The sequence below is a fragment of the Paenibacillus sp. cl6col genome (assembly GCF_900102125.1).
GTDB lineage: Bacteria > Bacillota > Bacilli > Paenibacillales > Paenibacillaceae > Paenibacillus_B > Paenibacillus_B suaedae.
In genome coordinates, this window is record NZ_FNAZ01000005.1 from 417,474 (window position 1) to 475,144 (window position 57,671).

Consider the following 57,671-nt stretch of genomic DNA (forward strand, 5'->3'; position numbering starts at 1 on the left):
GAGCCAGTAACGCCGGTAGCGCCAGTAACGCCCGTAACGCCCGTAACGCCAGTCGCGCCCGTAACGCCAGTAGCCCCCGTAACGCCAGTAGCGCCAGTAGCGCCGGTTGCACCAGTAACACCAGTTGCTCCAGTGGCTCCAGTATCGCCAGTAGTACCAGTAACACCAGTCACGCCAGTAGCGCCAGTAGCGCCGGTAGTGCCAGTCACGCCGGTAGCCCCCGTAGCACCGGTAGCGCCCGTAACGCCAGTAACGCCAGTCGCGCCAGTCACGCCGGTAGCGCCAGTAACACCAGTAGCGCCAGTAACGCCAGTAACGCCAGTAACGCCAGTAACGCCAGTCGCGCCAGTAACACCAGTAGCCCCAGTAATGCCAGTAGCACCAGTAACGCCGGTCGCACCGGTAGTGCCAGTAACGCCAGTCGCCCCGGTAGCACCAGTAGAGCCAGTAGCACCAGTAACGCCAGTAGCACCGGTAGCGCCAGTGTCGCCAGTCGCACCGGTAACGCCGGTAGTGCCGGTAGCACCAGTAACGCCAGTAGCACCGGTAGCGCCAGTGTCGCCAGTCGCACCGGTAACGCCGGTAGTGCCGATAGCCCCAGTAGCCCCAGTAACGCCAGTCGCCCCGGTAGCACCAGTAGAGCCAGTCGCCCCAGTAGCGCCAGTAACGCCAGTCGCCCCAGTAACGCCAGTCGCCCCAGTAACGCCAGTCGCCCCAGTAACGCCAGTAACGCCGGTAGCGCCAGTAGAGCCAGTAGCGCCAGTAGCGCCGGTAGCGCCAGTACCGCCGGTGGCGCCATTGTCGCCCGTAGCTCCAGTAGAGCCAGTAACGCCAGTAACGCCGGTAGCCCCAGTAGAACCAGTCGTACCAGTAACGCCAGTGGCACCGGTAGAGCCAGTCGCACTGGTAGAGCCAGTCGCACCGGTAGAGCCAGTAACGCCAGTCGTGCCAGTAACGCCAGTCGTGCCAGTAACGCCAGTAACGCCGGTAACACCAGTAGCGCCCGTAACACCGGTAGCGCCAGTCACGCCAGTCACGCCAGTCACGCCAGTCGCGCCAGTCGCGCCGGTAGCACCGGTAACGCCAGTAACGCCAGTCGCCCCGGTTGCGCCCGTAGCGCCGGTGTCGCCCGTAGCACCAGTAGCACCGGTAACGCCAGTAGAGCCGGTAGAGCCAGTAGAGCCAGTAGAGCCAGTAGAGCCAGTAGAGCCAGTAACACCAGTAGCACCAGTAACGCCAGTAGCACCAGTGTCGCCGGTCGTCCCAGTAATGCCAGTAGCCCCCGTAACGCCGGTAACGCCCGTAACGCCCGTAACGCCCGTAACGCCAGTAGCTCCAGTAGCTCCAGTCGCACCGGTAGCGCCAGTAGAACCAGTAGAGCCAGTGTCGCCGGTCGTCCCAGTAACACCGGTAACTCCAGTCGCGCCAGTAACACCAGTTGCCCCAGTGGCTCCGGTATCGCCAGTAGCACCCGTAGTACCCGTAGTACCCGTAGCACCAGTGTCTCCGGTAACGCCGGTAACACCAGTAGAACCAGTCGTACCAGTAACGCCAGTGGCACCGGTAGAGCCAGTAACGCCGGTAGCGCCCGTAACGCCTGTAACGCCCGTAACGCCAGTCGCGCCCGTAACGCCAGTAGCCCCCGTAACGCCAGTAGCGCCGGTTGCACCAGTAACACCAGTTGCTCCAGTGGCTCCGGTATCGCCAGTAGTACCAGTAACACCAGTCACGCCAGTCGCCCCGGTAGCGCCAGTCGCGCCAGTAGCGCCGGTAGTGCCAGTCACGCCGGTAGCCCCCGTAGCACCGGTAGCGCCCGTAACGCCAGTAACGCCAGTAACGCCAGTCGCGCCAGTCACGCCGGTAGCGCCAGTAACACCAGTCGCCCCAGTAATGCCAGTAGCACCAGTAACGCCGGTCGCACCGGTAGTGCCAGTAGCGCCAGTAGCACCCGTAACGCCGGTAGCACCAGTAGCGCCAGTAGCGCCAGTAGCGCCAGTAGCGCCGGTAGCACCCGTAGCGCCAGTAATACCAGTCGCGCCAGTCGCCCCAGTGTCTCCGGTAACGCCGATAGCACCAGTACCACCAGTAACACCAGTAGCACCAGTAGCACCAGTAACACCAGTAGCACCAGTAGCACCAGTAGCACCAGTAACTCCAGTAGAGCCAGTAACGCCGGTCGCACCAGTGTCTCCGGTAACGCCGGTAGCGCCAGTAGCCCCCGTAGAGCCAGTAGCACCAGTGACGCCAGTAGTACCAGTAGCACCAGTAGCACCAGTAGCGCCAGTAACACCAGTAGCGCCGGTGTCGCCAGTAGCCCCAGTAGCGCCGGTAGCACCCGTAGCGCCAGTAATACCAGTCGCTCCAGTATCACCGGTAGCACCAGTAACGCCGGTAGCACCAGTAGTGCCAGTAGCGCCAGTTGCCCCAGTAGCACCAGTAGAGCCAGTAGCACCCGTAGCACCCGTAGCGCCGGTAGCCCCCGTAGCTCCAGTAATACCAGTAACGCCAGTAGCGCCAGTAGCGCCAGTAGCGCCAGTAGCGCCAGTAACGCCAGTAACGCCAGTAACGCCAGTAGCGCCAGTAACGCCAGTAACGCCAGTAACGCCGGTAGCGCCAGTAACGCCAGTAACGCCAGTAACACCAGTAACGCCAGTAACGCCGGTAGCACCAGTAGAGCCAGTGGCACCAGTCGCCCCAGTGTCTCCGGTAACGCCGGTAGCACCCGTAGCGCCAGTAATACCAGTCGCCCCAGTGTCTCCGAAAACGCCGGTAGCACCCGTAGCTCCAGTAATACCAGTCGCCCCAGTAGCGCCAGTGTCGCCAGTAGCACCGGTAAAGCCAGTAGCACCAGTAGCGCCAGTGTCGCCAGTAGCACCGGTAAAGCCAGTCGCCCCAGTAGCGCCTGTGTCACCAGTAGCGCCGGTAGCCCCAGTCGCACCAGTAGAGCCAGTCGTACCAGTAGAGCCAGTAACGCCGGTAGCCCCCGTAGCGCCGGTGTCGCCTGTAGCACCAGTAACACCAGTAGAGCCAGTAACACCAGTAACACCAGTAACGCCAGTGGCACCGGTAGTACCAGTAGAGCCCATGTCACCAGTAACGCCAGTAACGCCAGTCGCACCCGTAGCGCCGGTGGCACCAGTGTCTCCGGTAGCGCCGGTAGAGCCAGTAGAGCCGGTCGCACCGGTAGTGCCAGTAGGGCCAGTAGCGCCAGTCGCCCCAGTAGGGCCAGTAGCACCAGTAACACCAGTAGCACCGGTAGCCCCCGTAGCGCCAGTAACGCCAGTAGAGCCGGTAGCGCCAGTAACGCCAGTAGAGCCGGTAGCGCCAGTAACACCAGTGGAGCCGGTAGCGCCGGTAGCCCCCGTAGCGCCGGTGACACCAGTAGCGGCAGTAGCGCCAGTAGCGCCAGTGGTGCCTGTAGTGCCTGTAGCTCCAGTAGCGCCGGTTGCACCAGTAGCGCCGGTAACGCCAGTGGCGCCAGTGTCGCCGGTAGAGCCAGTGTCGCCGGTCGCCCCAGTAACGCCAGTGGCTCCGGTAGCACCAGTAGAGCCAGTAGCACCGGTAACGCCAGTAATGCCAGTCGCCCCAGTAGCGCCGGTAGTACCAGTAGAGCCCGTGTCGCCAGTGGCACCAGTCGCACCGGTTGTGCCAGTAGCCCCCGTAGAGCCAGTAGCGCCAGTGTCGCCGGTAGAGCCAGCAACGCCGTTAGCGCCAGTAGCGCCAGTCACGCCGGTAGCCCCCGTAGCACCAGTAAAGCCAGTGGCACCGGTAGTGCCAGTAACGCCGTTAGCGCCAGTAACGCCAGTAGCGCCGGTAGTGCCGGTAGCGCCAGTAACGCCAGTAACGCCCGTAGCTCCAGTAGCTCCATCTCCGGTAACTCCTGTAGCGCCAGTAACGCCGGTGGCACCAGTAGAGCCGGTCGCACCAGTAACGCCAGTCGCACCAGTAACGCCAGTCGCACCAGTAACGCCAGTCGCACCAGTAATGCCAGTCGCACCAGTAATGCCAGTCGCACCAGTAATGCCAGTCGCACCAGTAATGCCAGTCGCACCAGTAACGCCCGTAGCTCCAGTAGCACCGGTCGCCCCGGTAACGCCGGTCGCCCCAGTAACGCCAGTCACGCCGGTAGCGCCGGTAACGCCAGTAGAGCCGGTAGCGCCAGTAACGCCGGTAGCGCCAGTAACGCCAGTGGCACCAGTAACGCCAGTCGCCCCAGTGGCTCCGGTAGCGCCAGTAACACCGGTGGTGCCAGTAGCACCCGTAGCACCAGTCGCGCCCGTGAAGCCAGTGGCACCAGTAGCTCCTCGTTGTCCGTTGGCGCCCGTCGCGCCAGTTGGGCCGGTCGGACCCGTTGGCCCTGTTATACCTGTAGGTACGCCAGTCGGGCTCGTTGGGCCAGTATGAGGTGGGATTGGGACAAACGGGGGTGGAAATACATTTGCACAACTTTGCGGAGGGAAAATATTAGACCGGACTAGGTTGCTGTAGCTATTGTTCCTTAAATCCCCATCCATGGTGTATGCTCCTTCCTTCAGAATAAGTTGGATGGACAGAGACGATGTATTGGAAACAGACTAGTTTTCATAGGGACATTTCTACCAATACTCACAATGTATGTAGATGAATGTGTATCCGCAACACGAATCAGCAATCAATCGTATTACAGTTTAGGGTTGTCTGTGTGGAAGATGGTGCTTCATGAGGAATACTGCTATAATGAAAGGGAAATCGAGGTGATCAGAATGGGGAAAAAACGCAGAACAGCAGCGGCTCCGACTCAGGCTGCCACGGAGAAGCCGGCTACCTTGAAGGATTTGTTAAGTCCCGATGTCTTGAACAAGCTGAAGACTCAAGCCAAGGAACTGCAAGTCCAAGAAGACACTCGCAAGGAACAAGAGCGCCAGAAGGCTGAAGAAGCCCGCCGTGCCGAGCAGAAGAAGCTGGACAACAACTTCGAATATTTATTGAATAACAGCAGCCTGGATTGGCGCAAATATAAAAAGTAAGGAAAAGCGTGCAGACGAGAGAGTCTCACGCTTTTCCTTCTTTATCACCCTAAAATAAATGGGGGAGCATCTCCTTCCAATCCTGTACATTTGATCTCAGCGTCAAGAGGAGGTAATCTTGGTTATATAGTATTGTTACATTGTTCACATATCGGATGGAGGAGACAGCATGAACTTGCCTATCTTAAATAAATTTGAATTGTTCGAGGCGATACAGAAGCATTGGGGTGGTTTTTTTCGTCAATATGAGATGGCTCTGAACGAGCTTCAGAGTGATTTTCAAATCATTGATCTCGATTGGAAGACCAAATTCGGATATTCTCCGATCGAACATATGAAGGCACGGGTGAAGAATCCGCTGTCCTTGCTCAAAAAAATTGAACGCAAAGGGATTCCGTTCTCCATGGATGCGGTTCAGAACAATATTCGTGATATTGCGGGACTGCGGATCGTTACCACTTTTCTGGATGACGTATACATGATGAAAGAGCACATCGAGCAGCGAGAGGATATCCAAGTGCTTCAAGTAAAGGATTACATTCAGAACCCGAAGCCAAGCGGCTATAAAAGTTTGCACATGGTGGTGAAGACACAGGTTATTCTCTCGCACGAAGTATTGTGGGTACCCGCTGAAATTCAGCTGCGCACATCTTCCATGGATTTCTGGGCGGCGACAGAACATAAGCTGAACTATAAATATGAAGGCGGAGAAGTGCCTGAGGATGCACGCAACCAGCTCTATGAACTGTCCAAATCCGCGTTCCAAATGGACGAGCAGATGTCCATGCTGCGTAATCAGCTGCTAAAATAAACGGAAACACCACAAGGCTCCCCTTGATAAGGAGAGCCTCTTTGTAATGTCCGAATTACTTGATGCCATGCCATTTGGCAAGGTGCTCCGCATGAGAGCGCAAATAAGCATGTGGGCCAAAAAATTGATCATAATAATCCAAATCCAAATGGTGGGTCTGCAAATACATAAGTGAAAAGACGGATGGAACCGTAGCCGGAAATTTGCCGAAGGCGTCATAAATGTATTGCGCCATATGGCTGACTGCATCCCGGAACTGCTCATCGTGGATTTGTGCGCTGCCTCGTACTTTGCGGCTATCCTTCCATGGGCCTGGCGTATCGGGATGGAAGGGGCCGTTTTTGCCAAACTTACGATCACAGAACGCATCCACAGCGGCGCGCATATCTGCAAAATGCGGCGGTGTAAACGAAGTGAACACTCCTTCAAGGCCGGTTGGATTAGGGAGCGACCACCGCTTGTCAGTATCATAGCGGAACCCAAGTCCAGGCACGTTCGGATCCCCGCTAGCTCCGAGCACAGTAAGTCGGTCTATGCCGTCGAACATCCAGCCGCCTAATCCGAGTGCCTGCTGCATGAGCATGCCAGCATAGGTCGCGGTCGACAACTCAGCCGATAGCTCTGCCAACGAATATTGATCAAGGAATGTAAGCGGAAGCGGATTGTCAACATCGACAATGTCACGGAACTGCTCAATGCCCGGAATAGGTCGGTCGTTCACATCATCGTAAATGCACAGCCCATTTTGGACATAGAAGCATAGGTTTGCAATCGTGTGCTGAGCCAAGTCTCCAACTGGAAAGACGAGCAGCGTACCTGGCTTGTTCGCAACCCATGAATTATGCCCCTCCATATAAGGCTCATAATTCGGAATATGTAGACGTTGATTGGAAATGCGGCGAATATTGCCAGAATAAGCTTGAATCAGGTCAATGAGACGATGGTTGCCATCTGAATCCCGTTCCGTGAGCGGAGGTGTGTCACGCGTGTCGAACAGATACGTTCCTGTGTCGTCGGTAAAGAAAATCTGAGAGGTATGGAAGCCAGCCGCTGATGGAAACGTTCGACCTGAGGCTGAGCCTGAATAATTGGATAGATGTGGCTTATATCGATCATGACGGGTTACGGAATGATGCCAGCCGGTGACACCGCCAACTGCCAGGAGGATAAGAATTTTCTCTATTTCATCCAAGGGAAGCGGCTCGTGCTTGGACGTATAGGCCAGAGCTCCATCTGGTATTTCAGCACCTCTGAAGAAGCGGCGCGAGCGTCGTCCGAATAAGGCGTCGAGCAGTGGATATTGCAGCAAATCCTGAAGGGTTTGTTCATCAATATGATGATGGGTTTGAACAGACAAGTCGAAGGCCTCCTTTTTAATCGGAAAATAAAAAGGAGACACACCAATCCGTTAGAAGGATCGGGTGTCTCCAGTTGACTGGTCGAACCGCCGATGCGTATTCGCCTGTATGTTACGATGTATCATATTCCACTATATACGTAAATGTCAATAGGAATTATCAACATTAAATCCGTTCACATGTAAAAGAGCGCGCGCAAAACAATCGTTGACAGGTACATACGGCGGTGATAAGATTCTGTTCAAATCATTATAATCACATCGGAATTATAGGTTGATGTTGACCGGACGACCGGAGACGTTATTCCCTTCATGGGGAATGACGTCTTTTTTCGTTCCTGAGACACAGTTGTTAAATACTTCGAGAAGGAGGGAATTTATGTGGTTCCGATCATTCGGGTAGAACGAGTTTCTTTTCATTATGGAGAAAGTGAAGAGCGAATTCCAGTTCTCTATGATGTTGATTTTGAACTGGCACAGGGGGAAGCGGTGGCCATCGTCGGGCATAACGGTTCCGGCAAATCCACCTTCGCTAAGCTGCTAAACGGGCTGCTTCTGCCCTCAAGCGGAGAGGTATGGGTTTCGGATACAAATACGAAAAATGAGCAAGCAAGGGAGCGACTCCGCTCGGCAGTAGGCATTGTGTTTCAGCATCCAGACAATCAATTGGTCGAGACGATTGTAGAAGATGACATTGCATTTGGGCCGGAAAATATCGGTGTGACTCAAGATGAAATTCGTCGCCGTGTAGATGAGGCGCTGGAAGTGGTGGGAATGTCGGCATTTCGAGACCGGCCGCCACATCGCTTGTCAGGGGGTCAGAAGCAGCGCATTGCGATTGCAGGGGTACTGGCGATGCAGCCCTCATGTATTGTGTTTGACGAGTCTACGAGTATGCTCGACACCTATGGTCGGCGGGAAGTGATGGAGGTGATCCAGCAGCTGCGCAATCAGGGGGTGGCCATCGTATCGGTTACTCATCATATGGAAGAGGTCGTTCATTTCGATCGTGTCATTGTGTTTCAAGAAGGCCGTATTGTACGTGAATGCACTCCGAGACAACTGTTCACGAATCACGTGCAGCTTGCTGCCTATCATTTGGAGCCGCCAGAAATGAATCGAATAGCAGCGGGCGTTCATCGGCATGAAGAACTGTTCCGATCAGATCGGCTGACGGTAGCTGAAGTGGTGGATGAGTTCGAGCACGTGGTGAGGTGGCAGCAGCGGAAGGAGGCGTTATCATCATGAGTCTGCCGGAAAATGCAGTACAGGTTGAGCAGTTGTCCTACACGTATATGAAGGGAACGCCATTTCAGCATGATGCACTTCACGAGGTGTATTTTCATGCTAAGTCAGGGGAATGCGTGGCAATCATCGGACATACGGGCTCAGGAAAGTCGACGTTCATCCAGCATCTGAATGGCTTACTGCTTCCCCAAACCGGGCAAGTCAACGTGCTTGGCCATAAATTGTCCGAATCGAATCGTTGCTCACTATCCGAAATACGGAGGAAAGTTGTGGTTCTCTTCCAGCAGCCGGAGGATCAATTGTTCGAGAAATATGTAGCTGACGATATCGCTTACGGCCCGCTTCAATATGGATTGCCGAAGAAGGAGGTCATTCAACGCGTGAAGCACGCGATGGATTTCGTTGGGCTGCCGTTCGAAACAATGAGGAACCGACCTATCTATGCGCTTAGCGGTGGACAGAAACGCAAGGTCGCACTTGCAGGACTGCTAGCTCTGGATCCCCAAGTCATTGTGCTTGATGAACCGACTGCGGGGCTTGACCCCATGTCTCGTCAGGAACTGCTATACAAGATCAAGCGATTGTCGCGAGATGAGGGGAGAACCATCATATTTGTCACCCACAGTATGGAAGAAGTAGCCCTGCTCGCAGATCGAGTATATGTACTGGCAGATGGGAGCAATGTCGCTGATGGAACGACACGTGAAATCTTTGCTAATCAGGAGCTCATTCATCGCTATCGGATTGGAACGCCGCAAAGTGTGGAGCTTGTTCATACGTTGATTGCGAACGGATATGACATGAACAGCAGTACGTTCGGGGTTGAGGAAACGGTAGCGGAAGTAAGGAAATTGCTTCATCAGGAGGTGGGGTAGGACGATGGCAGAAGCATTTGATTCAGCTCGTCATATTACGATAGGGCAGTACATGCCGGGACGTTCACTCATCCATCAATGGGATTCACGGTATAAGCTGGCGGCGTTCACCTTGTATATAGGCGCCGTTGCCTTCTGTCAATCTTATGCAGGTAATATAACTGGACTCGCAATAAGTCTGTTCATCGTCTTCCTTGCGCGCATTCCAATCGGATATGCCTTGAAGGGATTGAAGCCTGCACTTCCTTTTCTCCTAATTCTGGCCCTTCTTCAATTATTGTTCAATGGCAAAGTGTATGCGAATGGTCAAGTGTATTGGCATTATGGATTCATCTGGCTGACAGAAGGCGGGGTACGGCTTGTCATTGTGTCCACGATGCGGTTCGTTGATATGATGCTCCTCGTGAGTGTACTGACACTGACCACCACCACAACTCAGCTTGCACGGGCCATGCACAGCTTATTGCGCCCACTGGAGAAGATGAAGGTTCCTGCTCATGCCTTCTGCATGATGATTACGATTGCCCTACGCTTCGTCCCAACATTCGCGCTGGAGATGGATAAGATTCGCAAGGCGCAGGCTGCTCGCGGCGCATCCTTCGGTACGATCCCGTGGTGGCGGATCATCAAGCGAACACAATCGGTATTTCCCTTGATCATTCCGTTATTTCAATTAGCCCTTCAACGTGCGGAGCAATTAATTTCGGCAATGGAGTCGCGAGGATACCGATCGCATGGCAGAACTTCGTTCCGTTCGTTTGAAGCGCGAACTCCTGATGTGCTGCTGCTGGTTGTGGCGGTAGGAGCAGCCTATCTGTTGATTTGGCTGTAATGGAATGGACGATGAAGTGCCTCACACCCCCTTTACACAGATGAACAAGGAGGATCCCTATGAATTCAAATCCAGGTATTCGTAAAATTGTAATTGCCGGCGTTCTTGGCTCAATTGCCATCCTGCTTGGCGTTACTCAATTAGGCTTTATTCCTGTTCCGACCGCAGCGGGCACGGTAACCATTGTACATATCCCTGTCATCGTTGGAGCCATATTGGAGGGGTGGGGAGTCGGTACGGCTATTGGCCTGATTTTCGGCGTTACCTCCTTACTGGAGTCTACCATTCCTTTATTTAAAGATCCGCTTGTCGCGATCGTTCCGCGCTTGTTTATTGGCCTATTTGCTTATTTGATCTATGCTGCGCTAAAGCGAAAAAACGAGTACATTGCCATCGGTGCGGCAGGGTTTATAGGTTCAATCACAAACACGGTACTCGTACTGACGGCGGCTGTGCTTCGTAACTACTTGTCCTTAGAAGTGGCGGTTAGTGTGGGGCTTACCAACGGAATTCCGGAAGCGATTGTCTCCGTCATTATTACAATTGCTGTCGTTGCTGGCTGGAAGAAGCTCACGCCGAATCGGAAGCAGAAGGCGAAGCTGCTGAGCGAGGAGGTGGAGGGATAATGAACGGGCAGATTACGGATGTACCTGGTACACGGGTTGGCCAAGCGCATGATGAGGAAGGAATGACAGGATGCACAGTGGTGATCTGGGAAGACGGTGCGGTATGCAGCGTGGATGTGCGAGGCTCTGCACCAGGAACCCGAGAGACCGATCTGCTTCAGCCGACCAATCTCGTGGATCGCATACATGGCATCGTATTGAGTGGTGGCGGGAGTTTCGGTCTCGATGCGGCATCTGGCGTGTCAGACTATTTGGTGGAGAGAAATATCGGATTCGATGTAGGCTACGGGATTGTTCCGATTGTGCCAGCGGCTGTTCTTTTTGATTTGTCTGTAGGTAGTCCGAATGCTCGGCCAGATCGTGATATGGGATACGCAGCAGCATCTGATGCATCACCGGGGGAGGTTGCCGAAGGCAATGTAGGTGCGGGATGCGGAGCCTCTGTAGGTAAGATCGGCGGGTTCGAGCGTGCGATGAAGGGTGGTATTGGAACGGCTTCGATCAAGCTGCCAAATGGACTGGTTGTAGGGGCGATCGTAGCGGTGAATGCGCTTGGGGAAATTCGAGATCCAGACACTAGAGAACTGCTTGCGGGGCCGCTCAGTGATGAGGGTGATCTTCAAGACGGTGCAAGCCTGCATTGGCTGAAGGAGAAGCCATTTTCATTTACAGGGACAAATACGACGTTAGCCATTGTAGCCACCAATGCGAGACTGACGAAGACGGAGTTGAAGAAGGTAGCTGAAATGACACATGATGGGTTCGCGCGAGCAATCTATCCGGTTCATACGATGTACGATGGTGATATTGCCTTTGCTGCCTCCACAGGCTCAATCGAGGCCACAGTGGATCTCGTCGGAACACTTGCCGCAGATGTGGTGGCGAAAGCCATTGCAAGGGGAGTTCGCACGGCTGTTCGTGCTGGAGGGTTATTGGCTTACAGAGATTTGGCTTGCGGAGATGTGATTCCGGCTGTCCATAAGAATAAGCAGAATGAAACAGAAACTTATTATGGGGAGGCGACGTTGCAATGAGCACAGCTCATACAACCACAGCCCATACAACCACAGCCCAAACAACCCCCACAAGACTCGCTGTCATCGTCGAAAGAGATGTACCGATTCCAATGCGAGATGGGATTATCTTATACGCCGATATTTACCGTCCAGAAGTAGGAGTCCACCCCGTGCTTCTATTGCGCACCCCGTACAATAAGGAAGATGCACAGACGATGAATTATGCGCATCCATCTTGGTATGCACAGCATGGGTATGTGGTGATTGTCCAAGATGTACGAGGAAGATGGAAGTCGGAAGGTGAGTTTGAGCCTTACCGCAACGAAGCTTGGGATGGCTATGACACGATCGAATGGGCAGCAGCCTTGTCTGATGTGATCCCGAAGGTGGGCACGTACGGCTTTTCTTATGCGGGCGCGGCTCAGTGGCATGCAGCAACTGCACAGCCTCCGCACTTGGCTTGTATGACGCCCGCGATGACTGGATCAGACGCTTATCAGGGCGGTGTATACCGCAATGGGGCATTTGCCCTCGCCTGCAATCAGTCGTGGATCATGTTCCTTACACAGAACACGGCTAGACGACATGGACGTCCCGAATGGGAGCGGGAGCTGGCGCGCGGGGGTTCTGTCATACACAGCTTGTACAGCACGTTGCCGCTTCGGGATATGCCGCTCATGAATGATGAGTTTGCACCGTTCTATCAGGATTGGCTGCAGCATCCGACACGAGATGAATACTGGAGAGCACTGTCCATCGAAGAGCGATATGATCGTATTGAAGTGCCCGTCCTGCATATCGGCGGGTGGTATGACCCGTTTGTAGATGGAACCATTCGCAATTACGAAGGGGTTCGGCAGCAGGGGTCGAGTGAAGAAGCGAGGGAGAATCAATACTTGCGAATCACGCCGTGGTATCACATGCCATGGTCGCGATATGTCAGTGAGCTTGACTTCGGCATTGAGGCTTCGAATCGAGTGAATGAGTGGCAATTGGCATGGTTTGATCGGTGGCTGAAAGAGGATGAGCATGCACTGCAATCGTGGAACAAGATCAGCTATTTTGAGATGGGATCGAATCAATGGAAGCATACCCAGACTTGGCCGCCCCCTCAGGTGGAGCTAACGAAATATTATTTGCATGGAGATCGGGCCAACTCCATAAATGGAGACGGTCGACTGTCGCAGGACACGCCGTCTGACGACCCGCTGCTTGCAGATACATACATCTATGATCCGCTCATTCCGGTTCCCGCGCTTGGAGGGCGCTCGGGTGCAGTACCCGACCTGACTCCGATGGGGCCGAAGCTGCAGCTAGCGAATGAAGTCCGGAATGATGTGCTTGTCTATACGACAGAGCCGCTCGACAGATCAGTAACCGTTTCTGGAGAAGTTGTCGCTAGGGTGTATGCGGCGACGACAGCAGTCAATACCGACTTCGTTGCTAAATTGATGGATGTCTATCCAGATGGAAGGGCGTACAACATTGCCGAAGGCATTGTACGTACAGCTTATCGTCGCTCGTTGGAGCAACCAGAGCCAGTAGTTCCAGGCAAGGTGGTCGCTTATGACATTTCTCTCGGGCCAACCTCTATCGTTTTTCAACAAGGGCATGCGATTCGGTTAGAAATTACGAGCTCCTTGTTCCCGACATACGATCGGAATCCAAACAGTATGATCCCGCCTGGGGATGTGACGATATCGGATTTGAAGCTTGCCACACAGACAATATTTCGAAATACGGATTATCCTTCACATTTTATTTTGCCGGTCGTAAAAGGTTGAGAGAAGGCCGCGTTCACCGTTGTTGAACGCGGTCTTTATTTGTTTATCCTTCTTTTGTGTTTGTTTTATGAAGCCTACCTATCACTAATGCGTTCACCGGGGGTCATACTGGGTGCCTTCACAAGGGCTAAACTTCAATTGTAGCCTTACATGCTTATTACCTTCTGTTGCTCATACATATAGAAATAGGGTTCTTTTGCAGGAAAGGAATCGATGTTTGATCAACGAGGGGAGAGGGGAACGGCTATGAATCAGGGAATGAACGGGGGAGTTGCGGCAGGGAGCCAGTCATCTTATGCCAATATACAGACACAGTATGCATACGATGGTGCAAGAGATATGAATTGGTGTAGTCCATCCATAACATTTGTGCTCGTTCACGGCTCGTGGGGGGACTCGAGTTATTGGTGGAAGACGGCTGAAGTTCTTCATGGCATGGGGCATACCGTCTATACGCCGAATTTGCCAGGGCATGGAATGGATCGGAACAAGAATGTAACCCACGCCATGTATGTGGACACAGTCATTCAGTGTATTATTCATCATCAGCTTACGAATATTGTTCTTGTTGGTCACAGCTTCGGTGGAACGGTGATTAGCAAGGTAGTGGAGCTTGTGCCTGACCGTGTTCGGCGCCTTGTATATATGGATGCATTCGTGGTACGCAATGGATACAGCACGGCGGATGAGATTCCTCCCCAAGGCAAGCAGGAGTGGATCAAGTTGGCGCAGCAGTCATCTGATAATACGATCATGCTGCCCTTCGCCGTATGGAGAGAGACCTTTATGAACAATGCAAGTATTGAATTAGCGTTTCAAATTTATTGTACCGTTACACCAGAGCCTGCTGGGCCATTATTCGAGAAGCTGGATCTGACGGAATTTTATCGTTTATCTATGCCCAAAAGCTACTTGTATTTAACGGATGATACCGCACTTCCGCAAGGAGAACAGTATGGCTGGCACCCTCATATGTCAAGCCGACTTGGGATGTTCCGGCTTATTACAGCGCATGGTGATCATATGACTCCATTTCATATTCATCCGCTTCTTGTAGCGGAGAAGCTTGTTGAGGCTGGACGGGACTAAATGGCGAGTGGAAGCTGCACAGATATGCTGGCTTCATGCATAACAAAGGCTGGTCATAGGAGTATACTCCACGACCAGCCTGCAAGTGCTGCAATGAAATAGATAATTGATAATTCGAATTACTGTGGATTTGTTGTCCAAATGCCAGCAGTCTTCACGAATACACGTTGTGGAAGCTTAAGAGCCGCAAGGGCCAGTTCCGCTACGTCCTCTGGCTGCATCATGCGATCTTCGTCGCCAATGTTGAGACCTGCATTTACTGCGAGATCTGTATTCACTGTACTTGGCGTCAATGCAGTCACGCGGATATTGTGCTTGCGCACCTCCTGCATGAGCGCTTCGGTTAAGCCCATCACTGCGAACTTAGAAGCGTTGTAAGCAGATCCAGTAGCGAAGCCGCGTTCGCCAGCTGTCGAAGAGATGTTAATAATGCTGCCTTCATTCTGCTCGATCATCGCAGGCAGCACAGCACGAGTTACATAGTAAGTTCCCATCAGATTAACTTGAATGATGCGTTCCCACTCTTGTGGATCCATGTCGACAAGTTTGCCGAATTTCGCAATGCCTGCATTATTGACAACGATGTGAATAGCACCCAGCTGCTCCGTAAGGGAGGCAACAGCGCGGTTTACATCATCTTGCACCGCAACGTCAGCTGTAGCGATTGCGACGCGAATATCATATTTTGCAGTCAGCTCAGCTTGAAGTGCTTCAAGGTCAGCGCTCGTTCGTGCGATGAGACCAAGGTGCACACCTTCTTGTGCCAGCGACTCAGCTAATGCTTTGCCAATTCCTTTGCCTGCTCCCGTAATCAGTGCGGTTTTGTTCGTAAGGTCTTGTAATTTCATATTCGATAATCTCCTTCAGATGTTTATGCTTGTCCGTTATGACTAACAACAAGCTCATATTTGTTCAAGGAAGCGCCGAGCATGTACTGCTTGCTGTCGCTCGCACCCCGGTGAGATTCGCGGAAGGTCTCGCTAGATGTCCAGTTGCGGAACGACTCTTCGTTCTCCCACACTGTACATACCTTCAATTCCTCTTCGCCTTCTTGACCTGCTCCAAGCCATACCTCCATGCGAATGAATCCGCTCATTTGCTGAACGCCCTTGGCTTGCGCGAATCGCTCTGCCACTTGCTTGCCGAATCCCTCTTGAATTCGGATTGTGTTCGTAACGACTAACATGCTATCGCCTCCTATGTGCATGATGGTGATGATGTTCATCTGTACAGATCATATGTCTGCCTCTCTATTATACTCGAACGCATGGACAAGATCACACCTTCGCATTCCACATGCACATGGAAGGTTGTGGGTGTGAGGTGCGTTAGTTAACCGTGGCATAGATCCGAGATACATGCCCCAGGGCCACACAGGCAGGCTCTCTGGGCATGTGCGATATTGGTAGCATTCACTCGTGAGTATCTCCCATCACATTCCATGTGGTTCCCCAGTCCTTCATCGCATCGAAAATAGGACGGAGCGTTAGCCCCATCTCGGTTAACGAGTATTCAACATGCGGTGGGATCTCGGAGTATACCGTTCGTTGTATAATATGCCGCTGTTCCAGTTCCTTCAATCGGAGTGACAGTGTGCGCGGACTAATGCCGAGAAGCGAGCGCTCCAACTCTCCGAACCGCTTCGTACCGTAGAATAATTCACGTAGTATAAGAAAAGTCCACTTGCCTCCGATGATATCCATCGTATGCTCGATGGGACAAGCAGTGGTTGGAGTTGTCCCTATAGTAGATTCGTGTTCTAGGTGATCTAGTATAGTATTTGGGGAGGCAGTAGATTGTAATGTTCTCTCTTGATAAGGTATAGTTGTCGATTGCTCTGGAGTTGACATATGTATCCCCCTTCGTGTGTACACTTCATTTAGTATAGTGCAATTCGTTTGATATCGCCAATGTGCCAGTCGCTATGAAGAAATGCATATTGAAATGTTGGGCGAGGGTACTCGCTTACAATTTCGGAGCGGAGAATGGGCATCCGATATCTTTCCGAATTCAATCGAACTGAAGAACAAGGAGGAATACAAGGATGTCAGGCACTCGCTGATTATGTAATGAATGACGTATGTATGATAAAATAAGTGTGATAATAGAGTCAGAAGGAGAGGAATGTCATGAAGGTACTTGTCATTGTTGCACATCCCAACTTGGATGCATCCAACGTGAACCGTGCTTGGGCCGAAGAGCTTCGCAAGCATGATAACATCACCGTACACGAGCTATATAAGTCGTATCCAAATGGACAAATCGACGTCGAGAAGGAGCAAGCATTGTGTGAAAGCCACGATCGTATCGTATGGCAGTTCCCATTCTATTGGTACAGCTCGCCGCCATTGATGAAGCAATGGCTGGACAGTGTGCTTACATATGGCTGGGCATATGGCCCCGGTGGCGGTCGCTTGCGTGGCAAAGAGCTGATGCTGGCTGTATCGACGGGAAGTCCGCAAGAGAAGTATCAAGCAGGCGGCTTCAATCATTACTCCATGAGTGAGCTGCTGAAGCCGTTCCAAGCAACGAGCAATTTACTAGGCATGACATACTTGCCGGCATTTGTGTTCCATGGCGCGATGGGCGCAGAAGAAGCTGCGATTCAGAATGGTGTCAAGGAATATGTATCCTATCTGTTGAAATAGAATGGAATGCACGTTACATTTAGCTACGGATTAGAAATGGGATTGTGCATTATAGGAGATTATTATACGGATAGTGAGATATCTCTGGTTATGATGAAAAAGGTCGAGTTAAGGAGAAAACCAATTCTCCTTGGACTCGGCCTTTTGCTTCTTAGTTTTATTCAAATAACGGGAAATCGTAGCGCGACTTATCAATCACAAGCTATACCTTGCTGTACGCGTAGAGGAATCCCATTCCCGAACGCCAGCTCTTCGAGCTTAGCGATAATGCGATCTTCGGTATCGTCGCCAACTGGAATGCTGCACGATGCGTGTGGAAGCAGCTTATCGAAGCTGCCAATGGCTACAGCGTATCCAGCTTGCTCGAACATCGGAATATCGTTCATATCGTTGCCGAAGCAGACGAATTGACCAGGGTTAATCCCGAATGAGCGCAGGGCAGCCATTTTGTTAACCCCAACGTTAGTCATGTCCAGAATGCCTTCCGCAGAGTGATAGTGAAGCGTTGTATTCAATGACTTGAGCTTCTCAGTGAGTTCCTCTAAGCGAGTGCTGCCAAGAACAAGAATTTTAATGGTGCTGTGAATTTCATTCATCGGTACATGAGCTGCCAATCGCAGGGGATCGACATTGAACAGGAAGGGATGTGAATCCTCCAAGTTATGTGTATAGTTCCACTCATCGTCTACGAGATATGAAGCCTCATATTGCTCCAGCAAGCCCATGATTGTATCTGAAGCTAATTGGGGAAGCGGGCTGCTTGCCAGACGCTCTCCTTTGAAATAGGTCATGGCTCCGTTGGCACCGATGAGCAGGTTTTGGTGAAAGCGTTCATCGAGCACGGGCAGCATATCCCGACACGGGCGGGCAGACGCGAAGCCGACGACATGTCCAGCTTCTTGAATGCGTGCCAAGCAGTCCATAATTGGTGCAGAGACTGGCTGTCCTTTGAATGAAATTGTACCATCGATATCGAAAATGAAGTGCATGTGTGACTGTCTCCTTTGTATGTATAAGATAATCGCTAGTCGATCCAGCGGAAGTGATAGCATTTAAAAGAATGAGAGGGCTTGTTGGACGGCGGAATAGCCGAAATAGATGCCGAAGCCAATAAACACAATCCCTGCGGCAATCGATACGTATTGCATAAGTCGCGGCGTGACGGCTTTGCGGCTGACATGAGTTACGATTGCGACGAACAGATCCCATATGAGAATACCGATAATGATCGCACTGCTGTACAGCAAGGTATCCTGCTTGCCTATTACATCTATGGTTGATGCCATTACCGAGCCGTATATGCCAATCCAGAATACGATGTTAAGCGGGTTGGATAACGCCAGCAAGAAGCCCGATAAAAAAGAAGAACCGACATGCTCCTTCTTGGCATCAGAATCTGTGATCTGTACGGTAGATCTAGCCTCGCGAATACTCTCATATCCAAGATACAGCAGCAATATGAACCCGGCAATCCATAGAATCAGTTTGGCGAGCGGCGTTGTTAGGATCGAGGTGGCTCCATAATAGATAAGCAGCATGAAGATGACATCTGTGCTCATTGCGCCAAGACCTAAGAACCAAGCGTTCCAGAATCCATTTTTTAACCCGGCCTTAATCTGTGCAATGCTGATTGGGCCGACGGGGGCTGAGAGAGACAGCCCGAGTAATACATAGCTGAACCATACGCTAGCCATCTGATCTTCCTTCCTGTCATTGCGAAATAATGGTATTATTGTACTGACTATCTGTCCTCTTGATAAGTGGCAGATTTATAGATTTGAATGGGGACAGAGGTGAGGGAAGATGCTTGAACTGACACCACATATCGATGATCAAGCTGCGGAACCGAAGTATGCACAGCTGTACAGTTATATTGCGAAGCAGATTGTGAATGGAACGTTACAAGCAGGCACCCGGCTGCCTTCGATTCGAACACTGGCTGTTCATTTGCAGGTAAGCCGCAATACGGTTGAGGCAGCCTATCAGCAGTTGATCGCAGAAGGGTATGTGGAGAATCGCTCCCGTATTGGCTTGTTTGTCATGCCGATTGATGGAGATGTGAAGTATGCAGAGAGCAGGGATAGAGGAGCTGAACGGGAGCTAGCAGGAGGGCTCGTTGGAGAGCTTGAACGAGAGCCAGGGCAGCCATTAACAACTTCTGTTTCGCTGGATGATAGAGATGGAACCGATAGTGATGCGGGTATTGAAATTGATTTTCGCCATGGCAACGTAGACAGGGATAAGTTCCCGTTAATCGTATGGCGGAAGTTAGCGAATGATTTATTTCGACATAGGCGGGATGAGGCACTGCAGTATGGACACCGTCAGGGGGAAGCAGGATTGCGCAGGGCGATTGCTCAGTATTTGTACCAATCAAGGGGAGTGCGCTGCACGCCGGAGCAGATTGTAATGGGGGCTGGCATCCAGCAGCTGCTCATGCTTATCTGTCAGCTGATTCGCCAAGATACGCGTTCGATTGCGATGGAGGAGCCGGGATATGACGGGGCGCGGGCCATATTCTATCATCATGGCTTCGAGATAGAGCCGATTGCGCTGGAGGCTGAAGGCATATCTGTACAGCAGCTAAGAGAACGGAATGCTGGTGCGGTATATGTAACGCCGTCGCATCAGTTTCCACAGGGCATGGTGATGTCTATTGCAAAGCGGATGCAGCTGCTGCAATGGGCGAATGAGCGGAGAAGCATTATTATCGAAGATGATTATGATGGGGAGTTCAAGTACGGCGCGAAGCCTGTCCCTTCACTGCAAGGGCTGGATGGGCATGGTCGGGTCATCTACGTTGGAACGTTCTCCAAGTCTCTGCTTCCTTCCATACGCCTAAGCTATATGGTGCTTCCTCCATGGCTGCTAACGCGGTATAAGCTTGAATTCTCTGCTTATGAGCAGACGGCTTCGAAGCTGCATCAGATGACAATGGAGCGATTCATGACAGAAGGGCATTGGGACAAGCATCTGCGGAAAATGCGCAAGCTGTATCAAGAGAAGCACAGCACATTACTGACAGCTCTAAAAAAAGAAATGGGCGATCGAGTCCGCGTCATTGGTCAGCAATCTGGACTTCACATCGTGCTTCAAGTGAAGCACGAACATCATGAGCAGCAATTAATCGAAGCGGCAAGAACTGTTGGGGTCAAGGTGTATCCGACCTCGACTTATCGAATTCAGCAAGAAGCAGACGAGATGCCATCCTTGCTCATTGGCTTCGGTGGACTCAGTCTGCACCAGATAAGAGAAGGTGTTGAGCGGCTGAGTAAGGTTTGGTTCGGGTAATGGTTTGGCAGCTGCCTGCTTATCATAGGAATTTTTATCTTTATTTTCGTAATTACTTTGTGCAAGGCTGATGAGGGCTGTAAAGCAGCTAGCATACTAGCACAGTAGAGTAAACTTAGTGTGCTTTGTGTTAGCATACTAGCAGCAGAATAACTTAATGTTAATATACTAGCAGTTGAGTATCTTGGTGTTAGCGTTCTAGCAGTAGAGTAAACTTAGTGTTAGCACCTAGCAGTAGAGTGAACGAAGTGTTGGCATGTGGGGCATGTGGGGCTTGTTATGCTTGTTGGGCAAGGGATAGGGAAGGAAGGAGCGGGCGGATGAGCAGCTGGGTTACCTTTGATTTGGATGGGACATTGATGCAGAATCCATTTGCTGCATGGATCTTTCCGGAGATTACAAGTGTTGTGCGGGAGCAATTGCAATTGCGTACAGATATCGAAGCGTACGATGACACGAGTTTCGATATGGGGAAGCTTCTTCATGCGGAACATCGGAAGCGAATGGAAGCTGGTGAGACAGTTGCAGCCTACGATTGGGACGATATGGTGGGAGTAGTCCTTGCTGAACTCGGTGTGGCTCCAAGTATAGATATTCAAGTAGAACAACTCGTGCGCAAGCATGCAGAGCCGCCAACGAAGATCTATTTGCTCGAAGAAGGGGTGAAGACCGTTCTGGAGCAGTTGAAGCAGGATGGCTATCGATTGGCGGTTGCGACGAACGGATACTATAAATATCAATATCCTGTGCTCGAAGCGCTTGGCATTGCCGCATATTTCGAGCTTATCGTTACACCGGAGATTGCAGGCGGCGGCAAACCTGATGCGCATATGCTTCGCTTTGTCCGTCAGCATGGTACAATCGCCGCACATGTTGGGGATCGGCTGGATCATGATGTGTACATGGCGAATCAATCTGGAGCAGCTTCTATCCTGGTGAACCGTAAGCTTCCACAGGAACTGCATCAGCTCGCTCCTGAACAGCGCGTGCATGAACAGATCTTCTTGCCGCTATGCAGCCAGCAGCTTCAGCGGGAATGTCGGAGCTTGCACAGGGAGCTTTTCGGGGATGACGAGTGCATAGTTCTGCCAGAGCAGATTAGACCTGATTTCGTCATCCACAGCATCATGGAGCTTCCAGCATGCTTAGCTGCATTGGCGGCCAGGTGAGATTGGATTACCGCATTTGGAAATGCCTTACCTGGTCGATGAACATCGTCATGGCCATCGTGGCAGAAGCGTTATTGTCCTGAAGAATGTGGAACGCTCGCTTGACGCTCTTGCCCTTCACGTGCACCAAGCGCAGATCACCATGCTCTTGCTCTTTGCGAATGACCCAATAAGAGAGCATTGCAATCCCGAGTCCGGCCATGACAGCTTCCTTGACACTTTGACTGCTGTTGAAGACATAGGAACGCTTGATGTGCAGCTTCAGATCGCTCATGAATTGATCACTGTACGCCCTTGTACCCGAGCCTTGCTCACGCAGCACCCATACCTCGTCATGCAGCATGCGGGGCTCGATGGTGGGCATGGAAGCAAACGAATGGTTTGGCGGTACAACGAGCACCATCTCATCCTCCATGAACGGAGTGCCAAGCTGAAGATCTGTATATTCGATTTTGCCTTCTACGAGTCCGATGTCCAGTTCATTCGCGCGTACGGACTGTGCAATTTGCTCCGTATTGGCTACGGTTACTTGAACATCTACGCTCGGGTATTGGCGTGCGAATGAAGCAACGATGCGTGGCAATATATATTCTCCGATTGTGAAACTGGCTCCGATGCGCAGCGATCCGGTCACCTCATCCCGCAGCAGCCCGATATCTTCGCGTGCCGCCTCATAGCGGGCGATCATCTCCTTCGCATGCTTATATAATATCTCTCCAGCTTCGGTCAACTTCACATGCTTAGGCGAGCGATGGATGAGCTGCACACCGAATTCCTGCTCCAAGTTGCGGATATGCTGGCTGACGCCAGGCTGTGAGAGATGGAGCAGTTCAGCGGCCCGCGAGAAATTACGCTGCTCCACGACCGCTACATATACCTTCATTGTATCTACGATCATTTGGCTAACGATCCTCCGTTGATTCTTTACTTACTATAGTCGGTTAAAATGAGTATCTTTACATGTTGTCGTGTACTTTAACCCAAATCCAAACATGCGATCCATTCCAATATGGGCCGTCCATATGATCCCCACTGCTAAGACAGTCTGATTGGATAAGAGGATTCCACACATCATGGTTCCGAGCGTCACACAGTAGGTATGAAATACATTATAAATAATTGCCCCTGCTTTATTACTTAGTATATATCCGATCATGGATACATCAGGAACAAATAGCAAAACAAAAAACAACAGCCAGCTAAAATGATAGTAATCGTAAAAATAGATGCATCCTAAAAATACGGACAACCCTTCTAAATGTAAGATTGCTTTGCTCATTTCCAGTTCATGATCCTCCACTCTTGATGTCGAAGTTATACGTTTACCTGATCATAGCCTGACAGCATAAGGTTGGGCAGAAGCAGTTCTTAAATGATAGGTGTTATATTTCAAGTTGCTAAGCTGCAGCAATCAGGTATAATATGTGATAACAGCGATACAATGAATAAAGGGATCGTGCTACCAACACGATCCCTGCACAACGGCCGCATGTAAGAACGGTCGGCTGCAAAGACGGACATGAAATAGACCGATACCTTGCTATGGGGCGGTCTATTTCCGTTTATTAAACGATAACAGCATCACGATAAGCGTACCAAAGCTAATCATTAGCGTTAGTGCTTCGAATACTGTCATGGGCATCACCTCCCGTCAGGGAGACTAGCCGACCGCCCTTCATGCCGAATCAGTTGTACTCATGTATCATACCATAATTTTCTACAGTCAGAATATATATTTGAACCTTCATTCGAACACAGTAGTCTAGACTACCCTTAATATGAGACCATTCAATCACCTCTAAGGACAAGTTCTTATATCGGACGGTATAAAGAATGCCTTGGGGGTATTTTTGTATGTAACTTAAGTATGCCTGGCGAATGGTCAATGTCGGGCGGCACATAGAGGCACCAAATTGCTCCTCATGTTATAGATAAATATACCGACAATAAGTTTTCCTTATGCTAGGGATTGCATATCCGTATTTCCCCTCACGAGCGAAGCCATATATAGTATTCATCGTAAGCATCGGGTTACGCCTGCTTAGAGACGGGGGATGGATATGAATAACGGGGAAGTACTTCTGGCCACCAAGCCGAAGCGAAATAAACAATATAGGGGATTTGCGCTCGGCATCGCGCTGACGCTCATCATTGCGGTTGCAGCGAAGCTGCTTGCGGGATTGCCTTTCCTTAGTATCATGGGACAGCTTGTGATCGCCATTCTGATCGGTATCGCGTGGCGTGCTACCATCGGGGTGCCGCAGGAAATTGTTGCAGGAACAAATTTTTCGAGTAAAAAGCTGCTCCGCCTCGGCATTATCTTGCTCGGGATGCGCTTAGACCTTATGGATATAGTACGTGCAGGCCCTAAAGTATTCATGATGGCGGTTATCGTCATTGTATTTACCTTGTCGGTCGTATATGGACTTACGAGATTGTTCAAGGTTGATAAAAGGCTCGGTATATTGACGGCGTGCGGAACCGCGATTTGTGGTGCGGCGGCCGTGGTAGCGATAGCGCCGCAAATTAAAGCCAAGGACGAAGAAACGGCAATCGGTGCAGCGATGGTTGCGATATTGGGCACTATTTTTACATTAGCATATACGTTCTTGTTCCCGGTACTTGGCTTGTCGGATAACGGATATGGGATCTTTGCCGGTGCGACACTGCATGAAATTGCCCATGTCATTGCAGCAGCAGATCCAGGGGGCAGCGCAGCGGTCGATATGGCGGTCATTGTTAAGCTGACGCGTGTAGCCTTGCTAGTTCCTGTCGCTATTCTGATCGGTATCTGGTCGTCACGTGAGAGCCGCAAGGAAGCAGGAGCAGGTGCTCGGACGGAGAAAGCCAAAGTACCGATTCCATGGTTCATCCTTGGATTCCTTCTCGTCAGCGGGTTTAATTCACTAGGGATCGTTCCAGAACAGATTGCAGGATATATCGTCATTGCGGCCTACATGCTGATTGCCATGGCGATGGCGGGGCTCGGCTTGAATGTCGATCTTGTCTCATTCCGCAGACTTGGGATGAAGGCGTTCGCGGCGGGATTCATTGGTTCCATTCTGCTGTCCCTGCTAGGCTTTGGGCTGGTGCATGGATTCGGTTTAGCGTAATGCATAATGAATGAAATACGTAATGAAAGAGGTCAACATGCCAATTAAGCATTGGTTGTTGACCTCTTGTGTTTTCTAAGCTTACTTTTATAGGCTGTTCATTTCCAAAAAAATAGACGCCCAATTGCTGAGCGTCCCACATATAGAACATGGAATATGATATCTCCTGAGGGGGAGAGGAAACCCGTTTGTTGCCGTACAATCCTGTTATTAAATCACACTTGCATTATGGAGCGCCTCTTCGACAGGCACGTACGGAAGTGCGAGGTCGCGGGCTACAGCTTCGTATGTGATCGCACCGCCTGCAGTATTGACGCCGCGCATGAGCGGCTGGCTGTTCTGCAATGCTCTGCCAAGTCCGAGGTTCGCGATGCTTAATGCGTAAGGAACGGTAACATTCGTGAGCGCCATCGTTGATGTGCGCGGAACAGCACCTGGCATATTCGCTACAGCATAATGAACGACACCGTGCTTGACGTATATCGGATCGTCGTGAGTGGTAATGCGATCAACCGTTTCGAAAATACCGCCCTGATCGATGGCGACATCGATGACAACAGAACCAGGCTGCATAGAACGAATCATCGCTTCTGTTACGAGCTTCGGCGCTTTAGCGCCCGGTATAAGAACTGCACCGATGACCAAGTCGGATTCGGCTACCGCTTCAGCAATATTGAGTGGGTTCGACATTAAGGTATTCACACTCGAGCCGAATAGATCATCCAGCTGGCGCAGGCGATCTGCGTTCATATCGATAATAGTAACATCTGCTCCAAGACCTACTGCGATCTTGGCAGCGTTCGTTCCGACAACACCGCCGCCAATAACCGTAACCTTGCCGCGTCGTACGCCAGGTACTCCGCCAAGCAGGATTCCGATGCCGCCATGCGGCTTCTCGAGGAATTGTGCCCCAATTTGGGCTGACATGCGTCCTGCCACTTCACTCATTGGTGTGAGCAGAGGCAGCGTGCGATTGACTTCAACCGTCTCATAGGCGATTGCAGTAACTTTATGTTCGATTAATGCGCGAGCCAGTTCAGGCTCAGCTGCTAGATGCAAATACGTGAATAAGATAAGCCCCGGGCGGAAGTAACCGTACTCGGATGATAAGGGCTCCTTCACCTTCATAATCATATCGGCCTGTGCCCATACCTCAGCAGCGCTAGGAATGATAGTGGCACCTGCTTGTTCATATGAGGCATTGTCGAAACCGCTTCCAATTCCAGCGTCATGTTCAATGATGACACGGTGGCCGGCTTTATGGAAAGCTGCAACACCAGCAGGGGTGAGCGCAACGCGATTTTCATTATTTTTGATCTCCATGGGAACTCCGATAATCATTGCTTATCCTCCTCAAATATCCTGAACCTGTTTGGTTATCCAATTAAAGTATAATTCGTAGATCCCGCCAGCGCTTTGTCGTCAGCTCCAAAAAAAATACCCTGTCCTTGTGTAATTCCCACAAAGCCAGGGACAATTGCGTATCGGGTAATCGATCGCAGGGAAGGTTGGCAACGGATGACGTGTTACGTAGATTCGTTGTCCTTGTTTATCGTTGCCAATCGATGCAATTTTAATTCCAAAAATAGCGACATCTTCTCATCCATGCTGTCGACATCGACACCGCCGACTTCTGCAATGCGCTTTAATCGATACATGAGGGTATTCGTATGAATATGTAAGGCTTCCGCTGTCTTCTTCACATTGCAGTCATAACGAAGAAATTGTTCAATGGTATGTACGAGTCCGCTTGCATGCTCAGCATCATACATGCGCAGCTTCTCTAAGCCTATATGTTGAAAAGTCTGCTGTGATCCTCGTGCGGCAGAATGTGCAGTATGGTGTTCGAACAATAAGGGCAAATGACGGTAATAACCGAGCTCGCCATAGCTATGTACAGAATCTAATTCATCGGGGAATGCTTTTTTTAGATTGAGCGTTGTCATGGCTTCTTCATAACACCGTGATACGAGCAGGAACGAGGAGGATAGGGTGCTTGCTCCGCTGCGAACTGGTGAGGCGCCGAATCGCTGCTTCATATGCAGTATAAGCTGTTGACATGGTTCCTTGTACAGATTGGCAGAGCTATTTACATGTGATGACAGCACGGGCGCAGACATCATAATAAGCCGATCATGATCAATGACATGAAGCAGCATGCGCATATGCTGAGTTGTTTTGAGCGTGTAATGAATGTGACGATATAACTTCTCTTGGATAGGTGTACTGAACTGTATTATCCATATGAAATATTCAGGAGGGAACGAAATGCCGAGTCGTGCCGCATGCTCCCGAATGGCTTGCTCTGAGGTGTGGTGTCCGGTTAAGAGCTGCCAGAAGAAATCATGCTTATGCTGATCCTGGCGTCTGCTGTGCAGCTGATGCTGCATTAACTTGGCCTTGGCAGCCTGAGCAGCTTGGGATAATGTCTGGAGAGCTGTTTCTGGCAGCGATTGTTCACTGTCGAGCACCCATATATAGCCGATAATATCCTGTTGATGACGAATGGCTACCGCCAATCGATTGCCGAGACCTACCTCGTCGATATGTTGGATACGTATCGGTTCCATACTGGACATGAGCCGCTGCATCGTGCCGTCTCTCCATAATGCGCTGATGACTTGCTCAGGGACGCGCCGTCCGATAATTGTTGCTATCCTTGCAGGATCCGTGCCGGGGTGATGCGTGCTGTAGGCAAGCAGCTTATGTCCGGCATCTTCAATTGTGACAGGGCAATGAAGCAGATCACTGACCAAATCCGCAACTGCTTCTAAGCTGTCAAAATGCTGTTCGAACAGCTGGTTCATTTCATTCATGCACATGGCTCCTCAACAGTAGGAAGATCATGACTATTTTAGCATGAAATCCATCTGGCCGACTACATCGGACAAGGTCGAATGACCTACCATTTGCTTTGGGGCAGCTGTCCAAGTACGTTTCATTATTCTTTGATTTCTTTGAAAGAGGTATCGTATAACCGGAACATTGTCTTATAACCGGACTCATCGATCTTAATGCCAACATCCAGCGTACCCGTCAGCTCCAATGCGCCGGACGTTTATTGAAGCTTGGTGTCGGAAGGAACGAATACCATCATGATTTTGTTCCAGTACGTTTCGTCGCCATTATCGAAGGGACATTCTGCACCTGATCCCGGATTCCTTCAGCACATCATGCAGAACATGATGAGGGATGTTCTCAGCAGGAGAACCGACTCGATAGTAGGTATTCAACACAAGTTGCGTAGAGCCTCCTTTGGAACCGAGTGTTAATTCGAAGGGACCATAGCCCTTCTCAGCCCCGTGCTCGATTCCCGAACGAACCTGAAGGAGTACGAGCAGAAGCGCGATGGTAATCGCAATCGATACAATGGTAAGGAGGGAGAGCGTCTTCCGATGCATCATGTTGCGCCACAGTAGTTGGAACACGCTCATGTTGCTGCTCCCTCCATAAGCCGCATGCTGTTCATACTGCTGGTTTTAGTCTGAATACGGCCATGAAATGAAGAATGCGCACGCTGCTGAAATGATTAAAAAATGTAAGCGGATCAAGGCAGAAGTAAGTCAGCTTCACCCTATGGAAAGACTCGTCAAGGAAAACAGATACATGCGTCAAGGACTTTCAGGTACACACCTTTGTTTTTGACCCGCCAATTTCAGAAAAAACATATAGGAAACTACGTTGGAATGCGGTCAGGAGAGTTGCAGTGGCATTAAATATAATAGTCTATAAATGATTTTTTTTAAGTCGGTTAATTGCCGACTTTATTTTTTTATAGAAGTATTTGTAATGATTTAAATAATAAGTAAACATATGTTTAGACATTTATCTTTTATCATTGTATTCTCGTAGCAGTTGATATTAAGGAGAGATATGAAGTGAAAAAACATCTAACGCTTTTATTGGTATTGATCTTGTTAGTAGTATTCCCAGTCTCGGCATTTGCGAGTAGTAAAGTTGATACTATGGAAGGTTTATTGCCTCCTAAAGGTACGACGGTAGTAGATAGTAAGAACTTTGATAATAATACAGCTATGAGTGTGATTGATGGTGATTTAACTACTCAATGGGGCCCCACATCCGACTTCTTTTCTGGAAGTTTAGAAATCACGTTTCCTCAAACACTACATTTGAGTTCTGTACAAATCGCAGGAAAAGCGAGCCCAATGGATAATGTAACATATCAAATATTTGCTTATAAAAATGGAACATGGGAAGCAATAAGCAAGAAAGAAGTAAGATTTGTAAGTGACGAAGCCTCTGAACCTATCAGCGTAACCCCAGGCAATTATGAGAAAATAAAAATTACTGTTGATGGTGAACGTTCTTGGGTGTGTATTAAAGAAATTACGTTTGGATACGAACTAAATGAAGGACCTGATCCAGAAAAACCAACAGATCCAGAGCAGACCAAAGGAAACAGAGCATTATTAGTAGTTACTATGACAACTGGTTTGGAGAAAGAGTTTGATTTAAGTATGGATGAGGTTAATGCCTTCATCACATGGTACGAAAATAAGCAGGGTGGCTCAGGAACAGCTTCCTATGCAATCAACAAGCACAACAATAATAAAGGGCCATTCAGCGCACGTAAAGACTATGTTATCTTTGATAAGATTTTAACGTTTGAAGTGAATGAGTATACGACCAAATAAACTCAATGCCGCTCCTATGGGGCGGTTTTTTCATGTCAGCCAAAATAGAAAACAACTTCAATTACCACGCACCAAAGGAAGGGCAACCGGAAAAGTACACGCTATCCGAGAGAAGGCAAAAGAATTGACGAACGTGATTGACGAACTTGTCCAAACAGCCGGGAGAAGTCGTTAGCAACGACTAACCTAGAACAAGCGATGATGTGGGCTAACGCCTCTATCGCACGTAACGAGTAGCTACAAAACAACACTAACCAATTAATGGGGGTGGTGGTGATGACCTAATGGCTAGAGCAAGAAGCCCAAAAAGGATGTACAGCAAGCCGGTTAATGGCGGAGATATGAAGCTGCTTCGGGTACTGTGAAGCCAAGTGCTGGTCATGGGTGACTGTCAGCAAGGTTGAACCTTCCTCCTGTGCCAGTTGGAGAAGGAGATTCATCGTATATTGTGCCGTATCGTAATTGAGACTTCCGGTTGGCTCATCCGCAAGGAGAAGGGAAGGACGATTAATCAGGGCACGAATGATCGCAACCCGCTGCTGTTGACCTCTCGACAGCTGCCCTGGAAGATGATTCATACGATCCTGCAAGCCGACACGCTCGAACCATTGCTGAATATGCGAATGCCGTGCCCGTCCATGCAAGCTGCCATCGTAGACCAGCTCAATATTTTGCTTCGCAGAAAGGGAAGAGATGAGATGGAAGTCCTGAAAAATAATGCCCACATTCTTTGAGCGAAAGTGGTCGCGTTCCAGCTCTGTCATCTGGTGCAGAGGTTCATTGCCGACCTTACAAGTTCCTTCATCTGGAGCGAGTACGCCACACAGCAGGTACAACAAAGTGCTCTTGCCGCTGCCGCTAGGACCAAGCAGCGCAATTCGATCTCCTTGTGCAACATGCCAATGTGGAATATCGAGAATGGGAAGAAGCTGCTGTTGATTCCGATAGGACTTGCGAACCTGATGAAGATGTATCATTGAATCACCTCATTTAGTAAGGAAAAGGCAGGATGACACAATCACCCCACCCGTTCACATTAGAATCGATTTGATTATTTCAAAATGATGCGCTCAGACAAGGAATCCCATTTCAATGCTTTGCCAGTCAGCTTGCTGAATGCGTCAAGATCCACGTAGAGGACATTGCGATCCAATTCTGCTGGAATCGAAAGCGCTTTGCCGTTCAATGTAACGGAAGATCCGTCTTGAACCTTCAACGTCGCCTTGTCCTTCGTAAATGTAGTCGTTTTCGACGCGCTATCATTAGTTACTTTGATTTGCAATGCTTGTGCCAGCTTCACAGCAGGGAAGAGAACCTTGCCGTCACGGCTTACCTTGAATTTCGGATACAAGTGCTTGCTTTGCAGCTCGGCAGTTGCTTTCTTCAGATCCAAGCCTTGCACTTTCGCGATGCTTGTCGCAATGGCTGTATTATCAATTTGACCTTTTACATATTCCGTAATAGGACCGTATGCCCATACGCCTACATCTACCGCAGAGTGGCCATGTCCAGACCAGCCTACCAAGTAGCGCTTCGCCATCACCTGATTGAATGCGCCTTCTTGCTTGTAGGAGGAACCGTCGCCTTGCATGATGTATTGAGCTTCTTCATCGGTGATATCTGTAAAGCCTGTATGCTTCTTGATTAGCGCCTTCACTTCGTCAGTGGATGCAGCTTTTGCAAGCTGTGGCCCAAGAAGCTCGGAGGAGATTTTTTGCTTGTCCCACGTATCTACATTCAGTTCATAGATGTTGTCACGGGACAGAGAGAAGCCGCCTGTCTCATGATCGGCTGTAATTACGATGGAAGTGTTGCCGTCTTTCTTCGCGAAATCAAGAGCAACCTTCACTGCTGCATCGAAATCAAGCGTCTCTTGAATCATAGCGCCCAGGTCATTGGCGTGGCCTGCATGGTCGATACGTCCGCCCTCAATCATCATCGTGAAGCCTTTTGGATTCGTAGAGAGAGACTTAATTGCTGCAGACGTCATGTCTGCAAGGCTTGGAGTCTCAGGCTTGCGATCGAGTACGTAGTCCACATGGGAATCGTGGAAGAGGCCAAGAACCTTGCCATTTTTCGATGTTAACGATTGCAGACCCTTTTTGTCGTATACAACTTTATAGCCTTTTTTCTCGAAATCAGGGATGATTGTCTTGTCTTCGCGCTTGCCTTTCTCCTGCTTGCTTACGAATTGACGCTTGCCGCCTCCGAGCAGAACGTCAACTGCGCCTGACTCTAAATATTGGGATGCGATAGCATTTTCATTGTCGCGATTGCGAACATGGGATGCATATACCGCAGGTGTCGCATGTGTAATACGAGCTGTCGTTACAAGACCAGTTGATTTGCCAACAGCCTTGGAAGCTTCGATTACAGAAGCGAATGGCTTCGAGATATCTTCATTTGATACGCTGATTGCAGCGTTGTATGTTTTGTTGCCTGTTGCAAATGCAGTACCCGCAGATGCAGAGTCGGTTACTTCACCGGATACGATCGTATCTCCGTCTTCGCCCTTGTCAGCGAAGGTTGTTGCTTGGCCCACATACAGGCTGTCCATATATAAGGATGGACGCTTCAGCTTGTTCTTGGAGTAGATTCGTGCGGCAGATACTTGAGCAGGACCCATGCCGTCACCGATAAGGACGATGAGATTTTTCGAAGTAGGCTCTGGTTTCGCTGCACCCTTAGCGAGTACTGCATCGGATTGCATAGCTCCGAATGGCAGCATGAGAAGTGCCAGCGTCGTCACCAGCGACTTGCGTAACATTTTATTCAACCGAAATCCCTCCAACCAAGTATGTAATTTACATGTTTATTGTAGTCAAGGATTGTTAGCGATTGTGTAAATAAATGTAATTGGAAAATCAAATAGACTTGTATATTTTGTAAATCACCCTTATTGCGATCCCTGATACGCCTATGTCCGGCCTGAATAGCAGTAGGTTATAAGATTCGCTTTTATGAGTAGATTTAGCAAATGAAATGCTGCATGTGTCGGTATGGGCAGCTAGTTGTGAGTAATCGAATAGAAATGGGACGTAAGACCTGTAATGATAATCAGGTAGTCCATTGATTGTTTATCGTATAATACCTATACTTGGTAATGATTTGGTAAAAATGCGGGAGGAGAACGACAACATGGAGCGCTTTATAGACCCCCTTGGCCTTCCTTTTGGATTTTATGCGATATTGCGTCGGAATGAGCAGGTTGCCGTGAAGTGCCCGAAATGCACTGGCTTGGCCTACATCTCCCAAGGGGAGCAGGGAGTCGTAGTGAACTGCACGGCATGCTTTCATAAGGAGAAGGAACCCGAAGATTATCGTTATACAGCCAGCGGCGTGTGCACGGTGTGCGAGAGATGGTTCAATGAAGAGGTTACCGATCACAAGCAGCAGACCCATAAGGCAGTGCGTATCGCATGCCCGCATTGCTCAGCTGTGAATCAAGTGGCTATACGTAAGATTGTGGCCTATTCAGGCTGCTATTTGGATTTTCGAAATGAACGGGATCCGATCTTTCAATTGGAGCTGTACTACTTGGATTATTTCCGTGGGAAACCGGTATGGGCGGCCAACCGAGAGCATCTGAATTATTTGATCAGCTACATATCGGCAGAACTGCGTGAGAAGCCAGCTGCTGTCATCAAGCGCACGGCTTCACACTCGCTGCCCAAATATATGAAAGAAGCGAAGAACCGAGAAGCTATCGTGAAGCTGCTACATAAGCTGCAGCGTATAGATATGTAATTGGATAAGGAGGCATCATGAGCAAACTCAAGCTTAAATTGACCATTGCGCTAGTCATTATTGTTATTCTGAGCATTCCTGCTTACTTTATTGGCCGTACATTTGGTGTGTTCCAAGGCGAGGTCGTCTTAAGCAAGTATGCGTTAGCGATTGAGAAGGACGGCAAAAGGTATAATGCATGGCCTCTTCTTAACTATAATTCCGCAATGGATAAGAAGGGAGAAGAGCGGCATTTCTATTATCGGGTAGATACGGGAGACTTGGATGAATTGTTTATGCTGGCCTATGGCCAATATGAGGTGAAGTCCTCTGAGGAGAATCCCTTTTTAGACGGAAAAGTTCAGTATGATAACGAGCGTGTACATGCATATATCAAAACAGTTCCGAAGTTTGAAAATGCCAATGACTATACGAATATGTATGAATTTTTCGATGATAAAGGAAATCATGTATATACCTATGATCCGTCTGCTCCCATGGATACGGATTATGTGAAGGATATTATTCATGCTGGCATGTCGCGGACATCGGCAGGTGGGGGAACTACGGAGGCCGTCGATCGTTACATGAACGTGACGAAGCTGTTCAAGGATAAATTGGATATTACGGTCAAGCTAAAAGTTGACGATGATAATCGTATTGTAACGATCGTGATGACACGAGACAGGACGTGATGATAGTGACGAATCAGAATGAATGCAGACAAGGGCCTGCTTATTTGGACGGTATTGCAATCCCAGAGAAGCCTGCGGCATGGCACGAAGTAGAATGGACAGGAAGGCTCGCTATTGATGGTGGAGCGAGGAAGTTCCATATTTTCTATTATGGAGAGCTTATCGATGATCTGATCGCGTCGACGGATTTTGCACCACCGCTCATTCTTGCTGAAGATCCAGCAACAGGGAAGCGCTACGTGCTGTTCGATGGATGCAAGCATGGATATGATGCGATGCTGTGCGATACGTTCACTGCGGAGCAGCATAATGAACGGAAGCCGCTGCTTCCTTATGTAGATGGGGACGGAGAGGATCTATTCGAAGTATTCGTAACCGTCTATTATAATGTCGACTGGGACGACGAATTCGAAGAAGAAGTGGATGAGGACGGGAAGCTGGAGCTGATAAGCGGGGAGAAGTGCGACTTCGATGAGGCGAAGCGCAATGGATACGACGCGATCAGCATCACAATCGTGAACTCGCGCGGACGCAAGACGGAAATTGCCCAAGAAGAGCTGGCCTAGCCAGGATAAGTAGAGAGTAGCGGCCATGAGAAAATCAACGGTTTGTGTACTGCTGGCGTTCCTTTTCGCAGTGGGAGTACTGTTCGGTGGGGGAAGTTATTATTTGCTGCTGCAGCCCTCCGTTCAGGATATGTTTTTGACTCGTCCGTTCATGATCGTGTTGTTTATCGGTTGTGTTATCGGGATCGTGGCCTTGGTCGGGAGCATGGTGAAAAGGTTTTTAGGTTCGGAGTTGTTTATGTTGTTTTTAATCGGGATTGTGCTAGGATTCGTTGGAATTTGGATTTGGGCGATGACAGGCATGTTGACTTAATTCGCTAGGATGAACCATGGTCTAGTACATGTATATATGTGGGTATGAATAAATTGGTTAGTAAAAAATGGAGATAACCTTCTGTGCAACCTTTCGATCGAGTGCCCCGTCTGAGTGTGTGAATCAGCTGAGATATCATTGCGCAATGCGTCACCACACAACGAACCATTCGAGAGGAAGTAGACACCTATGAAGAAGACAACCATTGCAACTACCGTAGCATTAGCTCTTGGATTGATGGGTGCACAAGCGTATGCAGCCCCGGCGATACAACCAGTCGACACGAAGGCTGTGACAACGAACATGGAAGTGAAAGACTTGGGCACGAATTTCTACGACAAATATGTGAAGCAGTTCGTATATAACGAGAAGGGCGATATTGTAGGGATAAAACTTAGCGCTTCTCTGGATACAACATGGGTACATAACGTCGGCGCACAAGAGTCGGTTACGATTAACGGCAAAAAAGCGTCCGGACAAGTGATGGTAGATGGAAATCACATCCTTGTACCATTCCGTGCGGTAACCGAAGGACTTGGCTACAAGCTCACATGGAATCAGGCAGAGAAATCGTCCACCGCGGTAAAAGGCGACAAGATGGTGACGGCTATGCTGAACAAAGATGAATACCGTCAAGCGGAGGACATTCTGCATCTTGGAAAAGCAGCATTGCTCAAGGAACAGACGTTGTATGTACCGCTGCAGTTCGTCTCCAATGTGCTTCATGCAGGTGTGACGATAGATGCCAACGGTCTCATCGAGATTGAACGCCAAGATCCACAAGACTCCTTCGACGGCATGCATTGGGTCATTGTCGTAAATGGCGAAGGCCTTGGCGTGGACAAGAAGGATGTGTACACGACCGAGCACAACGTGATGGTCCCAGTCGAAGAAATCGGCAAGGCGCTCGGCTACAAAGTAGAGAAGAACGAGAAGACTGGCGCATACGAGTTCTCCCGCGCTGCCAAGTGGATTGCACTGAAGGAAGGCGACACGAAAGCCTCAGTAGGCAAAATGCTCGTCGAGCTGAAGGAAGCAGCAGCTGTAAAGAACGGCAAGCTGTACATGCCGGTTGACTCCCTTGGCGACGTATTCGGCGTGAAGTTCGGCATCGACCCGACTGGCGTAATCGGTATTAGTGAGGGAACGGAAGGGAAAGAAGATCCAAACCAAACTCCACAGGATTCCTTCGGCGGCATGCACTGGGTACTTGTCGTAAACGGTGAAGGCCTCGGCGAGATATCGAAAGAAGTATTCACGACTGAACACAATGTCATGGTGCCAATCGAAGAGATCGGCAAGGCGCTTGGCTACAAAGTCGAGAAGAACGATAAGACTGGCGCATACGAGTTCATGCGCGGAGCGAGATGGATTGCACTGAAAGAAGGCGACAAGAGAGCCTCTGTTGCTAAAATGTTCGTCGAGCTAAAGGAAGCACCAGTCGTGAAGAACGGCAAGCTCTTCATACCACTCGACTCCATGCAAGACGTCTTCGGCGCCAAGTTCGGTGTAGACCCAACAGGCGTTGTTGGGATTAGCGATCAGAAGTAAGGGAGTGGGATGAACTGATGCTATCGCTTCAGTTTAGATATAAAAGATTAAAGATACAGATATAGAGAAAGTACAAAGAGAAGATAAAAGGTTAGAATTATAAGTGAGTCAAAAGACACGCTAGTTGTTAGGGGAATATCCCTAGCTACTGGCGTGTCTTTTGTTTTAGGAATAGGTCATTGGAACTTTTTTAGGGTGAAAAAAATGATTTTAATAGATAGATAGAACAAATGGTATAAATTACATGGAAATATCCGCCTATAGGATAGATAATTGGTAAGGGATGTTTAAGGAGTTTGCAAATTTATTGTTTATCTGAGATACCGAAAAAGGGGACGGAACTTTGAAGGATGTCATATATAGTATATTCATGATATTAATTAGATTTTTTGTTAGCTCTACTACACGAATAATTACATGGAACCAAAGGAAAATTTCAACCCATATGTTTCAAGATATATATTTTGTCTTTGGTTTACTTTTTCTTATTTCGTTTTCGTTGATTCAATATACTAATTTATTTTCACAGTCGATTAAGCTGGGGATAATATTAGTTGTAGTCTTGGTAATGTTGGGAGTTATTAAAGAAATTCTCCTATTCGAACGTGGGAGTGAAGAGTATTTTTATCGAATGCTTGGCTGGTGGTTTGCCGTAACTTTTTTTACGATGTTAATTTCTATTCACTTAATTCAATTGATACCTAACAGTATTAATTTATTCATCATTCCATTTTTCTATACTATGTATTATGGAATGAGGTATCTATTTGTTAGATGGATAAGGCATTGGTTTTTTTATTTTTTGTTGTTCCTAATGATGCCAATTATATCCTTATTCGTTTATAGTTTCATCGGAAGGTTTTTATTTGAAATTACTAATGAGAGAATCTTTATCTCAGATTCTGTTTCAAAATGGATGGTCATTCTTTTTTGTATCTTGTTAATTAACTTTTTTATATATTGGACTCCTAGTAATAGATTTGATGAAGTAAAAGTAGCTGTTTATTTGTTATTGGCAGTATTTTCGACGATCTCGTATTGTTTTTTCATCTCAGATTATCTAGCAGAACTTGTTACACCAAGACTTAATCAAATTTATAAACTTAATATTATTACTACTTTTGAAATTAAAGAACTTATTGATTCAATTGTAAAATGGATCTCATTACCATATTTAATTGGTTCGGTATTTGCTTGTTTCACAATTGAAATTGTAAATAGAAATAAGAATATGAGAGGAAATTCAAGGTAGCTTGGCACTTCATTACAATATATGCTAAGGATCATTAGCTCTCGATCCGGATGGGAGGAAAAAAGCCTTATGTTTTTAATAACATCTTTGTAAACCAAAACTAGCATCAAGGAGGGCTCATTTTGAGAAAGATAATATTTGTTGGAGGAATTCACGGGGTTGGAAAGACATATTTGTGTAAAGAAATTTGTAAAGAAATCGACCTGCCACATTTCTCTGCAAGTCAACTTATCCGGAAACAAAAAGAAGAGGAAATGAGTGCGCTTAAGAACGTAACGGACGTGAAGGCGAATCAGGCTGCATTAATTATGGCGATTAATAACTTGATGATAGATACTCCCTCATTACTTTTAGACGGGCATTTTTGCATACTTAATAGAGAAGGAGAAATAGAGGGAGTACCAACGGAAACTTTTGAGCGAATGGAGGTTGCTTGCTTTTTGGTAATTACTGATGAACCAGAAAAAATTCGTGCACGTCTCAAAGCTCGAGATAATATAGAGTACTCTATAGAAATGCTTGATAATTTCCAATCAGAAGAAATTTCATACGCTAAACAACTGTCAAAAATATCAAAAGTTCCGCTACTCATACATAAAAGCAGAGATGATCGCAAGAATTTATACAATTTTATTAATGATAACATCTATATTTAGGAGGATTCATTTATGAACGACTATTTAGTTAAAAAGCGCTTTAGTGATATTGACTTAAACGCCCCCTTTTTTTACTCTCTCAAAGTAGATTACAAAGAATTTGAAGAATGGTTCAACAGGAAATGTAATTCTGAAGCTTACCTATTCTATGAGAATGAACTGGTTGAGGGTTTTCTTTATTTTAAGTGCGAAGATGGATCAGTTGAGGATATTGAACCTATTTTAGACTGTTCATCTGCTCTCAAAATTGGCACTTTTAAGATTAATCCTCATGGAACAAGATTGGGAGAGCGATTTATTAAAAAAGCACTCGATTATGCTTTAATTAATAAGGTTGAATATTGTTATGTAACAATATTTGATAAAGAAGAAACCAGTGGATTAATAAGGTTATTGAGGAAATATGGTTTTTACGATTATGGCACTAAGACCACATGGAACGGGACAGAACTAGTTTTAGTAAAAAATTTGAAAGATTCTCAAAATGATATTCTTAAGGACTATCCTATGATTAATGTAAGTGGGAAGGATAAATATTTATTGGCAATATATCCACAATATCATTCAATTATGTTTCCTGATTCTATCTTAAGAAATGAAAGTGTCGATATACTGGAGGATGTATCCTTTACCAATAGTATCCATAAAATTTATGTTACAACAATGCCAGTTAATAGAACCTCTCGAGGAGACATTTTAGTTATGTACAGAACAGCGACACCTGGCCAAGTTGCAGAATTTTCATCAGTAGCAACCTCGATATGTGTTGTAGAAGAAGTTAAAAAGCAAACTGAATTTATAGATTTTGAAAGTTTTTACTCTTATGCTAGTACCTATAGCGTTTTTGACAAAGATGACTTGAGGCACTGGTATGATAAAGGTGGTTGTTATACTATTAAAATGACATACAATGCAGCTCTTAGCAAAAGACTTATCAGAAGGAAGCTGATTGAAGAGATAGGTATAGATAAAGGACGTAGATTACGTTGGTCTTTTATTCCATTGAATGATAATCAGTTTACTCAAATTCTTAAAGAAGGTGGAGTAAGTGAAAGTATTATTATCGATTAAACCGGAGTTTGTGGAGAAGATTTTTAGTGAAGAGAAAAGGTATGAGTATAGAAAAATTATTTTCAAGCAAAAAGTAGACTCTGTAGTAATCTATTCCACAATGCCCGAAGGAAAAATCGTAGGAGAGTTCAGTATCGATAAGATATTAATTAATGATCCTGAGAGAATTTGGGAAATAACAAATCGTTACTCTGGAATAACTCATAATTTTTTCAAACAGTATTTTAATAATAAAGATAGTGCTTATGCCATAAAAATTGGTGAAGTGGAGCGTTATGACGAGCCTATAGATCCTAAAGACTTTGATTTCCCATTTACAGCTCCACAGTCATTTTTCTATGTGGATGACGATTTTCGTCCGATTTCCCAGAAAGCCGACCCTGTAGAATCTGTGCTCTTTTGACTTTTATTGATAATTCTAACATGCTATATTTGTATTGTTGAGACAGGCGAGAATGACACGCACGGCTGCACGAATGTGGCATTGACCGGGCGTAAGTCTTCTCGCTTTTCTTTTATATACAGCAGTTATTTAGCGATACGCGAGTATCCCAAAGTATATGCTACACAATGATTTGTTCTGTAAATATCCAAAAATCCGCATAAGATTTCCACTCTATATTTTCACTTCCAGCACAAACCTTTTGGTGAGGGAAATCAAATGACTAAGCAAAACGAGTTTTATCTGCTTATAAATCAGTTATTTTGTTAGATGTACAGTTTGACAATGAACTTTAAATTTAGTAATTCAGAAAAATGGCCTTATCATTCTTCTTGTGTAACAATGTACATAAGCATTTTTTTTCTGTTTTTGGATTTGATATTATTCAGCTTGAAATTATGAGCGGCTAAAAGAAATTCAACTCGAGAAAATAAGGAGGCTTTGTGAAAAAGCTGCGCTTTATAATGATTCGTATATAACAATCGATGAAATTATAGGAATAATTATCCCGTTAAGGTTGCGCACATACTTGATGCATTAAATGCAGTAAACTCTATCCCATATGAAACATGGGGTTTGAATACACCTAATGATAAGCTGTTGTCAAGATTTGACGGGGGACATCAGAATTCGAAAAAAGCATTCTTACTCACAGGAAAGCCTAGATTGGGCAAGACAACTACTATAAAACATTCCACGGTAGCCCGCGGTTGGGACGGCTCGGCAGTTGCTGGATTTATCATGCCCTGTAACCCGAGCGTTAGCATGATTCCGGCAACGCACAAGGCAATCAAGCGTGTACATGTGTTGAACAAATGAAGCACCTTTCTCTATGAATTATTGCACGATTCTCGATGATTGCTGTCGAAGCAAGCGGTGTGGATAGCCTCTATTATGATTATTCATAGGATCATCATTCATTTGTATCCCACGAAGTGCATAATTTTGTATGACGCTCAAACGTTTTTTAATCATGCACGATTGGGACGGCCTATCCATAAGCTCAGGTGAAAAAATGATGTTGTCACTTTGATGAAAATTTTGGATAATAATGATGTTCTGCTACGAAGGTATGAGGTGATGTAGGTATAACGATCCAGCATTAGAGAGTAGGGTGATTCAGTTGACTTCAAGTCTTGAACAGCAATGGAAATCAACCCAAATTCATGAGAAGAAGAGTGGTTGCTAGAGTCCAAGTTAAAGCAATGCTTGTACGAGCATGAAGCAATGATAGAGTCCATGCTCGATGCATTGCGTAGGTGGCCGGAAACGGCTACTGCAATCGGCGTCAGATTGGATGAGGATAATCAATTGGACTTTTGCGCGGCATATGGATTAGAGGATTTATTCGAGTCTAATCGTAAGGGGATGTCAGTTATTAACGATCTTGGATCTGTAGGTTACCGTTCTTTTTTGCAAGTGAAAAATGCTCAATTTTGCAGCCAAAAGTGCCAAGACACTTGCCAACCTCCAAAGCTTACAAAGGGATTCACTCCATAGTTTGTTTGAAGCGGAAGCTCAGAAATTCATTGTTCTAAATTACTTGCATTCCCCATATGATTTAGTTCGTAATCGAGTAAGGTCGTCTCAAACGATCGATTGCATGTTATGGTATCTTGTCCAATTCTATTTTTCTTAATGGAGGTATCCGTATGTTGCAAGTTCAAGCTTTGGATCTTCTGAAAAAACAGTTGAGAATGTTCACACCTGTTGTTCTCGCCATTCTTATTTTTGGAATGTCTGTTTTTCCCGCTTTTGCGGCTACTCCTGGGAAAACGGTAAACGCATCGGCAACACTCGCTTACAATCTTAAAGGACTGAATCACAATGTGGCTGTGCAGAAAGCTTACATCGCAGATAAGTATCTTTACGTAACTCAGCGGTCTGGGGGAACATGCTATCTTTCACGATTGCTCATAAACGGAAATAACGCTACATACATGGATGAAATGACCGTTACCAACACTGGACATTGTCAGACCCTCGATATGTATGCATACAACGGTATCAATTATTTCTATTTCAGTTCAAAGGCGGATCCTTCAACATCAAATTACTGGTCCCTCCAGGTGGCAAGACTTACATACGCTGCCGGTACGACAGTTGATTATACGGCTCTCCATCGATTCACCTACATGAATTATGTGAATAAAACGGGTGCAAAACTAGGGGAGACCTATCGTGTTGATGGGGGCGGCAATAGTAAATATACGTTTTTCCGGGTACAAACGAAAGAGGGTACAGTAACTTGGTCGATTTATGACACAGTGGCATTGAATAAACTTCTTGATAGCAACGAACAGGTTCGTATGGATAGTGCGGCGGCGAAAAGCGCATGTGTGACCAGTTTTACGCAGTCGGGCGATGGTATAGTCAGACCGAACGGGTCTTTCCAGGGGGCTGATATGCTCGATAGCACAGAAATATATACATCAGGCGGAGCAGAAGGTCAAACCCCGCAGATTGCGATGATGACAAACACGGGAGCGTACAAAACCCTCGTGAAAATTACGAATGTGGGTACTCATGAAATCGAGGGAGTACAGACCAAAAACGGCAACGTATATTTTACAATCGTTGTGGATCCTGTAGATAAGAAGAATACGCAGAAAGTTTATTACGTTCCTGATAGTGTATTTAAATAACAGTCAAACGGTTCAACCTGAGTGCGTAAAGTTTCCAAACAGAAATCAAGTGCAAACATAGTAAGCCGCCATTTTGGTGGCTTATTTGTCGTCTTAAAGAAGTATTGGAGCTCACAACAGATGAATGCTTAGAATGTCGACCATCATCGGGTACATGGGAATATCGCTCTTACAACTGCAGCTCTAATTAGATTATATTTTGAAATATAGACTGGAAAATATGGAAATTACAAGCGATGAGGGAGATAATAAATATAGGAAAGACGCCTTGTTCAATGGGATAAATATCGCGAAAGCATATGAAAGGAGTTCACTATGGAATATGAAGCGTTAGTTGCTCGGTTTCTTCATTTTCTGTCGGTTGAAAAGCAGCCTATAAGCTTGGCGTTTCTCAATGAACTTATTCAGAGGCATCAAGAGAGAGTAAGATGGGAAACGCTGACGAAAATACTAGATTGGGAAAAAGGAAATCGAACAGGAAACTACCTCCCTTCTATTGATACGTACATCGAGCGCATCGTGAACAAAGGGATGGGAGGAACATGCTGGACAAATGCAATAGGGTTTCATTGGCTGCTATCCCGGCTTGGATCTTCCGTTTCTTATATGTACATGGACCCTGGCCACTTGTGTTTGCGCGTGGATCTCGATCAACCTTACTATGTAGATGTCGGGTATTGTGCTCCGCTATTTCAGGCATACCCGCTGTATCAATCTTTTCAAGTGAAAAATGTAAGGGAAGTCTTTACCTATCAGGTATCTCAGAATGAAATTCAGATTATTCGAAACCCCGGACCTACTAAAACCCTTGATCCCAATCCGATAGCATTAGAAAAAATGACTCCGCTGATTAGGAATGCGAACAATTGGGATACATCGCCTATGCTGCAAAACATTCAAATTTTCGGCTACATCAATGGAATTCCGACTTCGTTGAACGATAATGTGCTAAAGCAAAATTTTCAGCATGAGAAGGTGGAAAGACATCTAAACCCTGACGAGCTGAGAGAATGGGTTACGGAAAAGTTTCAAATCGATCAGCAAATGTACGAAAATGCCTTAAGCATATTCAGTGAGAAGAGAACATAATGTATGGAGCCTCATCGAGAATACATGTTATTAGATAGGAAGCAGATCCTATATGCTACCGAAATAAAATATTTACAGTAAACATTTAGTGTTAAAGTTCTGATACAATCACTGCCATTTTCTTAGTTTAATACATAAGATTGAAAATTTGATAGAGAGTAATTATATCAAATAAATGGTTGACAATGGAATTAATGTGCTATATAACTAGATTAGTTACATTATCTGGGTATAATGTGATAAATTATGAATAGGAGGAAGTGCAGCAATGAAACCTAGTGTGAAACGTCTTCTGGCCACAACACTGTCTACGGCAATTATTTTCTCTGTGACATCACCTGTATTTGCTAATGTTGTTCCTACAGCCACCACTCCAAGCTCGTTTGACAACTCTAATCTTTCAGAACTTGATAGAATTGAATTGGAACTGAGACAAGTTGACTACGTAGATCTTTTCAGAACCGTAGGTACGAATCTTGGAATAGTTGAGGCTTCTGGTGAAGCAAGCACGTTGGGATGGAAAAGTAAAGCTGCAAAAGAAATAGCAAAAGATTTGATCAAAAAACTCAAGAATGTTGGATCTCGGGCTTGGAATGAGCAGATAGCTAACTACGTGAATAAAATCCCGTTATTGAGCGAAGGAGCAAAAGATAAACTTAAATATTATCTTGGTTATCAAGTGTTAATGGAAGCTTTAGATGTTATGCTTAACTTTACGGGCATAGCAGAGGATGGACTCACATATGCTTTTGAATATATGGGATTGCCTAAATGGTTGGCGGAAATTGCAGCTAGAGCTATTGTCTTCTTTCTGTTGTAAGGCAAATAAAGGAGGAACTAAACGTGTATATACTGGCACTGATTATATTTATTATTACAGGTTTAGTATCCGTACTTGATATTTTGTTTGGTATAAGTAATTTAGGTGGTGAGGGGTTCAATCTGGCGATTAGAATTTCACGGTTGTTGTTCGTTTCCTCAGCACTATTTTTGTTGGTTCGAAAGGATAAAAGCAGTAAAAAGAAGGACTAGTTCCCACGAATCGAATTGCAAGGAGACAGGACTAACTTGGTATATCAAGGGGGACTTTGAGACGTACTCGTACGAATTCGGACTTCTAAAACATATGTTAGTTAGGAAGGTGAGCTAAAGCAAGCTCACCTTTTCAATTTCAAGGGCTGTAGAAAGTCGAAATAATGAGTTAGTTAGAGAAAAGTGGTTATACAGAACTCTATCGGTCAAAGAAACGTTTTAAACCTGACGGTGCTTGAAACGTTGCTTTCTTTCCTTGCTTTTGGAACCGTAATGCTAATAGACATGTTCTTATAGGAGCTAAACCGTATTCAACAACGATTTTTGGAATCGCTTTAATCTCTAACAAGAAGGAAATAGCCAAACAAATTTATAGAAGTTTAGCGAGATGAAATGTGTTTTACCACAGAGTTTGTAAGCGATTTGTAAGGATCAAGTAGAACTAGTGAACTTGGTTCTTTTTTATACATGGTAGGGAGCCTGCCCTCTTTCATTTGGTGAGGAGATTGTCATTTCGGCGATTCATTCGGGTACATGGCAATACTTCTCCTTCTTACAATTACAGCTCTAAATTGAATAATTGTTTGAAAAATCGATTGGAAAATGTGGAAATTCCATCCGATGAGTCTAATAAAGATAGGATGGGCGCTGGCTGTTATTAGAAATTAAGGATGCCTCGAAAACGCATCCTTTTTTTTATTCTGTATCAGGTTTGAAAACTAAATACAGCACATAAACAATAAGTGTAGCGATACCCAATTCAAACAGCAACCTGAAATAATCCAATTGATAAAATTCAAAGAACTCACCGACCTTTTGTTCGCTTTGCAGCTCCCACAGAGGAACGTACTCCTTGGATTCATACTTCATTTCTCTGCCCCAAACTACTGTCACTGGAACTTTTAATACACCTAAAATTGTGATTACGATCAAATAAATACCCAGAAAAATTCTCTTTATAATCAAATACAAGACCTCCCATAAAATAGTTGATTTACAGTATTCGACATTTCGAGAACAAAACTCCTAAAATTATTTTTTATTGCATCAATATTCAATAGACAGGCATTTGACTACATGTTAAATTAAGATCAATATTTAAAATTTATCAAAATATACCCTATTATGGGATATATAAGGAGGTGAAAAAGTATCTATTGCATCTTTGACCTTACTTCTTAGTTGCAGTTTGTTCATGTCTGCTGTATCTACAAGTCCAGACATTACACTGAAAAGCGAAAATGTCCCTGGTTCTGAGAAGAGATGATTAGATGTTGACATATTTGATTTTTTTCATAACCAACTTTGTAGTAGCTTACTTCTACATCGACTATGGAGACTATGTTAAAGCTTTTTGGCTGTCTGTTTACTTGGTGACTATGGTTTTTGTTGTTGATTTAATTAAGCACTATATGAAAAAAAGGAAACAATAAATAGGGTTAGGACAAACAAGGTTCTCTCTTTCTTAGCAGATTGCAAGCTAACTACCATCCTTGATGGAGTTCATTGTGAAGTTCGTTGATTGTCGGTTTAAACTCTTTAGACCTTAGAATTTCCTACTGAAGATACCAATGTATTTGTGTAAATTTCGGTCTGATTCAAAATGATCACATCTACTGTATCTTGGGGCGTAGGATTAACGGCAGAAGATTTATGTTGTCCTTTATTTAATACCTTAAAGGTAGGAGGTGGTATTTATGGATCTGGAAACTAGAAAAATTTTGAAATTTATTCTTAGAACTATTGCAGTTATTTTAGTTCTTGTCATCATCTTAATTGTTTTTGGCGTAGTTCAATTCATTATCCTGACCTCATGACATGATTTTAGTATAGTTGACAGACATAATGATGGATAATCCAAATTTATTTCCCTTTTTCAGAATAAGGTTTTTTTATTAATAGGGGTAACTTTGTGTCAATTGACATCAGAAAGTTGTTAAAACACCTAATTTGTAGTAAAGCTCAATCCGGTCTTACTGGGGGAAGAAATCAGCGTGAGTGGTCTATGATGAGGTTATATAATGACAATTATTTGATGGAGTATCTTCGATGGAGTCGATTTTTTGTTACAGCTTTTCACGTTCTGTCTAAATAAGCGCTTACACACTTGTATTATTTGCGTTTCCGAAACCTCATAGTTTGTTGCTTTACAATGAGTTCATCTAATTGCTGGCTTATCCGTACAACCTCTTCGTCAGTGAAGTTTTGTTTCTCTCTTACGACTTCGATTAATTTGTTCCTTAGATTATTTATTTGTTCATTAATTATCAATATGGTTTCACCTCACGTACACTCTACAATGATTGTTTCCACTGGTAAGTATAATGTACGTTTCAATATATTCCATATAATAGGATAAAAGAAACGAAATCACAAAATTGAAAGAGCACCCGGAGGTGCCCCTTTGATTGCTGTCATTTGTTCATTTTCTTCTTGTAGATTAATTGCTGCCTAACAAGCCCAATAAACACAACTGTAAAGAGTATTGATTGAATCCAGTTACTTCCATTCTTGAAAATCGTGTTGTAATACGACACCAGTAGCCCGATTGCCAAAAACCCCAAGTAAATAAAGTTCCTAACTACGAGGTTCTTTCTAAAGATGAAGTGAATGACAAATACGGCTAATAGAACGTATAGAGTAAGAAAAGAAATGGTAGTTAAAAACGTTTCAAATTGACTGAGTTCCATAACTCCCTCCTCTATGTTAATGCCAACTAGTTGGATGTGACCTCATAATAGATCACTGGCAACCAATGAATGTTGAGCGTTGCTCCGTTCCCACGGTTGTAATAATCAAGGTCATTCGCGATTGAGTTTGCAGCCCATCCCCAAGCGGCACCAGTTACAGCGGCAAGCCAACCTGCTGGAATAAAAGCAGCAGCAGCGGCAAGGAATGAGGTGATATTACCCGATTGACGCATTGCAAGAGCGTGTGCTTTTGTCTCCGAGTCGCTAAAAGTGATTGCTACTCCCCACCAGTAAGCGTTGCTGAATGCATTAGTTGAATATCTTTCTGGTACGCTCACTTGCCCGTTTTGGATCACAATTGTCCCTTGACGAACTTCTGCATTAAGGCTTTCGATGCCTTTTTTGTAATGCTCATAGATGTCTGTACCTACGACATTCTTCGCGGCAGGATCAATCACGAATTGGTCTTTGCTGACCGTGATGTAGCGATCCATGACTGATACGGCATTAAGAACCTTTTTGCTGAACTCATCCTTACCGATTTGAAGCATGTGACCTTGTTTCTGTAACTCCGCCTGCTGTTCTGGCACAGATGCCGCCAATGCCATTGGTGCGAACATCGAGAATGCCATGCTTACACTTAATAGGGATACGATCCATTTCTTCTTCAAGCAACTCGCCTCCTGGAATTTTTTTTGGCGAAGTTACTCTTATACATGGGCGGACTCAGCATCACGATAAATTGTATGCGCATCACTTATGTAATGATACATCATCTATTTCTAAGGTGATTTAAAGAGTAACCTCACATGGCGAATATATAATACGTTTCAGTTATTCCAGAAAATAGATGAAAAAGAAACGGAAGATAAAAGAAAAAGTACCTTTAAGGTGTTTCTAGCGCGATTATAATATATCACCATGAGTGAATGCCGTTTTGATTATCCGACAAAGCTTTTCTTTAACTCTAGTGTTCACTTTTGAGTAGTAAGAAGCTCCTTCCACCATATGATTAATACATGCTTCATAATTGCCGACAGCTAAATAATATTCCCCTTTGATTTGAAGGTAATCAGCATACCTAGAAAAGATTAAAGGGTTACTCGTGTTTAAATTAGTTGGGTTGAATGTGATACCTTCTAATACATTTTTAGCACCTTCGAGGTTATTTTGCTGTAGATATAATTGTAGTAATTGTTTAGAAGCAGGAATTACGTGAATATCATCGCAAGTCTCAAGAAAAGATTTAAGCAGCATAATTGCTTTATCAGTATCGCCCTTCTTGGCGACAAAAAGTGCATCCATTAGGACGACATTCCCTTTTATGTGCGGATAGTTAAGGTAGTCAAATTGCTTATACTGCATAGAATACATTTCAGCCTCTTTGTATTCCTCTACACTGCAATGCGCGTCTACAAGTATCCCAAGTGCATAGATTTTATGCTGATTTTCGCTGGTATCCTCCGCCAGTACTCGCCTACAATGTTCAATGCTTTCATAGTAGAGTCTCAGGTTGTAAGCATGAACACCTAATTTGTAGTACAGCTCGATCCGTTCTTGATGGGGTAAGAAATCAGCATAATGAAGAATATACTTCCCACTATAGTAGGTTTCCTTCAATTTGTTGAAATCGTTTCGTTCAATAAGATACCGTTGGTACAAGCCTTTGGCTATATAGGGCATTATTCCATGTGAACGTGAGTGCTCAATGATGAGATTATACAATAATAACTTAATGGGGGTATCTTCAATGGAGTCGATGTTCTGATAAAGCTTTTCGGTTAAATCGTAGCTGTCTTCATTACAGGATTCCAGGTACTTGGTGGCGACCTTTTGAATCAGCTCATTGTTTCTTTTGTTTTGGATCGTCGTGTGCAGAATATGCAGCAATGAATCTGATCTTCTCTCGATTTCCACGTAATAATCAATCAGTGTTTCTAAGGGGATATTCAATGCCTTTGTCAACGGATATACGGTCGAGAATTGCGGTCGTTTTACTTCGCCGTTTTCAATTCGTGATATTGTCCCCTTTGGAATGCCGGATAGCTCTGATAATTGTGTTAATGTTATGTTTGATGCACGTCTGGTGTCTTGGATAAGTTCCCCGATTGTTTTGATGACCGCAACTTCCAATATCAATCCTCCTCCTTTTGAATTTATCACCTATATTTTACTATGTTATGAAGGTCGTGTAAATTGTGGGAGGGCATTAGAAGCAAAGATAAGAAACGGAGGGAGTAAAATTCTCACTCTTTTGTTTTGGTGGTGAGTAGGCTTGAGCTTCATTTCTCCGATTGATATGAAAAAATATCATGCGAGAAGTGTTAATCGAGGAACTTCATCCAGAAATAAAATTATGGACGTTGGATACGATACAAAAAAGTCTAAGAAATCATTATTTTTACGAACAAAATGGGTACAAGTTGGTTGCTGAAGATAAATATAAAAGACTTATTAATGGATCAAAGCAGCCTATAAATCTTACTATTCAAAATGTAATGTAAAGGGTATTACAATTAACGGTTAGTCACTGATTTGCTAAAATCGTACAATAAATAGATTTAGGCGGTTCAATTAAGGCTGTGACATCATCCTATAATAGCTGGGATAGGAGACAAACATCAAACTTGTTCCTGTTACCGTTGAAGAGAAGGAATCATTCGTTAATCTATATCAATTTTATTTATATGACTTCAGTCTATATACAGATCAAGACGTAAGTAAAGATGGAAGATTCGAAGAGAACATCGATTACTTTTGGGAAGGCGACAAGCTGTCGAATCCCTATTTCATCGAGTTATCTAGAACAATCGTTGGGTTTTTGGTCGTGTTTTTTGAGGATTTAGATACCGATCCGGAACCGACACATGTCATCTATGATTTTAAGAATTATAGAAGAAATGGAATTGGTAAATGTGCTGCGAAGAAATAGAGATAACCAATCAGACAGGGGAGTCATACAGAATGAATCAACAAGTTGTATTAGACGGTATCATGGGCTCTTGAAATGTGAATTATCACAATCGCTAGTGGGAATCTACTTGCACGGTTCTATGGCGATGGGATGCTTTACCCCTCAACAAAGTGATATTGATATATTAACCATTGTAAAGGATGAGCTACCCAATGATATGTACAAGATTATTGCTCGGGAAATAATTCGTCTATAAAAGGATGAACGCTAGAGCACGGGATTCGATATGGAGTAAGGTAGAAAAGTATTTTTTAGTTCTGAACTCCGTGCTCTAGCAAAGCCTTTACTTATAACGAAGATTATATGATTTACGGCTGATTACAAATCTAGCTCTGGCTGTTCCACTTCTTGCGGAACGGATGCCCGAAGCACCTGAACGTTGGACGTCGCTTGGAGTCCCCTATAGGAAGCATGGATTTTTGTGAATCCCGCCTTACGGCCACTCAGGTTCCCTTCATCATCGCACTCGAGAATGTCCGGATTGGCGCTTCGGAAAGTTGCTTCCTTGGTCACGTCTATTTCTTTATGTACGGAATAGTCGTAAAGTATGACCCTTACATCAATCATGGAGCCGGCACTTAACGAGTAGTCGTTCGAATCCAGCCGGAGGTCTCCGCGGGCCGGTTCAGGCTCAACCCAATCCTCCGGCAGCACGGTTACTTTCAAGCTGGCATTGAGCCCTCCGTAAGTGGCCCCAATATATGTGACTCCAGGCTCATGACCTGTGACTCTACCTGATGCGTCGACGTCGGCAAAACGGGGATCATCCGAACTATATACGGCTACGCCTGATATATCGCTGACCATTCCATTACCGTACACGGCTTGCAGTACAGTTGGCATGCTGGTGCCTGATTTTACTTGCATCTCTTTCTCCATGAAAGAAATGCTTGCCAATGTCTGTTCTGTAGGAGGCATGTTCTCGAAAGGTGTCAGCTTCATGAGCTGAAGCTTCCATACCTCTCCTCGTTTCACGGTTCCGGTAAAAATAAACCCGCCGTCCCGAGCTATCGCTGCCTTGCCAACGTCGCTCAGCGTTGGGCCTGGGAGTACTTCGCGGCTTGTCAACACGCCGTTCACATCAAACGTGACTATCGCATATTCCCATTTCCTGTCCGAGCTCTCGCTTAACGTGCCTGTACCGAGCAGGGCATACCCTTCTTTCGTCCGCACCAAGCTTCTGAACGATTCCGGGCTAGGGGCTGTATATGTTTTTTCCCACTCCGGCTGACCGTGTACGTCCGTCTTGGTGAGAATGGTGACTTCACCCTGCTTCGTTTTTTTACGATTGCCTACCAGATAACCTCCGTCATCGGAAGAGATGATAGAAAAGGCACGCCGTTTCGTATTTGGTTCTTGGAACGACCGTGACCATACGATGTCGCCCTGCTCATTAAGCTTCATCATAAGCATGGCGTCCTCATCGCCAGGCTCATAATCTGGATAGCCTATGCCGCCAATTACAATATAACCTCCGTCACTGGCGGGTATCATATCGGCAAAGAATTCGCTGCCGATAAAGCGATAGTCTCTATACCATAACTTTTCTCCGTTGCTATCCACCTTCAGGATGTAGCCCTTTTCATAGGCGCTGGCAGAGAACATCCCTCTCCCGGCCATCATAAAGTTGCCATCATCCGTTTCAACAATAGCTACCGGAGTGTGGTGGAATTGTCCATCATCAACAGCCTTGTGCCACAGTACTTGTCCAGACGCATCCAGCCGAATGAGATATAGCTTGTCCATCGGTTTGCCGTCGTAGGACTTGTAGGTGCCGGCTACAAAATATCCTCCGTCCCTAGTCTCTATTGCCCGGTACGCGGCATTCCCGGACGAATAATGATCTAGCTTTTGCTCCCATATCGGCTGTCCTTCTACATCCGTTTTAATGATATAAGCCTTAACGACATATTGCCAACTATCTTGCCCAATCATTTCCTTTTCCGTAATGCTCCCTACCGTCAAATAACCGCCATCGGAGGTAGGGATGACCGCTTCCCCTCTGGAACTGCTTCCATAATCCCTAAACCATTCAACGGCAGCCCGCGGTTGCGATGGCTCGGCAGCTGCTGGACTCATCATGCCCTGTAACCCGAGTGTTAGCATGATTCCGGCAACGCACGCGGCTATCAAGCGTGTACATGTGTTGAACAAATGACGCACCTCTCTCCATGAATTTTTGCTTGATGTTTGATGATTGCTGTCGAAGCAAGCGGTGTGAATAGCCTCTATTATGATTATTCATTGGATCATCATTCCTGTGTATCCCACGAATTGCATAATTCTGTATGACGCTCGAACGGTTTTTAATCCTGCAGGATAGGGACGGCCTACCCATATGATCCGGCGAAAATTGTTATATTTATGGAAAATTCCTTAACCCTTTCCTATACGCATCAAATAAGTAAGCGCAATTGGAATGATGATAGCAGTATATTAGGGTGTAGTACCTAACACATGTCGTAAGAAATCGATCCGTAGTTCAAAATGTCGAATTCCCCCATCCTTTTTACCTATATTTGCTGTATGATTAACGTATAGATTGGAGATGAAAATTCTTCTAATGGAGGGAAGCATTATCGAAATCTTATCGAGAGTCAAGGAACTCATGTCCATCAACATCAATAGTCTATTTCAGAAGTCGGAAGACCCTGAGACAATCATTGATGATTACATGCGGAAGTTGAACAGTGATCTCGGCAAAGTGAAGGCTGAGACGGCTTCCGTTGTTGCAGCAGAGCAGCGAGCCAAACGAGCATTGGACGAATGCACAGCAGAAATCGCAAAACTGCAGCGATATGCGGAGAAATCAGCGGCAGATGGGAATGAAGCTGGGGCACGTGCTTTATTAGAGAAAAAGGCAGTTCATTCGGAAAAGTTGCAGCAGCTGCAAACCGCTTATGATATGGCAGCTTCAAATGCTTCTCAAATGAAGCAGCTGCAGGACAAGCTGGTCTCTGATATCGGCGAGCTGGAGGCGCGGCGTGCAGCACTTAAGGGGAAGCTTGCAGCGGCCCAGGCACAGGAACGAGTAAATGCAAGCAGCTCTATACATGGAGATCAGGCTTCGGCATTCGATGCGATGGAAGACAAGGTGAACCGCGCTTACGACGAAGCGATGGCGCTTGCTGAACTTCGAGGTGGGAAGAAAGACGATTTGGACGAGCTGATCGAGCAGTTGAAGAAGGAAAAGAATTGAATCTCGATTCATAGGCACTACATATAAATAGATACTTTCTATGCTCTAGGGGTGAATAGGTTGCCGGTTATTGAATATAAATGCCCGAACTGCGGTAGCGGGATGGAGTATGACACGTATTCGGAGATGTTAACCTGTCATAGCTGTGGGAGACAAGACAATATTCAGGACATGCAGGATCCGATGACGAAATACGTGTTTACAGAGGAAGATGCTGCAGAGGAATATCACTGCCATAGCTGTGGCGCTGTCATTATCACAGAAGCTGAGACGAGCGCAACGAGCTGCAGCTTCTGTGGATCTGCCGTTGTATTAGGAGATCGATTGACTGGGAACTTGGCGCCGGTGAAGATTATTCCTTTTGCCATTAGCAAGGAAGAAGCAGTGATGGAGTTCAAAAGATGGTGTGGAAAGGGACTCATTACTCCGAAAGGGTTCATGTCGGCGAATCGAATTAAGGGTATAACGGGGATGTATGTCCCATTCTGGCTCTATGATTTGCAGAATGAAATTGAGGTTCATGGCAGCGCCACGAAGGTCAGCAAATACCGCTCAGGCGATTACGATTATACGGAAACAGCACACTATGATTTCTATCGCGAGATTTGCCTGGACTATATAAAAGTTCCTGTGGATGCTTCGGCAAAAATGACAGATGAACTTATGGATAAGCTCGAACCATTTCCCTATGAAAAGCTTGAGACTTTTAAGACACCCTACTTAGCAGGTTATGTTGCTGAAACGTATAGTTATAACGAGGAAGAGCTGCTGCCGCGGGTAAAGGAAAAAATAAAAGAGTATATTTTTGAATTCATAGATTCAACCGTAACGGAGTATACGTCAGCGAAGTATGACAATGTTCATATTCACACGGAGACGCAGCGAGCTGACTATGTTCTGCTTCCGGTCTGGGTATTGCATTATGACTATAATAAACTGGAATATACGTTTGCGATGAATGGACAGACGGGCAAGGTGGTCGGCAAGCCCCCGATCAGCAAGTCGAAGGTGTTCGCATGGTTTGCGGGATTATCGGCGATATTCTTCCTCGTATTTCAGCTTGTGTCCTATTTGTATATAGGAGGGAAATTCTGATGAGAAGGCATCGTGTTATCGCTGTCGTCCTGCTGTTCGCAGCATTGCTGCTAGCCATCCCCATGGAGATGATCACGGGAAGTGTCAGTGCGGCTGCCAAGAATAAGAAGCAGTTAATTGATGATTCCGTGGGTGTACTCAGTAAGAAGGAAGTAAAAGAATTGAACGAGTTGGCCAATCGGTATGGATCGGAAATAGGGATCAATATCATCGGGATTGTAACAGATAAAGATCAAGGGACTTGGGAAGTGCTGCAGGATTTATACGCGAAGAATAACTCCAATGAAGATTTTTCTGTCAGTAATGCAGCTGTGCTGATTCTGAATACGAATCACGAGAAAATCTACATAAATGTATTTCAAAAGGCGGCAGATCATTTGGACGATGAACGGCTAAGCAGCATAACCGATATTGTCGCTGATGAATACGGGGAAGGCCGTTATAAGGCTGCTTTTCAAAGGTATATTGAGTCCGTCTATCAGTATGTAACAGCGGGATCGCAAGCAGTTGACTCGGGTAAGAACAGTACCGTTAGCAGTATGATCAGCAGCACGAACGATGGGACTACGTTTACGAGCACGACAACTACGACAAGCAGTAGTACATCAGGCACAACCAGCAGCACTTTTACGAGCACCACCACCAGCACTACGAATGGGACTAGCTTCACCAGTTCAAGCAGCGGTGAGAGTTCAAATGGTGCAATGAATAGCCCCAATCCAAGCATGTTCAAAAAATGGAGCGACGCGAGCAATAAAAAAGGAAATCAGCTGATCTTTGATGAGGCCAAGCTGCTGACTGGGCGAGAATACGAAGAGCTGCAAGAACTGGCAAAGCAGTACAGTGAAGAGCGAAAAACGGACATGATTATTTATACGACCAATGATCCACTTGCTTATGACGTAAAGAGAATGACTCAAGACTTCTATGATGAATATGGCCCTGGTTATAAAATGCGCCATGGCAACGCTATCATTTTAATGGTAGACATGACACATAGAGAGATATATCTTGCTGGATTCTATAAGGCGAAGGTATATTTCGACGATGATAGATTGGATCAAATCAGAGATAAGATTGCCCCGTATTTAGCGGATAAGGAATACAAGGATGGATTTTTAACCTATCTGAAGACGGTTCATAAATACATGGGCTACCGCCCAGGAGTGAATCCTGACAATCTCTTATTGAATATATGGGTTCAACTAGGTGCGGCTTTAGTCATTGGAGGCGGAATCGTTACGCTGCTCGTATATCGTTCCGGCGGACGGGTTACCGTAGATGCTCAGACGTATGAAGATCCGAGCTCAGCAGGTTTGGTTGATTATTCGGATCAATATATCCGTACCTGTACAACAAGAACGAGAAGATATAGCAGCAGCTCCAGCTCCAGTTCAAGCGGTGGTGGAGGCAGTGGAGGCGGAGGAACGACTTCGGGTGGTCATTCGCATAGCGGCAGCAGAGGATCATTTTAGGGGAGAGACGGGGGTTAGCATATGTTTTTTAAAAATCAATTTGCAAATGTTGTGGAATGGGAAGAGTTCCGCGATGATATGATTTTTTGGAAATGGAGCAATCGAGAGATCAAAAAAGGAAGCAAGCTGATTATCCGCGCGGGTCAAGATGCGATCTTCATCAATAATGGCAAAATCGAAGGGATCTTTCAGGATGATGGCGAGTACAGCATTGATTCCGATATCATTCCATTCCTTTCTACACTGAAAGGCTTTAAGTTCGGCTTCAACAGCGGAATGCGGGTAGAGGTGCTTTTCGTCAATACGAAGGAGTTCATGGTCAGATGGGGAACGCGAAATCCAATCCTGATTCCTCACCCGAAACTCCCAGGCGGCATGCCAATTCGTGCGAACGGCACGTTCAACTTCAAGGTGGATGATTATGTTACCTTGATCGATAAGATTGCCGGAGTCAAAGAGAGCTATCTCGTCGAAGATGTGAAGCTGCGAATCACTTCGATTCTGGATCAGTTGTTAATGAAGTGGATTGCAAGAGAAGGCAAGGACTTATTCAATTTGCAGGCGAATGCATTTGATATTTCCAGAGGGATAAAGGAAGATCTGGACATGGAAGTAATAAACAATGGACTTACTATAACAGGCTTCCAAGTCATGAGCTTCAATTACCCAGAAGAAATCCAAGACATGATTACGAAGACGGCATCCTATGAGATGATTGGCGATATGCAGAAGTATCAGCAAGTTGCGATGACGGACGGGATCGCTTCCGGTGATGTACGCGGCGGGGGAATGGCCTCAGATATGGCAGGCATGATGATGGGAATGAACATGGCGAACGAGATGATGAAAAATATGAATCAAGTCCAGAAGGCAACAGGCGAATCGGCAGCATCATCCGATGCTAGTGCTTCCATTACTTCTGCTTCTACGGAAGGCAATCAGAAGCCGAACTTCTGTCCGAACTGTGGAGCGAAGAATGAAGGCTCTAATTTCTGTCCGAATTGCGGCCACAAGCTGGGGTAACGTCAACCATAATAGATTGTAGAAGTGATAGATAGGTTGTTTCGAAATAGTGACATGTCATTGAAACGATAGATAATATACAAAAGTCAAAAGGGAGATGAATGGAATGACATCAACATCCGTGTCATTTGCCTGCTGTCTTCAAATGTTTCCGACACCAGATTTACATCGTACAGCCGAGTACTATGAGAATCTAGGATACCGTTCGGTCTATTATTTAGAATCTGCTGAACCGCATGTATGCTTGTACCGAGATGCAATGGAAATTGTGTTGACGAAGGGTAATCCAGAGAACTTCAAACCGAATCGATTGCTCCATGGATATGGGTACGACGGATACTTTATTACGACAGACCAGCAGGGGATGCTGGAGGAACTGACAACGAGAGGCGTCAAGATTGTACGTCCACTCACGACAACTGATTATAACAATCGAGAATTCGTATTCGAGGATGTAGACGGAAGATGGATCGCGGTCGGAATGAAGCAATCATAGTTTCCAATGGAAATGAGGGTTAGTATAGAATGCTAGAGCTAGAGCAACAGTTGAAACAACACTTGCGTGAGCATGAAGCGTTCATGCGTGATTTGCGTATCGTTCAGGAGTTACAGCTGCCGCAATGCTATATTGCGGCGGGATACATTCGCAACTATGTA

Annotated in this window: 53 protein-coding genes and 1 pseudogene (1 of these 54 only partly in view); 34 read left to right on the forward strand and 20 right to left on the reverse strand. The window is 46.3% G+C overall.

What is annotated here, in order from left to right:
- Positions 1 to 3,947: 3,947 nt before the first annotated feature.
- Positions 3,948 to 4,514 (reverse strand): annotated as a pseudogene (locus tag BLS15_RS29525) (hypothetical protein); the annotation flags it as partial.
- A gap of 228 nt (positions 4,515 to 4,742) precedes the next feature.
- Between BLS15_RS29525 and BLS15_RS16060 the strand changes: the two are divergent.
- Together BLS15_RS16060 and BLS15_RS16065 are read left to right on the forward strand one after the other, a co-directional pair.
- On the forward strand, positions 4,743 to 5,006 hold the full coding sequence (locus BLS15_RS16060) for a YqkE family protein (protein ID WP_028532639.1): 264 nt from the start codon (positions 4,743 to 4,745) through the stop codon (positions 5,004 to 5,006).
- Positions 5,007 to 5,175: 169 nt separating this feature from the next.
- Positions 5,176 to 5,817, forward strand: a complete 642-nt coding sequence (locus BLS15_RS16065) for a GTP pyrophosphokinase (RefSeq protein ID WP_021262317.1) — start codon at positions 5,176 to 5,178, stop codon at positions 5,815 to 5,817.
- Positions 5,818 to 5,872: 55 nt separating this feature from the next.
- Here BLS15_RS16065 and BLS15_RS16070 read toward each other — a convergent pair whose 3' ends face one another.
- On the reverse strand, positions 5,873 to 7,174 hold the full coding sequence (locus BLS15_RS16070) for a hypothetical protein (RefSeq protein WP_217635865.1): 1,302 nt from the start codon (positions 7,172 to 7,174) through the stop codon (positions 5,873 to 5,875).
- A 381-nt stretch (positions 7,175 to 7,555) separates the two neighbouring features.
- On the opposite strand from BLS15_RS16070, the gene BLS15_RS16075 reads away from it, so the two are divergent.
- From BLS15_RS16075 to BLS15_RS16105, 7 genes are all read left to right on the forward strand, one after another.
- Positions 7,556 to 8,422 (forward strand): energy-coupling factor transporter ATPase, encoded by an 867-nt coding sequence (locus BLS15_RS16075; RefSeq protein ID WP_254777354.1) that lies wholly within the window; start codon positions 7,556 to 7,558, stop codon positions 8,420 to 8,422.
- Positions 8,419 to 9,297 (forward strand): energy-coupling factor transporter ATPase, encoded by an 879-nt coding sequence (locus tag BLS15_RS16080; protein ID WP_254777355.1) that lies wholly within the window; start codon positions 8,419 to 8,421, stop codon positions 9,295 to 9,297. Before BLS15_RS16075 ends, BLS15_RS16080 begins: the two co-directional genes overlap by 4 nt.
- Before the next feature lie 4 nt (positions 9,298 to 9,301).
- Positions 9,302 to 10,129, forward strand: a complete 828-nt coding sequence (locus tag BLS15_RS16085; protein WP_090512490.1) for an energy-coupling factor transporter transmembrane component T family protein — start codon at positions 9,302 to 9,304, stop codon at positions 10,127 to 10,129.
- A gap of 59 nt (positions 10,130 to 10,188) precedes the next feature.
- Positions 10,189 to 10,755 (forward strand): ECF transporter S component, encoded by a 567-nt coding sequence (locus tag BLS15_RS16090; RefSeq protein WP_021255742.1) that lies wholly within the window; start codon positions 10,189 to 10,191, stop codon positions 10,753 to 10,755.
- Positions 10,755 to 11,789, forward strand: a complete 1,035-nt coding sequence (locus BLS15_RS16095; protein WP_090512493.1) for a P1 family peptidase — start codon at positions 10,755 to 10,757, stop codon at positions 11,787 to 11,789. The genes BLS15_RS16090 and BLS15_RS16095 overlap by 1 nt, the downstream gene beginning before the upstream one ends.
- Positions 11,786 to 13,555: a CocE/NonD family hydrolase gene (locus tag BLS15_RS16100; RefSeq protein ID WP_090512497.1), complete on the forward strand. Its 1,770-nt coding sequence runs from the start codon at positions 11,786 to 11,788 to the stop codon at positions 13,553 to 13,555. The genes BLS15_RS16095 and BLS15_RS16100 overlap by 4 nt, the downstream gene beginning before the upstream one ends.
- A gap of 339 nt (positions 13,556 to 13,894) precedes the next feature.
- Positions 13,895 to 14,644, forward strand: a complete 750-nt coding sequence (locus BLS15_RS16105) for an alpha/beta hydrolase (RefSeq protein WP_090512720.1) — start codon at positions 13,895 to 13,897, stop codon at positions 14,642 to 14,644.
- A gap of 119 nt (positions 14,645 to 14,763) precedes the next feature.
- Here the strand turns inward: BLS15_RS16105 and BLS15_RS16110 are convergent, their stop codons facing one another.
- From BLS15_RS16110 to BLS15_RS16120, 3 genes are all read right to left on the reverse strand, one after another.
- Complete coding sequence (locus BLS15_RS16110) at positions 14,764 to 15,492, reverse strand: 3-ketoacyl-ACP reductase (protein ID WP_065293277.1); 729 nt, start codon at positions 15,490 to 15,492, stop codon at positions 14,764 to 14,766.
- Positions 15,493 to 15,515: 23 nt separating this feature from the next.
- Positions 15,516 to 15,830 (reverse strand): antibiotic biosynthesis monooxygenase, encoded by a 315-nt coding sequence (locus tag BLS15_RS16115; RefSeq protein ID WP_090512501.1) that lies wholly within the window; start codon positions 15,828 to 15,830, stop codon positions 15,516 to 15,518.
- 226 nt (positions 15,831 to 16,056) lie between these two features.
- Positions 16,057 to 16,347: a winged helix-turn-helix transcriptional regulator gene (locus tag BLS15_RS16120; RefSeq protein ID WP_090512726.1), complete on the reverse strand. Its 291-nt coding sequence runs from the start codon at positions 16,345 to 16,347 to the stop codon at positions 16,057 to 16,059.
- Positions 16,348 to 16,773: 426 nt separating this feature from the next.
- On the opposite strand from BLS15_RS16120, the gene BLS15_RS16125 reads away from it, so the two are divergent.
- Positions 16,774 to 17,292, forward strand: a complete 519-nt coding sequence (locus BLS15_RS16125; protein ID WP_021255749.1) for an NAD(P)H-dependent oxidoreductase — start codon at positions 16,774 to 16,776, stop codon at positions 17,290 to 17,292.
- Positions 17,293 to 17,483: 191 nt separating this feature from the next.
- Here the strand turns inward: BLS15_RS16125 and BLS15_RS16130 are convergent, their stop codons facing one another.
- Both BLS15_RS16130 and BLS15_RS16135 read right to left on the reverse strand, forming a co-directional pair.
- Positions 17,484 to 18,281: an HAD-IIB family hydrolase gene (locus BLS15_RS16130; RefSeq protein WP_090512505.1), complete on the reverse strand. Its 798-nt coding sequence runs from the start codon at positions 18,279 to 18,281 to the stop codon at positions 17,484 to 17,486.
- A 63-nt stretch (positions 18,282 to 18,344) separates the two neighbouring features.
- Positions 18,345 to 18,986, reverse strand: a complete 642-nt coding sequence (locus BLS15_RS16135; RefSeq protein ID WP_090512509.1) for a LysE family transporter — start codon at positions 18,984 to 18,986, stop codon at positions 18,345 to 18,347.
- Positions 18,987 to 19,095: 109 nt separating this feature from the next.
- Between BLS15_RS16135 and BLS15_RS16140 the strand changes: the two genes are divergently transcribed.
- Both BLS15_RS16140 and BLS15_RS16145 read left to right on the forward strand, forming a co-directional pair.
- Entirely contained in the window at positions 19,096 to 20,583 is a 1,488-nt protein-coding gene (locus BLS15_RS16140) for a MocR-like pyridoxine biosynthesis transcription factor PdxR (RefSeq protein ID WP_090512512.1), read from the forward strand.
- 320 nt (positions 20,584 to 20,903) lie between these two features.
- Positions 20,904 to 21,752 carry an HAD family hydrolase gene (locus BLS15_RS16145; protein ID WP_090512516.1) on the forward strand — a complete coding sequence of 283 codons (849 nt, stop codon included), beginning with the start codon at positions 20,904 to 20,906 and terminating at the stop codon, positions 21,750 to 21,752.
- Between the two features lie 7 nt (positions 21,753 to 21,759).
- On the opposite strand, the gene BLS15_RS16150 is transcribed toward BLS15_RS16145, so the two are convergent.
- The 3 genes from BLS15_RS16150 to BLS15_RS30010 form a co-directional block, all read right to left on the reverse strand.
- Positions 21,760 to 22,650 carry a LysR family transcriptional regulator gene (locus tag BLS15_RS16150; RefSeq protein WP_021255754.1) on the reverse strand — a complete coding sequence of 297 codons (891 nt, stop codon included), beginning with the start codon at positions 22,648 to 22,650 and terminating at the stop codon, positions 21,760 to 21,762.
- 33 nt (positions 22,651 to 22,683) lie between these two features.
- Complete coding sequence (locus BLS15_RS16155; protein WP_090512520.1) at positions 22,684 to 23,031, reverse strand: DUF4260 domain-containing protein; 348 nt, start codon at positions 23,029 to 23,031, stop codon at positions 22,684 to 22,686.
- Positions 23,032 to 23,304: 273 nt separating this feature from the next.
- Entirely contained in the window at positions 23,305 to 23,394 is a 90-nt protein-coding gene (locus tag BLS15_RS30010; RefSeq protein ID WP_221888502.1) for a putative holin-like toxin, read from the reverse strand.
- A gap of 418 nt (positions 23,395 to 23,812) precedes the next feature.
- Between BLS15_RS30010 and BLS15_RS16160 the strand changes: the two genes are divergently transcribed.
- The gene (locus BLS15_RS16160) at positions 23,813 to 24,865 is read left to right on the forward strand and encodes a YeiH family protein (RefSeq protein WP_051249986.1); all 1,053 of its coding nucleotides are present in this window, start codon (positions 23,813 to 23,815) and stop codon (positions 24,863 to 24,865) included.
- A 210-nt stretch (positions 24,866 to 25,075) separates the two neighbouring features.
- Here BLS15_RS16160 and ald read toward each other — a convergent pair whose 3' ends face one another.
- From ald to BLS15_RS16180, 3 genes are all read right to left on the reverse strand, one after another.
- Positions 25,076 to 26,206, reverse strand: a complete 1,131-nt coding sequence (gene ald, locus BLS15_RS16165; protein ID WP_021255757.1) for an alanine dehydrogenase — start codon at positions 26,204 to 26,206, stop codon at positions 25,076 to 25,078.
- A gap of 185 nt (positions 26,207 to 26,391) precedes the next feature.
- Positions 26,392 to 27,681 carry a PucR family transcriptional regulator gene (locus BLS15_RS16170; RefSeq protein WP_028532654.1) on the reverse strand — a complete coding sequence of 430 codons (1,290 nt, stop codon included), beginning with the start codon at positions 27,679 to 27,681 and terminating at the stop codon, positions 26,392 to 26,394.
- A gap of 309 nt (positions 27,682 to 27,990) precedes the next feature.
- Positions 27,991 to 28,299 carry a hypothetical protein gene (locus BLS15_RS16180; RefSeq protein ID WP_021255760.1) on the reverse strand — a complete coding sequence of 103 codons (309 nt, stop codon included), beginning with the start codon at positions 28,297 to 28,299 and terminating at the stop codon, positions 27,991 to 27,993.
- A 444-nt stretch (positions 28,300 to 28,743) separates the two neighbouring features.
- On the opposite strand from BLS15_RS16180, the gene BLS15_RS29530 reads away from it, so the two are divergent.
- Positions 28,744 to 29,520, forward strand: a complete 777-nt coding sequence (locus BLS15_RS29530) for a hypothetical protein (RefSeq protein ID WP_021255761.1) — start codon at positions 28,744 to 28,746, stop codon at positions 29,518 to 29,520.
- Between the two features lie 281 nt (positions 29,521 to 29,801).
- On the opposite strand, the gene BLS15_RS16195 is transcribed toward BLS15_RS29530, so the two are convergent.
- Positions 29,802 to 30,497: an ABC transporter ATP-binding protein gene (locus tag BLS15_RS16195; RefSeq protein WP_090512524.1), complete on the reverse strand. Its 696-nt coding sequence runs from the start codon at positions 30,495 to 30,497 to the stop codon at positions 29,802 to 29,804.
- A gap of 74 nt (positions 30,498 to 30,571) precedes the next feature.
- Positions 30,572 to 32,287 carry an alkaline phosphatase gene (locus tag BLS15_RS16200; RefSeq protein WP_254777360.1) on the reverse strand — a complete coding sequence of 572 codons (1,716 nt, stop codon included), beginning with the start codon at positions 32,285 to 32,287 and terminating at the stop codon, positions 30,572 to 30,574.
- A 371-nt stretch (positions 32,288 to 32,658) separates the two neighbouring features.
- Here BLS15_RS16200 and BLS15_RS16205 point away from each other — a divergent pair, with 371 nt between their 5' ends.
- From BLS15_RS16205 to BLS15_RS16275, 13 genes are all read left to right on the forward strand, one after another.
- A complete protein-coding gene (locus BLS15_RS16205) occupies positions 32,659 to 33,267 on the forward strand; it encodes a hypothetical protein (RefSeq protein WP_090512533.1) in 609 nt (202 codons plus the stop codon).
- A gap of 17 nt (positions 33,268 to 33,284) precedes the next feature.
- Positions 33,285 to 33,941, forward strand: a complete 657-nt coding sequence (locus BLS15_RS16210) for a hypothetical protein (RefSeq protein WP_090512538.1) — start codon at positions 33,285 to 33,287, stop codon at positions 33,939 to 33,941.
- Positions 33,941 to 34,507: a hypothetical protein gene (locus BLS15_RS16215; protein WP_090512543.1), complete on the forward strand. Its 567-nt coding sequence runs from the start codon at positions 33,941 to 33,943 to the stop codon at positions 34,505 to 34,507. The genes BLS15_RS16210 and BLS15_RS16215 overlap by 1 nt, the downstream gene beginning before the upstream one ends.
- A 25-nt stretch (positions 34,508 to 34,532) precedes the next feature.
- Positions 34,533 to 34,820: a hypothetical protein gene (locus tag BLS15_RS16220; protein WP_090512548.1), complete on the forward strand. Its 288-nt coding sequence runs from the start codon at positions 34,533 to 34,535 to the stop codon at positions 34,818 to 34,820.
- Between the two features lie 189 nt (positions 34,821 to 35,009).
- Entirely contained in the window at positions 35,010 to 36,371 is a 1,362-nt protein-coding gene (locus BLS15_RS16225; protein WP_139170673.1) for a stalk domain-containing protein, read from the forward strand.
- A gap of 1,374 nt (positions 36,372 to 37,745) precedes the next feature.
- On the forward strand, positions 37,746 to 38,279 hold the full coding sequence (locus tag BLS15_RS16235) for an ATP-binding protein (protein ID WP_175460788.1): 534 nt from the start codon (positions 37,746 to 37,748) through the stop codon (positions 38,277 to 38,279).
- A 12-nt stretch (positions 38,280 to 38,291) separates the two neighbouring features.
- Positions 38,292 to 39,350, forward strand: coding sequence for an N-acetyltransferase (locus tag BLS15_RS16240; protein ID WP_090512561.1), 1,059 nt, complete (start codon positions 38,292 to 38,294; stop codon positions 39,348 to 39,350).
- Entirely contained in the window at positions 39,328 to 39,753 is a 426-nt protein-coding gene (locus BLS15_RS16245; protein WP_090512564.1) for an ASCH domain-containing protein, read from the forward strand. Before BLS15_RS16240 ends, BLS15_RS16245 begins: the two co-directional genes overlap by 23 nt.
- Before the next feature lie 1,221 nt (positions 39,754 to 40,974).
- On the forward strand, positions 40,975 to 41,292 hold the full coding sequence (locus tag BLS15_RS16255; RefSeq protein WP_254777356.1) for a nucleotidyltransferase family protein: 318 nt from the start codon (positions 40,975 to 40,977) through the stop codon (positions 41,290 to 41,292).
- 152 nt (positions 41,293 to 41,444) lie between these two features.
- Entirely contained in the window at positions 41,445 to 42,437 is a 993-nt protein-coding gene (locus BLS15_RS16260) for a helveticin J family class III bacteriocin (RefSeq protein WP_090512567.1), read from the forward strand.
- Between the two features lie 315 nt (positions 42,438 to 42,752).
- The gene (locus BLS15_RS16265; protein WP_090512572.1) at positions 42,753 to 43,526 is read left to right on the forward strand and encodes an arylamine N-acetyltransferase; all 774 of its coding nucleotides are present in this window, start codon (positions 42,753 to 42,755) and stop codon (positions 43,524 to 43,526) included.
- 268 nt (positions 43,527 to 43,794) lie between these two features.
- Positions 43,795 to 44,346, forward strand: coding sequence for a hypothetical protein (locus tag BLS15_RS16270; protein ID WP_090512577.1), 552 nt, complete (start codon positions 43,795 to 43,797; stop codon positions 44,344 to 44,346).
- Positions 44,347 to 44,369: 23 nt separating this feature from the next.
- A complete protein-coding gene (locus BLS15_RS16275) occupies positions 44,370 to 44,558 on the forward strand; it encodes a hypothetical protein (RefSeq protein WP_021258673.1) in 189 nt (62 codons plus the stop codon).
- A 696-nt stretch (positions 44,559 to 45,254) separates the two neighbouring features.
- Here BLS15_RS16275 and BLS15_RS16280 read toward each other — a convergent pair.
- From BLS15_RS16280 to BLS15_RS16300, 4 genes are all read right to left on the reverse strand, one after another.
- Positions 45,255 to 45,524: a hypothetical protein gene (locus BLS15_RS16280; RefSeq protein WP_021252709.1), complete on the reverse strand. Its 270-nt coding sequence runs from the start codon at positions 45,522 to 45,524 to the stop codon at positions 45,255 to 45,257.
- 1,146 nt (positions 45,525 to 46,670) lie between these two features.
- Positions 46,671 to 46,829, reverse strand: a complete 159-nt coding sequence (locus tag BLS15_RS16285; protein ID WP_021258660.1) for an aspartyl-phosphate phosphatase Spo0E family protein — start codon at positions 46,827 to 46,829, stop codon at positions 46,671 to 46,673.
- Between the two features lie 445 nt (positions 46,830 to 47,274).
- Positions 47,275 to 47,919, reverse strand: coding sequence for a hypothetical protein (locus BLS15_RS16295; RefSeq protein WP_090512580.1), 645 nt, complete (start codon positions 47,917 to 47,919; stop codon positions 47,275 to 47,277).
- Positions 47,920 to 48,154: 235 nt separating this feature from the next.
- Complete coding sequence (locus tag BLS15_RS16300) at positions 48,155 to 49,381, reverse strand: helix-turn-helix domain-containing protein (RefSeq protein ID WP_090512585.1); 1,227 nt, start codon at positions 49,379 to 49,381, stop codon at positions 48,155 to 48,157.
- Between the two features lie 767 nt (positions 49,382 to 50,148).
- On the opposite strand from BLS15_RS16300, the gene BLS15_RS29840 reads away from it, so the two are divergent.
- On the forward strand, positions 50,149 to 50,418 hold the full coding sequence (locus BLS15_RS29840) for a nucleotidyltransferase domain-containing protein (RefSeq protein WP_090512733.1): 270 nt from the start codon (positions 50,149 to 50,151) through the stop codon (positions 50,416 to 50,418).
- A gap of 122 nt (positions 50,419 to 50,540) precedes the next feature.
- On the opposite strand, the gene BLS15_RS16315 is transcribed toward BLS15_RS29840, so the two are convergent.
- Entirely contained in the window at positions 50,541 to 52,376 is a 1,836-nt protein-coding gene (locus BLS15_RS16315) for an Ig-like domain-containing protein (RefSeq protein WP_090512593.1), read from the reverse strand.
- Between the two features lie 424 nt (positions 52,377 to 52,800).
- Between BLS15_RS16315 and BLS15_RS16320 the strand changes: the two genes are divergently transcribed.
- The 6 genes from BLS15_RS16320 to BLS15_RS16345 all read left to right on the forward strand — a co-directional run.
- Positions 52,801 to 53,421, forward strand: coding sequence for a PspA/IM30 family protein (locus tag BLS15_RS16320; protein WP_090512737.1), 621 nt, complete (start codon positions 52,801 to 52,803; stop codon positions 53,419 to 53,421).
- Between the two features lie 60 nt (positions 53,422 to 53,481).
- Positions 53,482 to 54,516: a TFIIB-type zinc ribbon-containing protein gene (locus BLS15_RS16325; RefSeq protein ID WP_090512741.1), complete on the forward strand. Its 1,035-nt coding sequence runs from the start codon at positions 53,482 to 53,484 to the stop codon at positions 54,514 to 54,516.
- The gene (locus BLS15_RS16330) at positions 54,516 to 55,991 is read left to right on the forward strand and encodes a TPM domain-containing protein (RefSeq protein ID WP_175460789.1); all 1,476 of its coding nucleotides are present in this window, start codon (positions 54,516 to 54,518) and stop codon (positions 55,989 to 55,991) included. Before BLS15_RS16325 ends, BLS15_RS16330 begins: the two co-directional genes overlap by 1 nt.
- A 21-nt stretch (positions 55,992 to 56,012) precedes the next feature.
- On the forward strand, positions 56,013 to 57,014 hold the full coding sequence (locus BLS15_RS16335) for an SPFH domain-containing protein (RefSeq protein ID WP_090512603.1): 1,002 nt from the start codon (positions 56,013 to 56,015) through the stop codon (positions 57,012 to 57,014).
- 106 nt (positions 57,015 to 57,120) lie between these two features.
- Positions 57,121 to 57,510 carry a VOC family protein gene (locus BLS15_RS16340; protein WP_090512608.1) on the forward strand — a complete coding sequence of 130 codons (390 nt, stop codon included), beginning with the start codon at positions 57,121 to 57,123 and terminating at the stop codon, positions 57,508 to 57,510.
- Between the two features lie 29 nt (positions 57,511 to 57,539).
- Positions 57,540 to 57,671, forward strand: the start of a protein-coding gene (locus tag BLS15_RS16345; RefSeq protein ID WP_090512612.1) for a nucleotidyltransferase family protein. The gene runs 420 nt beyond the window's last position; 132 of the gene's 552 nt are visible here — the first part of the coding sequence; the start codon lies at positions 57,540 to 57,542; the stop codon falls past the right edge of the window.

Bases quoted from the DNA above. Each gene is read 5' to 3' on its own strand.
- BLS15_RS16060 (WP_028532639.1), top strand. From the start codon at position 4,743: ATGGGGAAAAAACGCAGAACAGCAGCGGCTCCGACTCAGGCTGCCACG.
- BLS15_RS16065 (WP_021262317.1), top strand. From the start codon at position 5,176: ATGAACTTGCCTATCTTAAATAAATTTGAATTGTTCGAGGCGATACAG.
- BLS15_RS16080 (WP_254777355.1), top strand. From the start codon at position 8,419: ATGAGTCTGCCGGAAAATGCAGTACAGGTTGAGCAGTTGTCCTACACG.
- BLS15_RS16085 (WP_090512490.1), top strand. From the start codon at position 9,302: ATGGCAGAAGCATTTGATTCAGCTCGTCATATTACGATAGGGCAGTAC.
- BLS15_RS16090 (WP_021255742.1), top strand. From the start codon at position 10,189: ATGAATTCAAATCCAGGTATTCGTAAAATTGTAATTGCCGGCGTTCTT.
- BLS15_RS16095 (WP_090512493.1), top strand. From the start codon at position 10,755: ATGAACGGGCAGATTACGGATGTACCTGGTACACGGGTTGGCCAAGCG.
- BLS15_RS16100 (WP_090512497.1), top strand. From the start codon at position 11,786: ATGAGCACAGCTCATACAACCACAGCCCATACAACCACAGCCCAAACA.
- BLS15_RS16105 (WP_090512720.1), top strand. From the start codon at position 13,895: ATGAATTGGTGTAGTCCATCCATAACATTTGTGCTCGTTCACGGCTCG.
- BLS15_RS16110 (WP_065293277.1), bottom strand. From the start codon at position 15,492: ATGAAATTACAAGACCTTACGAACAAAACCGCACTGATTACGGGAGCA.
- BLS15_RS16115 (WP_090512501.1), bottom strand. From the start codon at position 15,830: ATGTTAGTCGTTACGAACACAATCCGAATTCAAGAGGGATTCGGCAAG.
- BLS15_RS16120 (WP_090512726.1), bottom strand. From the start codon at position 16,347: ATGGATATCATCGGAGGCAAGTGGACTTTTCTTATACTACGTGAATTA.
- BLS15_RS16125 (WP_021255749.1), top strand. From the start codon at position 16,774: ATGAAGGTACTTGTCATTGTTGCACATCCCAACTTGGATGCATCCAAC.
- BLS15_RS16130 (WP_090512505.1), bottom strand. From the start codon at position 18,281: ATGCACTTCATTTTCGATATCGATGGTACAATTTCATTCAAAGGACAG.
- BLS15_RS16135 (WP_090512509.1), bottom strand. From the start codon at position 18,986: ATGGCTAGCGTATGGTTCAGCTATGTATTACTCGGGCTGTCTCTCTCA.
- BLS15_RS16140 (WP_090512512.1), top strand. From the start codon at position 19,096: ATGCTTGAACTGACACCACATATCGATGATCAAGCTGCGGAACCGAAG.
- BLS15_RS16145 (WP_090512516.1), top strand. From the start codon at position 20,904: ATGAGCAGCTGGGTTACCTTTGATTTGGATGGGACATTGATGCAGAAT.
- BLS15_RS16150 (WP_021255754.1), bottom strand. From the start codon at position 22,650: ATGATCGTAGATACAATGAAGGTATATGTAGCGGTCGTGGAGCAGCGT.
- BLS15_RS16155 (WP_090512520.1), bottom strand. From the start codon at position 23,031: ATGAGCAAAGCAATCTTACATTTAGAAGGGTTGTCCGTATTTTTAGGA.
- BLS15_RS30010 (WP_221888502.1), bottom strand. From the start codon at position 23,394: ATGCCCATGACAGTATTCGAAGCACTAACGCTAATGATTAGCTTTGGT.
- BLS15_RS16160 (WP_051249986.1), top strand. From the start codon at position 23,813: ATGAATAACGGGGAAGTACTTCTGGCCACCAAGCCGAAGCGAAATAAA.
- ald (WP_021255757.1), bottom strand. From the start codon at position 26,206: ATGATTATCGGAGTTCCCATGGAGATCAAAAATAATGAAAATCGCGTT.
- BLS15_RS16170 (WP_028532654.1), bottom strand. From the start codon at position 27,681: ATGAATGAAATGAACCAGCTGTTCGAACAGCATTTTGACAGCTTAGAA.
- BLS15_RS16180 (WP_021255760.1), bottom strand. From the start codon at position 28,299: ATGAGCGTGTTCCAACTACTGTGGCGCAACATGATGCATCGGAAGACG.
- BLS15_RS16195 (WP_090512524.1), bottom strand. From the start codon at position 30,497: ATGATACATCTTCATCAGGTTCGCAAGTCCTATCGGAATCAACAGCAG.
- BLS15_RS16200 (WP_254777360.1), bottom strand. From the start codon at position 32,287: ATGTTACGCAAGTCGCTGGTGACGACGCTGGCACTTCTCATGCTGCCA.
- BLS15_RS16205 (WP_090512533.1), top strand. From the start codon at position 32,659: ATGGAGCGCTTTATAGACCCCCTTGGCCTTCCTTTTGGATTTTATGCG.
- BLS15_RS16210 (WP_090512538.1), top strand. From the start codon at position 33,285: ATGAGCAAACTCAAGCTTAAATTGACCATTGCGCTAGTCATTATTGTT.
- BLS15_RS16215 (WP_090512543.1), top strand. From the start codon at position 33,941: ATGATAGTGACGAATCAGAATGAATGCAGACAAGGGCCTGCTTATTTG.
- BLS15_RS16220 (WP_090512548.1), top strand. From the start codon at position 34,533: ATGAGAAAATCAACGGTTTGTGTACTGCTGGCGTTCCTTTTCGCAGTG.
- BLS15_RS16225 (WP_139170673.1), top strand. From the start codon at position 35,010: ATGAAGAAGACAACCATTGCAACTACCGTAGCATTAGCTCTTGGATTG.
- BLS15_RS16240 (WP_090512561.1), top strand. From the start codon at position 38,292: ATGAACGACTATTTAGTTAAAAAGCGCTTTAGTGATATTGACTTAAAC.
- BLS15_RS16260 (WP_090512567.1), top strand. From the start codon at position 41,445: ATGTTGCAAGTTCAAGCTTTGGATCTTCTGAAAAAACAGTTGAGAATG.
- BLS15_RS16265 (WP_090512572.1), top strand. From the start codon at position 42,753: ATGGAATATGAAGCGTTAGTTGCTCGGTTTCTTCATTTTCTGTCGGTT.
- BLS15_RS16270 (WP_090512577.1), top strand. From the start codon at position 43,795: ATGAAACCTAGTGTGAAACGTCTTCTGGCCACAACACTGTCTACGGCA.
- BLS15_RS29840 (WP_090512733.1), top strand. From the start codon at position 50,149: ATGGAATTGGTAAATGTGCTGCGAAGAAATAGAGATAACCAATCAGAC.
- BLS15_RS16330 (WP_175460789.1), top strand. From the start codon at position 54,516: ATGAGAAGGCATCGTGTTATCGCTGTCGTCCTGCTGTTCGCAGCATTG.
- BLS15_RS16335 (WP_090512603.1), top strand. From the start codon at position 56,013: ATGTTTTTTAAAAATCAATTTGCAAATGTTGTGGAATGGGAAGAGTTC.
- BLS15_RS16340 (WP_090512608.1), top strand. From the start codon at position 57,121: ATGACATCAACATCCGTGTCATTTGCCTGCTGTCTTCAAATGTTTCCG.